General features: G+C 68.5%; 51 protein-coding genes (2 of these 51 cut by a window edge). 26 read left to right on the top strand and 25 right to left on the bottom strand.

Annotated features, from left to right (window positions below; translation table 11 throughout):
- Positions 1–1262, top strand: the 3' portion of a protein-coding gene (locus VK92_RS23280) for an NAD(P)/FAD-dependent oxidoreductase (protein ID WP_048021759.1). Its footprint begins 7 nt before the window's first position; 1262 of the gene's 1269 nt are visible here — the last part of the coding sequence; its start codon lies beyond the left edge, outside the window; the stop codon is at positions 1260–1262.
- A 115-nt stretch (positions 1263–1377) separates the two neighbouring features.
- Here the strand turns inward: VK92_RS23280 and VK92_RS23275 are convergent, their stop codons facing one another.
- A complete protein-coding gene (locus VK92_RS23275; RefSeq protein ID WP_048021761.1) occupies positions 1378–2322 on the bottom strand; it encodes a LysR substrate-binding domain-containing protein in 945 nt (314 codons plus the stop codon).
- Between the two features lie 163 nt (positions 2323–2485).
- On the opposite strand from VK92_RS23275, the gene gtdA reads away from it, so the two are divergent.
- From gtdA to VK92_RS23235, 8 genes are all read left to right on the top strand, one after another.
- Positions 2486–3529, top strand: a complete 1044-nt coding sequence (gene gtdA / locus VK92_RS23270; RefSeq protein ID WP_048021763.1) for a gentisate 1,2-dioxygenase — start codon at positions 2486–2488, stop codon at positions 3527–3529.
- An 84-nt stretch (positions 3530–3613) separates the two neighbouring features.
- On the top strand, positions 3614–4312 hold the full coding sequence (locus VK92_RS23265) for a fumarylacetoacetate hydrolase family protein (protein ID WP_048021765.1): 699 nt from the start codon (positions 3614–3616) through the stop codon (positions 4310–4312).
- Positions 4313–4337: 25 nt separating this feature from the next.
- Complete coding sequence (gene maiA, locus VK92_RS23260; RefSeq protein ID WP_048021768.1) at positions 4338–4979, top strand: maleylacetoacetate isomerase; 642 nt, start codon at positions 4338–4340, stop codon at positions 4977–4979.
- A gap of 19 nt (positions 4980–4998) precedes the next feature.
- Positions 4999–6207: a 3-hydroxybenzoate 6-monooxygenase gene (locus VK92_RS23255; protein ID WP_048021770.1), complete on the top strand. Its 1209-nt coding sequence runs from the start codon at positions 4999–5001 to the stop codon at positions 6205–6207.
- A gap of 80 nt (positions 6208–6287) precedes the next feature.
- Entirely contained in the window at positions 6288–7649 is a 1362-nt protein-coding gene (locus VK92_RS23250) for an MFS transporter (protein ID WP_048021772.1), read from the top strand.
- Between the two features lie 96 nt (positions 7650–7745).
- Entirely contained in the window at positions 7746–8096 is a 351-nt protein-coding gene (locus tag VK92_RS23245; protein WP_027791347.1) for an ArsR/SmtB family transcription factor, read from the top strand.
- Complete coding sequence (locus VK92_RS23240) at positions 8086–8520, top strand: YeeE/YedE family protein (protein ID WP_021156656.1); 435 nt, start codon at positions 8086–8088, stop codon at positions 8518–8520. Before VK92_RS23245 ends, VK92_RS23240 begins: the two co-directional genes overlap by 11 nt.
- A gap of 1 nt (position 8521) precedes the next feature.
- Positions 8522–8944, top strand: a complete 423-nt coding sequence (locus VK92_RS23235; protein ID WP_021156655.1) for a DUF6691 family protein — start codon at positions 8522–8524, stop codon at positions 8942–8944.
- Between the two features lie 161 nt (positions 8945–9105).
- Here the strand turns inward: VK92_RS23235 and VK92_RS23230 are convergent, their stop codons facing one another.
- Positions 9106–9456 carry a hypothetical protein gene (locus VK92_RS23230; protein ID WP_048021775.1) on the bottom strand — a complete coding sequence of 117 codons (351 nt, stop codon included), beginning with the start codon at positions 9454–9456 and terminating at the stop codon, positions 9106–9108.
- Between the two features lie 203 nt (positions 9457–9659).
- On the opposite strand from VK92_RS23230, the gene VK92_RS23225 reads away from it, so the two are divergent.
- Entirely contained in the window at positions 9660–11144 is a 1485-nt protein-coding gene (locus VK92_RS23225) for an aminotransferase-like domain-containing protein (RefSeq protein ID WP_048021777.1), read from the top strand.
- Positions 11145–11225: 81 nt separating this feature from the next.
- Here VK92_RS23225 and VK92_RS23220 read toward each other — a convergent pair whose 3' ends face one another.
- From VK92_RS23220 to VK92_RS23210, 3 genes are all read right to left on the bottom strand, one after another.
- Entirely contained in the window at positions 11226–11501 is a 276-nt protein-coding gene (locus tag VK92_RS23220) for a hypothetical protein (RefSeq protein WP_027791352.1), read from the bottom strand.
- 97 nt (positions 11502–11598) lie between these two features.
- On the bottom strand, positions 11599–13011 hold the full coding sequence (locus VK92_RS23215; RefSeq protein ID WP_048021779.1) for a cytochrome-c peroxidase: 1413 nt from the start codon (positions 13009–13011) through the stop codon (positions 11599–11601).
- Positions 13008–14471: a metallophosphoesterase family protein gene (locus tag VK92_RS23210; RefSeq protein WP_048021781.1), complete on the bottom strand. Its 1464-nt coding sequence runs from the start codon at positions 14469–14471 to the stop codon at positions 13008–13010. Before VK92_RS23210 ends, VK92_RS23215 begins: the two co-directional genes overlap by 4 nt.
- A 201-nt stretch (positions 14472–14672) precedes the next feature.
- Here VK92_RS23210 and VK92_RS23205 point away from each other — a divergent pair, with 201 nt between their 5' ends.
- A complete protein-coding gene (locus VK92_RS23205; RefSeq protein WP_021156649.1) occupies positions 14673–15521 on the top strand; it encodes a class I SAM-dependent methyltransferase in 849 nt (282 codons plus the stop codon).
- A 99-nt stretch (positions 15522–15620) separates the two neighbouring features.
- On the opposite strand, the gene VK92_RS23200 is transcribed toward VK92_RS23205, so the two are convergent.
- The 5 genes from VK92_RS23200 to VK92_RS23180 form a co-directional block, all read right to left on the bottom strand.
- Entirely contained in the window at positions 15621–15932 is a 312-nt protein-coding gene (locus VK92_RS23200) for a hypothetical protein (RefSeq protein WP_048021784.1), read from the bottom strand.
- A 58-nt stretch (positions 15933–15990) separates the two neighbouring features.
- Positions 15991–18012, bottom strand: a complete 2022-nt coding sequence (locus VK92_RS23195; protein WP_048021785.1) for a BCCT family transporter — start codon at positions 18010–18012, stop codon at positions 15991–15993.
- Between the two features lie 319 nt (positions 18013–18331).
- Positions 18332–19519, bottom strand: coding sequence for a porin (locus VK92_RS23190; protein ID WP_027791358.1), 1188 nt, complete (start codon positions 19517–19519; stop codon positions 18332–18334).
- A gap of 107 nt (positions 19520–19626) precedes the next feature.
- A complete protein-coding gene (locus tag VK92_RS23185) occupies positions 19627–22047 on the bottom strand; it encodes a glycoside hydrolase family 31 protein (protein WP_048021788.1) in 2421 nt (806 codons plus the stop codon).
- Positions 22048–22074: 27 nt separating this feature from the next.
- Positions 22075–23346, bottom strand: a complete 1272-nt coding sequence (locus tag VK92_RS23180) for an MFS transporter (RefSeq protein WP_048021790.1) — start codon at positions 23344–23346, stop codon at positions 22075–22077.
- Between the two features lie 472 nt (positions 23347–23818).
- On the opposite strand from VK92_RS23180, the gene VK92_RS23175 reads away from it, so the two are divergent.
- From VK92_RS23175 to VK92_RS23140, 8 genes are all read left to right on the top strand, one after another.
- Positions 23819–24763, top strand: a complete 945-nt coding sequence (locus VK92_RS23175; protein ID WP_048021792.1) for a MurR/RpiR family transcriptional regulator — start codon at positions 23819–23821, stop codon at positions 24761–24763.
- Positions 24760–25761, top strand: coding sequence for an isoaspartyl peptidase/L-asparaginase family protein (locus VK92_RS23170; RefSeq protein WP_048021794.1), 1002 nt, complete (start codon positions 24760–24762; stop codon positions 25759–25761). The genes VK92_RS23175 and VK92_RS23170 overlap by 4 nt, the downstream gene beginning before the upstream one ends.
- Positions 25762–25790: 29 nt before the next feature.
- Positions 25791–27716 (top strand): dipeptide ABC transporter ATP-binding protein, encoded by a 1926-nt coding sequence (locus VK92_RS23165; RefSeq protein WP_048021796.1) that lies wholly within the window; start codon positions 25791–25793, stop codon positions 27714–27716.
- 127 nt (positions 27717–27843) lie between these two features.
- On the top strand, positions 27844–29406 hold the full coding sequence (gene gsiB, locus VK92_RS23160) for a glutathione ABC transporter substrate-binding protein GsiB (RefSeq protein ID WP_048021797.1): 1563 nt from the start codon (positions 27844–27846) through the stop codon (positions 29404–29406).
- 79 nt (positions 29407–29485) lie between these two features.
- Positions 29486–30406 (top strand): glutathione ABC transporter permease GsiC, encoded by a 921-nt coding sequence (gsiC, locus tag VK92_RS23155; RefSeq protein ID WP_048021799.1) that lies wholly within the window; start codon positions 29486–29488, stop codon positions 30404–30406.
- Between the two features lie 7 nt (positions 30407–30413).
- Complete coding sequence (gene gsiD, locus VK92_RS23150) at positions 30414–31307, top strand: glutathione ABC transporter permease GsiD (protein WP_021156639.1); 894 nt, start codon at positions 30414–30416, stop codon at positions 31305–31307.
- Entirely contained in the window at positions 31307–32389 is a 1083-nt protein-coding gene (locus VK92_RS23145; protein ID WP_048021801.1) for a DmpA family aminopeptidase, read from the top strand. The genes gsiD and VK92_RS23145 overlap by 1 nt, the downstream gene beginning before the upstream one ends.
- Entirely contained in the window at positions 32386–33213 is an 828-nt protein-coding gene (locus VK92_RS23140; protein WP_048021802.1) for a M55 family metallopeptidase, read from the top strand. Before VK92_RS23145 ends, VK92_RS23140 begins: the two co-directional genes overlap by 4 nt.
- A 35-nt stretch (positions 33214–33248) precedes the next feature.
- On the opposite strand, the gene VK92_RS23135 is transcribed toward VK92_RS23140, so the two are convergent.
- Entirely contained in the window at positions 33249–34028 is a 780-nt protein-coding gene (locus tag VK92_RS23135; RefSeq protein WP_048021804.1) for an alpha/beta fold hydrolase, read from the bottom strand.
- Positions 34029–34171: 143 nt separating this feature from the next.
- On the opposite strand from VK92_RS23135, the gene VK92_RS23130 reads away from it, so the two are divergent.
- Positions 34172–34951, top strand: a complete 780-nt coding sequence (locus VK92_RS23130; RefSeq protein WP_027791368.1) for an AraC family transcriptional regulator — start codon at positions 34172–34174, stop codon at positions 34949–34951.
- 456 nt (positions 34952–35407) lie between these two features.
- Here the strand turns inward: VK92_RS23130 and pcaG are convergent, their stop codons facing one another.
- From pcaG to VK92_RS23115, 3 genes are all read right to left on the bottom strand, one after another.
- Positions 35408–36001: a protocatechuate 3,4-dioxygenase subunit alpha gene (gene pcaG, locus VK92_RS23125; protein WP_021159511.1), complete on the bottom strand. Its 594-nt coding sequence runs from the start codon at positions 35999–36001 to the stop codon at positions 35408–35410.
- 3 nt (positions 36002–36004) lie between these two features.
- Positions 36005–36712 (bottom strand): protocatechuate 3,4-dioxygenase subunit beta, encoded by a 708-nt coding sequence (gene pcaH, locus VK92_RS23120; protein WP_021159510.1) that lies wholly within the window; start codon positions 36710–36712, stop codon positions 36005–36007.
- 274 nt (positions 36713–36986) lie between these two features.
- A complete protein-coding gene (locus tag VK92_RS23115) occupies positions 36987–37562 on the bottom strand; it encodes a YiiX/YebB-like N1pC/P60 family cysteine hydrolase (protein WP_048021935.1) in 576 nt (191 codons plus the stop codon).
- A gap of 120 nt (positions 37563–37682) precedes the next feature.
- On the opposite strand from VK92_RS23115, the gene VK92_RS23110 reads away from it, so the two are divergent.
- From VK92_RS23110 to VK92_RS23095, 4 genes are all read left to right on the top strand, one after another.
- Positions 37683–38420, top strand: coding sequence for a helix-turn-helix domain-containing protein (locus tag VK92_RS23110; RefSeq protein ID WP_021159507.1), 738 nt, complete (start codon positions 37683–37685; stop codon positions 38418–38420).
- Positions 38421–38497: 77 nt separating this feature from the next.
- The gene (gene pcaQ / locus VK92_RS23105; protein ID WP_021159506.1) at positions 38498–39484 is read left to right on the top strand and encodes a pca operon transcription factor PcaQ; all 987 of its coding nucleotides are present in this window, start codon (positions 38498–38500) and stop codon (positions 39482–39484) included.
- A 127-nt stretch (positions 39485–39611) separates the two neighbouring features.
- Positions 39612–39971 carry a type II toxin-antitoxin system RelE/ParE family toxin gene (locus tag VK92_RS23100; RefSeq protein WP_048021937.1) on the top strand — a complete coding sequence of 120 codons (360 nt, stop codon included), beginning with the start codon at positions 39612–39614 and terminating at the stop codon, positions 39969–39971.
- A 73-nt stretch (positions 39972–40044) separates the two neighbouring features.
- Positions 40045–40341: an XRE family transcriptional regulator gene (locus VK92_RS23095; protein WP_042975052.1), complete on the top strand. Its 297-nt coding sequence runs from the start codon at positions 40045–40047 to the stop codon at positions 40339–40341.
- Between the two features lie 143 nt (positions 40342–40484).
- Here VK92_RS23095 and VK92_RS23090 read toward each other — a convergent pair whose 3' ends face one another.
- From VK92_RS23090 to VK92_RS23080, 3 genes are all read right to left on the bottom strand, one after another.
- Positions 40485–41759: an APC family permease gene (locus VK92_RS23090; protein WP_048021806.1), complete on the bottom strand. Its 1275-nt coding sequence runs from the start codon at positions 41757–41759 to the stop codon at positions 40485–40487.
- A 135-nt stretch (positions 41760–41894) separates the two neighbouring features.
- Positions 41895–46424 (bottom strand): DEAD/DEAH box helicase, encoded by a 4530-nt coding sequence (locus VK92_RS23085; RefSeq protein ID WP_048021807.1) that lies wholly within the window; start codon positions 46422–46424, stop codon positions 41895–41897.
- 221 nt (positions 46425–46645) lie between these two features.
- Positions 46646–47170, bottom strand: coding sequence for a metal-dependent hydrolase (locus VK92_RS23080; protein ID WP_021159502.1), 525 nt, complete (start codon positions 47168–47170; stop codon positions 46646–46648).
- A 420-nt stretch (positions 47171–47590) separates the two neighbouring features.
- Between VK92_RS23080 and ggt the strand changes: the two genes are divergently transcribed.
- Positions 47591–49312, top strand: coding sequence for a gamma-glutamyltransferase (gene ggt / locus VK92_RS23075; RefSeq protein ID WP_042975050.1), 1722 nt, complete (start codon positions 47591–47593; stop codon positions 49310–49312).
- Positions 49313–49398: 86 nt separating this feature from the next.
- Here the strand turns inward: ggt and VK92_RS23070 are convergent, their stop codons facing one another.
- Positions 49399–50322 carry an alpha/beta fold hydrolase gene (locus VK92_RS23070; protein ID WP_048021809.1) on the bottom strand — a complete coding sequence of 308 codons (924 nt, stop codon included), beginning with the start codon at positions 50320–50322 and terminating at the stop codon, positions 49399–49401.
- Between the two features lie 353 nt (positions 50323–50675).
- On the opposite strand from VK92_RS23070, the gene VK92_RS23065 reads away from it, so the two are divergent.
- Positions 50676–51125: a winged helix-turn-helix transcriptional regulator gene (locus VK92_RS23065; RefSeq protein WP_042975048.1), complete on the top strand. Its 450-nt coding sequence runs from the start codon at positions 50676–50678 to the stop codon at positions 51123–51125.
- Positions 51126–51171: 46 nt separating this feature from the next.
- Here VK92_RS23065 and VK92_RS23060 read toward each other — a convergent pair whose 3' ends face one another.
- From VK92_RS23060 to VK92_RS23030, 7 genes are all read right to left on the bottom strand, one after another.
- Positions 51172–51783 (bottom strand): ANTAR domain-containing response regulator, encoded by a 612-nt coding sequence (locus VK92_RS23060; protein WP_027791381.1) that lies wholly within the window; start codon positions 51781–51783, stop codon positions 51172–51174.
- A 6-nt stretch (positions 51784–51789) separates the two neighbouring features.
- A complete protein-coding gene (locus tag VK92_RS23055; protein ID WP_048021811.1) occupies positions 51790–52932 on the bottom strand; it encodes a transporter substrate-binding domain-containing protein in 1143 nt (380 codons plus the stop codon).
- A 32-nt stretch (positions 52933–52964) separates the two neighbouring features.
- The gene (locus VK92_RS23050) at positions 52965–54524 is read right to left on the bottom strand and encodes a VWA domain-containing protein (protein ID WP_048021812.1); all 1560 of its coding nucleotides are present in this window, start codon (positions 54522–54524) and stop codon (positions 52965–52967) included.
- Positions 54521–55360, bottom strand: a complete 840-nt coding sequence (locus VK92_RS23045) for a CbbQ/NirQ/NorQ/GpvN family protein (protein WP_048021814.1) — start codon at positions 55358–55360, stop codon at positions 54521–54523. The genes VK92_RS23050 and VK92_RS23045 overlap by 4 nt, the downstream gene beginning before the upstream one ends.
- The gene (locus VK92_RS23040) at positions 55360–55842 is read right to left on the bottom strand and encodes an AmiS/UreI family transporter (RefSeq protein ID WP_021159494.1); all 483 of its coding nucleotides are present in this window, start codon (positions 55840–55842) and stop codon (positions 55360–55362) included. The genes VK92_RS23045 and VK92_RS23040 overlap by 1 nt, the downstream gene beginning before the upstream one ends.
- A 68-nt stretch (positions 55843–55910) precedes the next feature.
- On the bottom strand, positions 55911–56948 hold the full coding sequence (locus VK92_RS23035) for an aliphatic amidase (protein WP_048021816.1): 1038 nt from the start codon (positions 56946–56948) through the stop codon (positions 55911–55913).
- A 494-nt stretch (positions 56949–57442) separates the two neighbouring features.
- Positions 57443–57485 carry the 3' end of a TolC family protein gene (locus VK92_RS23030; protein ID WP_048021818.1) on the bottom strand. It continues 1373 nt past the right edge of the window, so only the last 43 of its 1416 coding nucleotides appear in the window; its start codon lies beyond the right edge, outside the window; the stop codon is at positions 57443–57445.

Raw genomic sequence — 57485 nt, 5'->3', positions numbered from 1 at the left:
AGGAACGACTGAGCGTCGACATCGCGATCGTCGGCGCGGGCCCGGCCGGGTCGTCGGCCGCGCGGGCCGCCGCACGAAGCGGTGCGACGGTGGCGATCGTCGACGACAACCCGCGCGCGGGCGGGCAGATCTGGCGACAGGGCGCAGCGGCCACGCCCGCGCCGGTCGCCACCGAGCGGCTCGCCGTATTGCGGCAGCCGAACGTCACGCATCTCGCGGCGACGCGCATCGTCGCCGAAACGCAGCCGAGCACGCTGCTGCTCGAAGACGACGAACGCGGGCTGCTGCTCGATTTCCGGACGCTGATTCTCTGCTGCGGCGCACGCGAACTGCTGCTGCCGTTTCCGGGCTGGACGCTGCCGGGCGTCACCGGTGCGGGCGGCCTGCAGGCGCTGGTCAAGTACGGCCTCGACGTGCGCGGGCAGCGCACGGTGATCGCGGGCAGCGGGCCGCTGCTGCTGGCGAGCGCGGCGACGGCCCGCCAGGCCGGTGCGCGCGTGTCGCACGTGCTCGAACAGGCAAGCTGGGGCGATGTGGCCGGCTTCGGCGCCGGGCTGTGGCGCTGGCCGTCGAAGCTCGCGCAGGCCGTGAAGCTCGTCACGGCTGCGTACCGGGCCGATGCGCACGTCGTCGAGGCGTTCGGCGACAAGCGGCTCGAGCGCGTGCGGATCCGGCACGGCGACCGCGAGTTCGACGTCGACTGCGACCGGCTCGCGTGCGGTTTCGGCCTCGTGCCGAATACGGTGCTGCCGAGCCATCTCGGCTGCCGGATCGACAACGGCGCGGTAGCGGTCGATGCGCACCAGCGTACGAGCCGCGACGGGGTGTTGGCGGCCGGCGAGTGCACGGGTGTCGGCGGCAGCGAACTGGCGATGGTCGAAGGCGAGATTGCCGGCCATGCGGCAACCGGGCAGACGGCGCCGCTGGCGGCGCTCGTCGAGCGGCGCGCGCACTGGCAGGCGTTCGCGGACGCCGTGCGCGAGCGGTTTGCGATCCGCGAACCGATCCGCCGGCTGGCGCGGCCCGATACGCTGCTGTGTCGCTGCGAAGACGTGCGTTTCGAGGCAGTCGCGCAAGCGCCGGGCTGGACGGCCGCGAAACTGCAGTCGCGTTGCGGGATGGGCGCATGCCAGGGCCGCGTGTGCGGTGCGGCTGCGCAGGCACTGTTCGGCTGGACGCCGCCGGTACCGCGCACGCCGCTCGTGCCCGCGCGGGTCGGTACGCTGATGCTGGACGGCACGGCCTCCTGCGACGGCGCGTGACGCATCGCGGAATTACGGAATCGCAACATCGCAACATCGCAACATCGCAACATCGCAACATCGCAACATCGCAACATCGCAACATCGCGGCCCGGTTGACACCGGGCCGCGTCATTCATTCCGTCGTCACTTTCTCCCATCCGCCCACCTGCGGCGCGGCACAGGCGCGCAGGCACTCGATCGTCGCGGCCACCGCCGCGCGATTCGCACTGTCGGGGTGCCAGTACATCGACACCGCGCCCTGGCCTTCGAGCTGCATCGGCAGGATCCGGATCGCGTTCAATTGCGCGAAGCGCTGCGCGGCACGATACGACGCGACACCGAGCAGGTCGCTGTTGTTCAGCAGCGTGAGGTTGAGGATCGACGAATTCGATTCGACACAGTGGGGCGGCCGAACGCGGCCGGCGGCCGTCAGCGCGGTCTCGAGCGCGTTGTGCACGGGCGTGCCCGACGGCCACACGATCCACGAACAGGCGAGCACGTCGTCCCAGCCGACCGACGCCGCACCGGCGAGCGCGTGACCGGGCCGCGCGACGAACACGACCGGATCGACATACAGCGCTTCGGCATGCAGCAGCGGATCGACGGATGTCGAACCCGAGCGGCCCACGACGATGTCCAGTTCGCTGCGCGCGAGCTGCGGCATCAGCTGGTTCATCGTGCTCTCGGTGAGCCGCACCTGCGCGCGCGGCATCCGTTTGAGCAGTTGCGATACCGCGAGCGGCACCGTGTCGGCCGCCGCGACGCCTGACGTGCCGATCGTCACGAGGCCGCTGCCGCCTTCCCGCAGCGCGGCCATGTCGTCGCGCGCGACGTCGAGCTGCGCTTCGACGCGACGCGCATGCTCGATCAGCGCTTCGCCGTAGGAGGTCGGCCGCAGCCCGCGCGCATGCCGTTCGAACAGCGGCAGCCCGACGTCCTCTTCCAGTTCCTTCAGCCATTTCGACAGCGCGGGCTGCGTGGTCGCGAGCGCCACCGCCGACTGGCTCAGATTGCCGGTGCCGGCAAGGCTCAACAGTACCTGCAGATGCCGCAGTCGCAGCCGGTGGGTCCAGTCCATCGCATGCCTCGTCGCTAGAAGGTATATCCAGAATGATATGGATTAGATGATTTGACCATTTTACTGGGTATGTCTGGGTCGAATATAAATCTGCTGACGGACTGCAGTACGGTCCCCGACCCGACATAGCGCCGACGCCGATCGGCCGACTCCAGGAGACATCATGACGACCCACCCGGACGCGTCGCGCGCCGCCTACTACGCACGGATCGCCGAGCAACGCCTCGCACCGCTGTGGGAATCGCTGCACAACCTCGTGCCGAAAACCCCGCAGCCGGCCGCGCAGGCCGCGATCTGGAAGTACGCGCAGGTGCGCGATCTCGTGATGCAGGCCGGCAGCGTGATCAGCGCGGAAGAAGCCGTGCGCCGCGTGCTGGTGCTGGAGAACCCCGGGCTGCCCGGCAAGTCGAGCATGACGCCGAGCCTGTACGCGGGGCTGCAGTTGATCCTGCCCGGCGAGATCGCGCCAAGCCACCGGCATACGCAGTCGGCGCTGCGCTTCATCGTCGAAGGGCGCGGCGCGTGGACGGCCGTGAACGGCGAGCGCACGACGATGCATCCGGGCGACTTCATCATCACGCCGTCGTGGGCCTGGCACGACCACGGCAACCCGTCGGAGGAAGCGGGCGGCGAGCCGGTCGTGTGGCTCGACGGGCTCGACATTCCGCTCGTCGCGCACCTCGACGCGGGCTTCGCGGAGAACTACCCGGAAGCCGTGCAGCCCGTGAATCGCCCGGAAGGCGACAGCCTCGCCCGCTTCGGTCACAACATGGTGCCGGTGCGGCATCGCGCGAGCGATCCGACGTCGCCGGTGTTCAGTTATCCGTACGCACGCACCCGCGAGGCGCTCGACGTGCTGTACCGGAACGGCGAACTCGATGCGTGGGACGGCGTGAAGCTGCGTTATGTGAATCCCGCGACGGGCGGCTGGCCGATGCCGACGATCGCCACCTTCATGCAGTTCCTGCCCGCCGGTTTCGACGGCCGCACGTACCGCAGCACCGACGCGACGATCTACTGCGTCGTCGAGGGCAGCGGCACCGCGTTCATCGGCGGCAACGCATTCGAATTCGAGCCGCACGACATCTTCGTCGTGCCGTCGTGGGCGCCGGTGCGGCTGTCGGCGTCGTCCGACAGCGTGCTGTTCAGCTATTCCGACCGGCCCGTGCTGTCCGCGCTGAACCTGCTGCGCGAAGCGCGCGACTGACGCCGGCAGCGTTCAAGGATTCCGTTTTCCGCGCGCCGCCGGCGCGGCGCGACCCCTTCACTCATGTTTACGCTGGAGCCATTGATGACTTTCGTTTTTCCGCCCGAAGCGCCCGTGGCGCTCCCCGTCGCCGGCAGCGATGCCCGGTTCGCGGTACGCCGCGTCTATTGTGTCGGCCGCAACTACGCGGCCCACGCGCGTGAAATGGGCTTCGATCCCGATCGCGAGCCGCCGTTCTTCTTCTGCAAGCCGGCCGATTCGATCGTGCCGGTCGCGTACGGCGAAACGCTCGATCTCGCGTATCCGTCGCAGACGCAGAACTATCACTACGAAGCCGAACTCGTCGCGGTGATCGGCAAGGGCGGTTCGGACATTCCGCTCGAGCACGCACTCGACCATGTGTGGGGCTATGCGGTCGGCCTCGACATGACGCGTCGCGACCTGCAGATGAAGATGCGCGAAATGGGCCGGCCGTGGGAGATCGGCAAGGCGTTCGACCGCTCGGCGCCGATCGGCCCCGTGCATCCGGCGAGCGACGTCGGCCATTTCGAACAGGGCGGCCTGTGGCTGACCGTCAACGGCACGACGAAGCAGAAAAGCGACGTGTCGCACCTGATCTGGTCGGTCGCGGAAACGGTGGCCGACCTGTCGAAGTTCTTCCGCCTCGAACCGGGCGACGTGATCTTCACGGGCACGCCGGAAGGTGTCGGCGCGGTGGTCGCGGGCGACGTGATGAAGGTCGGCGTCGAGCGGCTCGGCGAACTGGCCGTGCGCGTGGTCTGACGCATCTTCCCCGAAAGGCGACATCGTGCAACTGCATAGCTTCTTCAACAGTTCGACCTCCTACCGGGTGCGCATCGCGCTCGCGCTGAAAGGGCTGCCCTACGACACGCTGCCGGTGAACATCCGCACCGGCGAGCATCGCGACGCGGCCTACGTCGCGAACGTGAACCCGTCCGCAGCGGTGCCGGCGCTGGTCGACGGCGATTTCGGTCTCGGCCAGTCGCTCGCGATCGTCGATTACCTCGACCAGATCCAGCCGACGCCGCGACTGATTCCGCTCGAACTGCGACATCGTGCGCGCGTGCTGGAACTCGCGGCGCTGATCGCCTGCGACATTCATCCGGTCAACAACCTGCGCGTGCTGCGCTATCTCGACAGCGAGCTGAAGGTCACGCCGCAGCAGAAGACTGCGTGGTACCGGCACTGGGTCGCGGAAGGGATGGCCGGCGTCGAGCGGCTGCTCGCGCGCGCGGACGAGGGCCCGTGGTGCTTCGGCGACGCGCCGACGCTGGCCGACGTGTGCCTCGTGCCGCAGGTCGCGAACGCGCTGCGGATGGATTGCGACCTGAGCGCGTATCCCCGCAGCCTCGCGGTGTACGAATACGCACGGCACGAGCCGGCGTTCGACGCGGCGCAGCCGCAGCGGCAACCGGATTACGTCGCGTAACACGAAGCAGGAGACAAAGATGGGCGAGACACAAGACAACGGCCGGCGCGTGCTGGTGATCGGCGGCGGCATCGGCGGGCTCGCGGCAGCGCTCGCGCTCGCACGCCAGGGCATCCGCGTGAAGCTGCTCGAACAGGCGGAGCAGATCGGCGAGATCGGCGCGGGGATTCAGCTCGCGGCGAACGCGTTCAACGCGCTCGATGCGCTGGGTGTCGGCGAGGCCGCGCGCAGCCGGGCCGTGTTCACCGACTGGCTGCAACTGATGGATGCGGTCGATGCGCGCGAGGTTGCACGCATCGATACGGGCGCCGCGTACCGCGAGCGCTTCGGCAATCCGTATGCGGTGATTCATCGAGCGGACATTCACCTGTCGATCTACGAGGCGGTCAAGGACCATCCGCTGATCGAGTTCCGGACGAGCACGCAGGTGTGCGGGTTCGAGCAGGACGGCAACGGCGTGACCGTGACCGACCAGCACGGCGAACGTTATCGCGCCGATGCGGTGATCGGCTGCGACGGCGTGAAATCCGCGATCCGCCAGGCGCTGATCGGCGATGCGCATCGCGTGACGGGCCACGTCGTGTATCGCGCGGTGGTCGACGTCGACAACATGCCGAAGGATCTGCAGATCAATGCGCCGGTCGTGTGGGCCGGCCCGCATTGCCATCTCGTCCACTATCCGCTGCGCGGCGGGCGGCAGTACAACCTCGTCGTCACGTTCCACAGCCGCGAGCAGGAAACCTGGGGCGTGCGCGAGGGCAGCAAGGAAGAGGTGCTGTCGTACTTCGACGGCATTCATCCGCTGCCGAAGCAGATGCTCGACCGGCCGACGTCGTGGAAGCGCTGGGCGACCGCGGACCGCGATCCGGTCGAGCGCTGGAGCGAGGGCCGCGCGACGGTGCTCGGCGACGCCGCGCACCCGATGACGCAATACATTGCGCAGGGCGCGTGCCAGGCGCTCGAGGACGCGGTGACGCTCGGCGCGGCCGTCGCTCAGGCCGACGGCGATTTCGAGGCCGCGTTCGCGCTGTACGAACGCGTGCGGATTCCGCGCACCGCGCGCGTGCTGTATTCGGCGCGCGAGATGGGGCGGATCTATCACGCGAAGGGCGTCGAGCGGCTGGTGCGCAACGGGCTTTGGGTCGGCCGTACGCAGGCGCAGTTCTACGACGCGCTCGACTGGCTGCACGGCTGGCGCGCGGAGGACTGCCTGACGCCGGCTGCGTGACGCAGCTCGGCGAGCCCGATTCCGGCGGCGCGCAATTCAACGACACGACGCGCGACCGCCTTCCTGGAGGAGACATCACCATGACCGATACGCTGTCCATCGACGTCAGCGAATGGATCGACCGGCATCGCGTTGCGCCGTTTCAGGCCGCGATCGTCGTCCTGTGCTTCCTGATCGTCGCGATCGACGGTTTCGATACCGCTTCGATCGGTTTCATCGCCCCCGTCATCCGCGCGGAATGGGGCCTGTCGCCCGCGCAGCTCGCCCCGGTGTTCGGCGCGGGGCTCGCGGGGCTGATGGCCGGCGCGCTCTTGTTCGGGCCGTTCGGCGACCGGTTCGGCCGCAAGCGCCTGCTGCTCGCATGCGTCGCGTGCTTCGGCATCGCGAGTGCCGCGTCGGCGAGCGCGGGCGGCCTGACCGAGCTGATCGCGTGGCGTTTCGTGACCGGGCTCGGGCTCGGCGGCGCGATGCCCAATGCGATCACGCTGACGTCCGAGTACTGCCCGGCCCGGCGCCGTTCGCTGCTGGTGACGACGATGTTCTGCGGCTTCACGATCGGCTCCGCGCTCGGCGGGCTCGCGGCCGCTGCGCTGATCGAGCACCACGGCTGGCGCGCGGTGCTCGTCGTCGGCGGCGCGGCGCCGCTGCTGCTCCTGCCGGTGCTCGCGTGGCGGCTCCCGGAATCGGTGCGCTATCTCGTCAATCGACATGCGCCTTCCGCGCGGATCGCAGCGATGCTGGGCCGCATCGCGCCGGATCCCCGGCTTGCGAACGCGTCGTTCACCGCGCCCGCCGGCAAGCCGGCCGGATCGCCGCTTGGCCGCCTGTTCGGCCCCGACCTGTTGCGCGGCACGCTGCTGCTGTGGCTCACGTTCTTCATGAGCCTGCTGGTCATCTACCTGCTGTCCAGCTGGCTGCCGACGCTGCTGCGCACGACCGGCGCGACGCTGCGGACGGCCGCGCACGTGACCGCGATGTTCCAGGTCGGCGGCACGCTCGGCGCGATCGTCCTCGGCTGGCTGATGGACCGTTTCGACCCGCATCGCGTCCTGGCCTGCAGCTACGCGGCGGCCGGCGTGTTCGTCGCGGCGATCGGCGTGGTTGCCGCGTCGCCGTGGGATGCCGCGCTCGCCGTGTTCGCGGCCGGTTTCTGCGTGTCGGGTTCACAGGTCGGCGCCAATGCGCTGTCGGCCGCGTTCTATCCGACCGAGTGCCGCACCACCGGTGTGAGCTGGGCGAACGGGATCGGCCGCGGCGGCTCGGTCGTCGGATCGATGGCGGGCGGTGCGATGCTGGCGATGGGCGTGCCGTTGTCGACCGCGTTTGCGGTCGTCGCGGCTCCGTGCGTGATCGCGGCGATCGCGGTGCTCGCGCTCGGCGCGGTTCGTGCTGGTGCGGCGCGCGTGCCCGCCGCGAAGACGATGGCGGGCGAGCGCGCCTGAGCAAAGGAGGGCGCAAGGCCACCCATCGGCAGACAGGGAGATGCAACATTATATAAATCAATATAATATTGATTTTTTAATTGTCTCCCAGTGCCGATGAACGACGATCTTTCCGCCGGGTTTCCGGAACCCGACCAGATGCGCGCGGCCGCCGAATCGGCCTGCGCGCTGCTCAAGGTGCTGTCGAATCCCGACCGGTTGATGCTGCTCTGCGAGCTGTCCCAGGGTGAGCGCTGCGTGAGCGATCTCGAGGCAGCGCTGGACATCCGTCAGCCGACGCTGTCCCAGCAGCTCGGCGTGTTGCGCGACAACGCGCTGGTCCGCACGCGCCGCGACGGCAAGAACATCCACTACTCGCTCGACAGCCCCGCCGCGATCGCGGTGATGGGCGTGCTGTACGAACAGTTCTGCGGCCCGGCCGCGAAGGGGCGGCGCGATGCAGCTTGATGCGCTTCATTTCACGCCGTGGCTGTCGCTGGCCGGCGGCGTGCTGATCGGGCTCGCCGCCGCGTGGCTCGTCGCGTTCAACGGCCGGATTGCGGGCATCAGCGGCATCGTCGGCGGCTTGCTCACGGCACGCGCCGGCGAGCGCGGCTGGCGCGCCGCGTTCGTCGCCGGGCTGGTCGCGGCACCGCTTGCAATGCGCGTCGCAGGGAACAGCCTGACGCCGCAGGTCGATGCGGGCTGGTTCGAACTGGTGGCGGCCGGGCTGCTGGTCGGAATCGGCACGCGGTACGCGGGGGGCTGCACGAGCGGTCACGGCGTGTGCGGGATGTCGCGGGGCGCGCTGCGTTCGGTGGTCGCGACGGCGGTCTTCATGGTCGCGGGCTTCGCGACCGTATTCGTGCGACGGCACGTGCTGGGAGGCTGACATGCAGGCAGGATTCGCGTTTCTGGCGGGGCTGCTGTTCGGCATCGGCCTCATTGTGTCGGGCATGGCCAATCCGCAGAAGGTGCTCGGCTTTCTCGACCTGGCGGGCCGCTGGGATCCATCGCTCGCGTTCGTGATGGCCGGCGCGACAGGGGTGGCCGTGTTCGCGTTCGCATGGGCGAAGCGCCGGACGCGGTCATGGCTCGGCCTGCCGATGCAGTTGCCGGCCCTGCGGGCGATCACCGTGCGCCTGGTTGCCGGAAGTGCCGTGTTCGGCATCGGCTGGGGGATCGCCGGGTTCTGCCCGGGGCCCGCGATCGTGTCGATCGGCTTCGGGTCGGCGAAGGGGATCGCGTTCGTCGTCGCGATGCTGGCCGGGATGGCGATATTCGAGTGGTTCGAACGGCGCAGAAGCGTGCGGTGATGCGGTGACCGCCGCATGCGAGAGGCGCGCTGCGGCGGTTGCGCCGGTGGTCAAGGTCGGTCGATCCGCATGAGCACGGCCCTACCGGGTCGCGCCGGATCTCCATCGGCTGATGCGGCGCGGCGTGACGCTCCTCCATGACACCACGGCAGGTTTCCATTTCACGAGTGCTCGTGTACACGATGGCCGCCGCGCATCCTCCCGGACAACCGGCGCAGGATCGCGCGCCATGCCACGAGCCAGTCGCTCCGGCTTGCCGGTTCCACGACGGCCATGCTGACCGCGCCCACGCCACCGGCCGACAGCGCCACGTGGCCGGCCGTCTCGAGCGTCAGGCATTCCCCTTCGTCGAGCAAGCGGCGGATGTGCTGTGGCGCGTCGGGCAGCCAGTCGAGCCTGCCGTGGCGCAGCGTGACCGCAAGCGCGCCGTCCAGCACGATCAACTGGCTGCCCTTGTCGAACCACGCAAAGTGGCTTTGCCCGGCGTCGAGCCGGATGTGATGCGTTCGCATGGCGATTCCCTTTCGCGATTGCGCGGCCTCGCGACGGCGAGGCGACAGCGTGCAGTCAGGTTAGGGAAACGGGCACCGGCACGACAGATTCAGGGGACGGGAATCTGTTGCGGTGCAGACGACGATTTTGCGCCGCTGTATCGGTGGGTTTCCCTGGAATCTGTATCTGGCGTGCCATCGGCCGCGCGGGCACGATCGCCTGCATGACGCCTTTCGCCGATTCATCCCGCCCACCGTTGCCGATGGACGGCGAGCCGCTTTACGAACGGCTCGCCGAGCATTACCGCCGCATCATCTCGGCCGGCACGCTGTCGCCCGGCGACCGGATGCCGTCGGTGCGGGCGTTCATGGCACAGCACGGCGTGAGTCTGTCGACCGCGATTCAGGCGTTCCGGCGGCTCGAGGATACGGGCTGGTGCGAGGCGAAGCCGCGCTCCGGCTACTTCGTGCGGCGCCGCGCGGCAGTCGCGCTCGAAACGCTGCCGGAAAGCGACGGGCCGCCGCTGAGCGTCGAGCCGCCGTTCGCGGGCCTGCACGAGCGCGTGTCGCGTGTGATCGACCGCGCCAACGCGACGCCCGATGCGCTGAATCTCGGCGGCGCGTCCGCGCTGGCCACGCTGTATCCGGCCGAGCGCCTGCAGGCGCTCGCGATCCGGTTGTTGCGGCGCAAGCCCACCTTGCTGACCGATGCAGGGCCCGTCGGCGGATCGCCCGAGTTCCGGCAGACGATGGCCAAGCGCGCGTTGTCTTATGGCGTGACGTTGACGCCGGACGACGTGATGTCGACGAGCGGCGGCGTCGATGCCGTGAATCTCGCGTTGCGTGCGGTCGCGCGCCCCGGCGACACGATCGCGATCGAATCGCCAGCGTTCTTCGGCCTGATCCAGTTGCTCGAAAGCCTCGGCTTGCGCGCACTCGAAATCCCGGCCAGCCCGACGACCGGCCTGTCGATCGAGGCGCTCGAAGTGGCGCTGACCGCGTATCCGGACATTCGCGCCGTGGTGGTCGTGCCGAACCTGCAGAACCCGCTCGGCTGCGTGATGCCCGACGGGCGCAAGGCCGCGCTCGTCTCGCTCTGTTCGCGCCACGGCGTGGCCGTGATCGAGGACGAGCCTTATCGCGAACTCGTCGAGGCGCCCCAATCGGTCAAGCCGGTCAAGGCATGGGATCGCGACGGCACGGTGATCTACTGCCCGTCGTTCAACAAGGTGCTGGCCCCCGGGATGCGGCTCGGCTGGATAAGCGCGGGGCGCTGGCACGCGCGCGTGAAGATGCTGAAATTCGCGCACAGCCGGCACAACGCCGCGTTGCTGCAGGCCGTTGCGGCCGAATTCGTCGGTTCGGGCGCGTTCGATCGCCACCTGCGCCGGTTCCGCGAACAGTTGCGCGTGCAGCGCGACGTGACGATCGACGCGATCGCACGGCATTTCCCGGCCGGAACCCGGATGAACCAGCCGCCGGGCGGGATGCTGCTGTGGATCGCGTTGCCGGACGGCGTGCGCTCCGAGGCGCTGTTCGACGCCGCGCTGGCGCACGGGGTCAGGATCGCGCCCGGGGCGATCTTCTCGAATTCCGACCGCTTCGACGGTTATATCCGGCTTGCTTGCACGCGCGTGTTCGATGCAGCGCACGAAGCGGCGTTCGAAACGCTCGGCCGCCTCGTACGGGAAGCCATGGCGGCCAGATAAGCGCGGTGGCCGCCGGCCGGGCTTGCGAAACCGCAATTGCACTGGCCTTCCGGGCCATTGACGCGGCCAGCCGCCGCCATTTCATCGGCTGGCCGAGTGTGTGGCGAGGTGCTGGCGGATCAGCGACAGGTAACGATCGCCGACCGAGAAATCGCGCGCGGCGCGCGGCCGTTCGGCCTGGCGCAACGTGGCCGGTGCGCTCATGCCCAGATAACGGCAAACGGCGGACGGGAAGGGCTTGCGCGTATGCCCGAGCTGGCGAGCCGCGCGCTCGACGCGGGCGTCGCCGACCTGGGCGCGGAGCCATGCCAGCACTTGGCGATCGGCGTCGTTGACGATACGAACTAGTTGTTCCATCACGCACCTCACTGTTCATAAATACAGTACTGTAAATATAACCAGTGTTGGGGGCGACCGCAAGCGGGTGCGTATGCGGCTGGCCGTTCGGCCAGGATCAGCGAGCCGGCGCGGCGATGCGCGTGACCCGGGCAACAGCGGCCGCAGGGGCGACCAGGGCAGCGGGCGCCGCGGACGCGGTGCCCTCCGTATAGCGCGCGTCGGTCAGCGTGCCGAGGAACGCGACGATGTCGTCGATCTCCGCGTCGGTCAGCGCGGGCGGCGTGCCGGGCCGGCGGTTCATCGGCGTCGAGTTGACGTTGATGTTGCCGCGATAGGCGGCCGGCACATCGTCGAACGCTCCGGCCCCGTGATACCAGAAGCCCGGGTCGGTCGAGCGCGTGTTGTAGAACGCGACCGCGTCGCGCAGCGTCGTGAACACGCCGTTGTGCATGAACGTCTGCTTGAGCGCGACGTTGCGCAGCCCCGGTGTGCGCAGGTAGCCGCACCATTGCGTCGGCTCGGGCCAGCGCAGCCGCCGGGCGGTGTCGCACAGCCCGTTGTCGAAATGACGCGGATCGCGGTTCGCCGGCAGCGCACGGTTGCGCGGCACCGCGATCGCGTCGTAGCCGAAATCGGTGAAGAGCGAACGTTCCGGTCGGCTCGACGTCTCCGACAGCGTGTGGCAGCTCATGCAGTTGCCCTTGTCCGGATTCCGGAACAGCGCGAGGCCGCGCATCTCGGCCGGCGCGAGCGGCTTGCGCGTGCGCAGGAACGCGTCGAAACGCGACGTGAACGGCGCCATTTCGTCGCTCTGCAGATAGGCCTCGACGGCCAGGCCCAGCGCCCGCACCAGTTGCCCGGGATCGCGCCGCACCGACGCGCCGAAGCGCACGGCGAGATCGGGCGCGAGTTCGGTTGCGTCGACCTTGCGCAGCAGCGCGGCCGGCGACCGGTTGTTCATCTCGTTCGGATCGAACAGCGGCCCGCGGATCTGCTCGGCGAGCGTATCCGCGCGGCCGTCGCTGAACAGGCCGCCGAACGGCGACGGTGCGGGCGCGTCGTCGTCCTGGTAGAAGTGGCGGCGCGGCACGTAGCGCACATAGAGCAGCGACGGCGCGTTGCGCCGGCTGAAACGCCCGGGACGGCTGCCTTCCGGCACACCGGGCCCCGCGAGCGAGGCGGCGGACAGCGTCGGTGCAAACGCGCGGCCCGGGTCGTGGCAGCCCGCGCACGACATGCCGCGCGGCTCGGACAGCCGTGAATCGAAGAAGATCCGGCGGCCGAGCGCGACGAGTGTCGGGTCGGGGGCGAAGCGCGCGGTCGCCGCATCGATCTTGCCCGTCACCTGCGGCGTGCCGTTGCCGATCGTGTCGACGACTCGCGACGGCGGCGCACCGGGAAGCAGGACGGTTTCGGCCGGCGCGGCGTGCGCCGCGAGCGTCAGGCCCGCGAGCACGGCAGCGGCCAGCGTGCGCAGCGTTTGCCGGCCGCGCGCATGGCGGCCGTCACGTCGAACTCCTTCACTCACGGCGCGATGAACCCCGTCTTGTCGCAGGCGAGCGTCGTGCCCGACTGGTTGCACGACGCGAGCAGCTTGCCGGCCGCCGAATACGCGTGGAAGACCCAGCCGGTCGCCGGGGCGGCCCGGCGTTCCATGATCAGGAAGCCGAAGCTGTTGTTGTGCGACAGCCGCTCGATCACGGCGCCCGGTGCCGGTGTCAGGCCGGCCGGGAACGGGTCGGGCAGCGCGACGTCGAGATTGTCGCCGCCGTTGCCGGACACGATCGTCGCCGGGTGCCCGGACGAGAAGTTGATCGCCTGGAAATCGTGCACGTGCCCGTGCAGTGCCACGTGCACGCCGGGCGGGTAGTACGCCTGGGCGTTGAGGCTCGCCATCACCGACTGCAGCGCGAGGTTGCCCGGCGCGGGCGTGCTGCCGGCGATCGGCGCGAACGCGAGGATCGGATGGTGGTTCGTGAAGATCGTCGTCGTCATGCCGGCCTTCGACGCGAGCGCGGCGACCGTCTGGAACTGCTTCTGGTAGATGCCGAACTGCGCGTCGGTCGTCTTGAGCGGCGTGCGGCCGACCTTCGCGGTGTCGAACACGATCACCTGCGAGCCGCCGCCGAGCGATACCGCATAGGGTTCCGAATAGTTCGCGTTGTTGTCGTTGGCCGGATCGTCGCACGAGCGCGCGGCCGAGTACGGGCGCGGATCGAGGAAGCGGAACCAGCCCTGGCCCGCGCGCGCGCATTCCTCGTGGTTGCCGCGCACGACGACCCACGGGGCCTTCGCGAGCAACGGCGCGGCCGGGCGGAACAGGTCGGCCTGCCACGTATCCCAGCCGTAGCCCCACGGGCTGTCCTTGCAGCCGGCGATGTCCGGCGGGCATGCGTTTTCGCGGTAGTGGTAGTCGCCGATGTGCATCACCAGGTCGGGCGACAGCTTCGCGACGCTGGCCGCGATCGTGTCGAGCGGCCAGACCGTCGCGTCGTTGCACGCCTGCCATGCGTTGTCGGCTTTCTTCATGCGGCAGCCGGTGTCGGCGATGATCGCGACGCGTTGCGGCTGCGCCTTCGGCAGCGGCAGCGTGCGGCCCGCGACGCTCGCCGCCTGCGCACCGGCCGGCAGCGTCGCCTCGCAGACGGACACCGGGAAGCTCGACGGCTTCGAATCGGACGGATCGCTGGCGGTCGGCCGCTGGGCGATGGTCGCGGCGCCCGCGCGCAGGGACATGCGCGACAGCTTGCCGTCGACGCTCAGTTGCGGGCACAACGGATCGCCGGTGGAAGCGGGGGCGTAGTTCGTGATGACGCGCGCGATCGCCTGGTTCGTATCGCCGATCTCGACCCATGCGGCCTGGACGTTGGCCGACGCACTCGCCGGATCGTCCGGCGAATCGATGTGGTTCGAGCACGCGGACAGCGCGGCGAAAGCAACAAGGGGAGCGCAGCGGACGAGCAGCGCGCGCGGGAGGAGTCGTCGCATGGGAGGCACCGTGGGAAAGTCGTCAACGATACGCAGCGCGAATGTAAGAAATGTGAAAACTACGGCGCGTAACGGGAACTCGCACGCCGGCAGGGCGTCGCCGTTGCGGCGGCAAGTCGCAGCCGGGAGGGGCTTGACTTCAAGCCGGCTTGAAGCAGCAGAGTGCGAGGCACGATCAATGAACCAGAAGGGGAATCGACGATGGAAACCAGACGGCCCAATGACGAACAATCCGCGCTTTGGAACGGCCCGTCGGGCCGCGCCTGGGTCGAGACACAGGCGCTGATCGACCGGATGTTCGAGCCTTTGGAGCGATTGCTCGTGGAGGCGGTTGCCACGTCGTCCGCGCGCAGCGTGCTCGACGTCGGCTGCGGCACGGGCGCGGTCACGGTTGCGATCGCGCGGCGGCTCGGCGCGCATGCGCAATGCACGGGCATCGATATCTCGGCGCGGATGATCGACGCCGCGCAGGCGCGTGCCGAACGCAGCGGCGTCCACGCCCGCTTCGTGCGTGCCGACGTGCAGACGCACGCGTTCGAGCCCGCGAGCGTCGACCTGATCGTGTCGCGCCTCGGCGTGATGTTCTTCGACGATCCGGTTCGCGCGTTCGCGAATCTGCGCCATGCGGCGCGGCCGGATGCGCGGATGCGGTTCGTCGCATGGCGCAGCGCGGCAGACAATCCGTTCATGACGATCGCCGAGCGGGCCGCGGCGCCGTTGCTGCCGAACCTGCCCGCACGGCGGCCCGGCGCGCCGGGGCAGTTCGGGTTCGGCGACCGGCAGCGGATCGCGTCGGTGCTGGCGGACAGCGGCTGGGCGGACGTGGCGATCGAGCCGGTCGAACTGGCGTGCGCGCTGCCAGCGTCCGCGCTGGACGACTACATCACCCGGCTGGGCCCGGTCGGGCTGGCGTTGCTGGAAGTGGACGACGCAACGCGGCGGCGCGTGGTCGATACGATGCGTGCCGCGTTCGAGCCTTACGTCGACGGCGCGGATGTGCGCTTCGACGCGGCTTGCTGGCTCGTGACGGCGCGTGCACCGTCCGCGTGACGCGCTGCGGCAAGGAAGCGGATCGGGGAAGGGGCGGCCGCTTCGTCCCGCGCGTCGTCGTTCGCGCGGGACGTGGCCGGGCCGCACGACATACGCGCGTCAGCGTCGCCGCGCGCGCAGCATCAGCCACGCGCAACCGCCGGCGACCAATGCGAGACCGAGCAGGACGGCCTCGACACCGAGCGCGAACCCGGGCGGCATGTCCCCGGTGTCCGGCATCGGCGACAGGTTGATGCCCATCGCGACGGCGCCGCCGGCGAGCAGCGCCGCGCAGACGATCCAGTAGACCTTGCCGCGCGGCGCCGCGGCGCGGATCCGCCACAGCGCGATGCCGGCTCCGCCGAGATAGAGCACGGCGAGCGTGCCGAGCGCGATGACGTCGGAGGTGCGGCTTTGCAGGAGCCCGGTCATCGTGCGGCTCCGTCGGGTGTGGCAGGCCGCCGCGGCGCAGTAAAGACGGCGGGCAGGTTCATTCGGCCTCCGTCGCATGCCCCGGCGCGCGGCTCAGCAGATGCGTGCGCTTGTCGGCCGCGAGCGACACGTAGCGTTCGTACTGGCGCAACACGTCGGCAATCACTTCGTCGCCGCGCAGGTATTCGACGTCGTAGCCGAGCCGCCCGTCCTCGAAGAACGTGACGATCCCGTACACGTGGGCTCGTGCCGCTTCCGGCCCGGCCGTCTCGCGCACGAGGAACGCGGCCGCGGATTTCACCGTCACGCGCACGCCGTACACGAAATCGCGGTGGTCGGCGGTCGGCACGGTGAGGCGCACGGCGTCGTCGCTGTCGCGCTGCACGTGCGCATCGACGCCGCCCGCGCGCAACTCGTCGGCGACTTTGCGCAACGCCGGCTCGACCGTTTCGGCGACGAACTGGCGTGCTTCGGCTTCGGTCGTCTGCCGCAGGATGTGCGTCAGGCGGTGGCGCCAGTGCTGGCCGGTCCAGAAGCTCGTCGCGGGCGCGACGTCCTGCGAATAGTGCACGCGGTCGGCCGCGAGCCCGCGCCACAGCCCGTAGCAGAGCGCGATCATGATGATCGCGACCGGCAGCGCGGCGATCAGCGTCATCGCCTGCAATGCGCCGAGCCCGCCTGCGACGAGCAACACCGCGGCCGTCACGCCGAGCAGCAAGGCCCAGAACAACCGTTGCCAGACGGGCGAGTGCGCGTGGCCGCGCGTCGCGATCTGGTCGATCACGAACGCGCCCGAATCGGCGGACGTGACGAAGAACACCGCGATCAGCACGATCGCGGCGATCGACAGCAGTTGCGACAGCGGCAGGAAATCGAAGAAGCGGAACAGCAGCGCGTCGACATTGGTGGCCGTCTGCGCGAGCGCGCCGGCCGCGCCATGCGTATCGAGCCAGATCGCGCTGTTGCCGAACACGGTCATCCACACGAGGTTGAACGCGGTCGGCACGAGCAGCACGCCGATCACGAACTGGCGGATCGTGCGACCGCGCGAGATGCGTGCGATGAACATGCCGACGAACGGCGACCACGACACCCACCATGCCCAGTAGAGGATCGTCCAGCCGCCGAACCAGCCTTCCTCGCGCGGCGACGCGTACGCGTACGTGCGGAACGACAGGTCGACGAGGCTCGACAGGTACTGGCCGATGTTGTCGCCGAGCGCGCGCAACAGGAACGCCGTCGGGCCCGTGACGGCGACGAACGCGAGCAGCAGGAACGCGAGCAGCAGGTTCAGTTCGGACAGCCGTCGCACACCCTTGTCGAGGCCGCTCGCGGCCGACAGCCCCGCGAGGATCACGACGAGCGCGACGAGCCCGATGCGAAACGCACTGCTGCCCGTATCCCAGCCGGCGACCGTATGCAGGCCCGCGCTGATCTGCATGACTCCGTAGCCGAGCGTGGTTGCGATGCCGGCGACCGTGCCGACCAGCGCGAACGCGTCGACCGTGTGGCCGATCCAGCCGTTGATACGCTCGCGCAGCACCGGATACAGTCCCGAGCGGAGCGTCAGCGGCAGGTTGTAGCGGAAGCCGAAGTACGCGAGCACGAGCCCCATCAGCCCGTAGATCGCCCACGCGTGGAAGCCCCAGTGGAAGAAGGTCATCAGCATCGCCTCGCGGGCGGCGGCGGGCGTGCCGGGGTCGACGGTCGGCGGCTTCAGGAAGTGCTGCATCGGCTCGCCGACGCCGAAGTACATGAGGCCGATGCCCATGCCGGCCGCGAACAGCATCGCCGTCCATGACACGAAGCTGAATTCGGGTTCGGCATCGTCGGGGCCGAGCCGGATGTTGCCGAAGTCGCTCGCGGCGATCAGCACGAGAAACACGAGGAAGCCGGTGACGGCGAGCACGTAGAACCAGTCGAAGCGCGCGACGACCCATTGCTGGCCGGCGGAGAACAGCGCGCCGGCTTCGCTCGGGAGCAGCGCACACACGACGAGCAGTGCGCCGATGACTGCGAGCGCGGGCAGGACGACCTGCGGCTTGAATGTCGTGCGGGGCGAGGGGCGGGAATCTGGCATGGCTGGCATCCAGTTGTGGGCGCAACGAGGCGCGACGCCGCCCGGCGCGCGTGTCGCGCGTCGGACCCTGATACGGCGTGCGTCGAGTGTACCGCGGTGTCAGGACTGCAAGAAGGGGTATGCAGGATGGGTGAACCTGACGAATTGTAAGGTATCGAGGGGATCGAGAAAACCCGTGCAGTTTGCGCGGTGCGCGGACGGGGTGCTGAAAACGCCCCGCGGCGGCCGCGTATCGGATGCCCGGACAGCACGCGAGGCATCGGCGAAATACGTGTCGCCCGGGGCAGGGGCAGCGCGCCGAAGGCGCTGCCGCGATGGCTCAGAACGTGACGGCGATGCCGGCCATGCCGACGAACTGGCCGTGCGTCGTCGAAGGCGTGAGCTGCTGCGAATCGCCGACGATCGGCGCCGCGTCGATCACGTGGCCGGCACCTTGCGCACCTAGCGTCCGGCCGCTCGAATGCGTGTACGCCTGCAGCGCATAGAGCGTCGTGCGCTTCGACAGGCTGTACGACTCCTTCAGCGAATACTGCTGGTAGCGGGCCGCGCTGTCGATGCCGTTCGCCTTCGACGCGAGCGTGTACGCGAACGCGCCGGCCACCGAGAATGCCGGCGTGAAGCGGTATGCGGCGAGCGCGCCGTAGGTGTTGAATACGGCCGTGTCCGTGAACGCGGAGCCGTTGCCGGGCAGATACTTCACGTTCGAATAGTTGACGCCCATCGTCAGGTTGCCGAGCGTATAGTTGCCGGCCGCCGCGACCTGCTCGACGGCCTTCGCGGTCAGGTAGCCCTGGTTCAGCACGGACACCGCGAAGCTGCCCGACGCGGCGGTCGCCGGATTCAGGAAGCCTGCCGACGAGCCCGAGCTGTTGATGCGCAGGTAGCCGGCCGCGACGCCGATCGGCCCGTTCGCATAACGCAGTGCGGCGCTGAACGTGTTGCCCTTGCCGGTCGCGCCGGCAATGCCGCCGAATGCGTACATCGCGCTCGCGGTCAGTCCGGCGAAGGTCGGCGACGTATAGGTAACCGAATTGTTCACGCGGATCGTCGTGTCGAGGCCGTCGATGTCGCCCGGGTGCGCGCCCGTCGCACCGGTCAGCCAGCTGCTCGATGCATACGGGCCGACGAACAGGAAGTAGGGCGTGTACTGGCGGCCGGCCGTCATCGTGCCGTAGCGATCGTTGCGCAGGCCGACGAAGGCCTGGCGATTGAATATCAGGCCGGCGGCGGATTGCGCGCCGTTGTTCAGGTTGAAGCCGGACTGCAGGTCGAAGATCGCATGCGTGCCGCCGCCCAGATCCTCGTCGCCGCGCAGCCCGAACTTCGACGCATACAGGTTGCCGTCGCGCATGTAGAGGTTCGAATGGCCCTGCTGGTTGTTCACGTACGCGAGCGAATCGTCGACGACGCCGTACAGCGTCACGCTGCTCTGCGCATGGGCAGCGGTCGCGCCGAGCGACGCGGTCGACAAAATCAGGATTGCATAGCGGTTGACGGGTGCTTTCATTGTCGATCTCCAGATCTGTTCATCTTTTCAAGGTGGGCGGGAGGCTCGGTCGCCTCCTCTGTGGCGGGCGGCGGGCCGCATGAACGGCCCGCCCGATCGGGTTTGCTTCAGTGGTCGAAGGCGACGACGATGCGGCGCCATGTACCGCTTTGCGCATCCTGTTCGATGCGGGCGCCGCGCACGGCGACCGCGCCTTGCACCGACGCGGGCAGCAGGATCTCGACGCGGTCGGCCGGGCGTGCCGGGCGGCCGTCCCAGCGCACCGACACGCCGAGCACGCCCGACGCCTCGCGGCCGGTTTCGACGCGCCACAGCCCGTATTCGCCGTCGCGCCATGCTTCCGTCTCGCCGTCGTCCTCGATGCATTCGCCGTACGCGACGCCGTCCTCGATGCGCGGTGCGACGAGGAAGCCGCGCATATCGGCGCGCGCACCGAAATGCTGTTCCGCGACGTTCAGCGGCAGCACGCGGCCCTCGCGCAGCAGCATCACCGGCGTGTCGAGCGGGGCGGGCAGCGTCACGCTCGCGCCGCCGTCGAACGACCGCGCGCTCGCACAGCACATCCAGCGCGCGCCCGACGGCAGGTAGACGGTGCGCTCCGTCAGGCCCGGATCGACGACCGGCGCGACGAGCAGCGCGTCGCCGAGCATCATGTCGTCGCATGCGTCGTAGCAGCGCGCGTCGCCGGGGAAATCGGCGAAGGTCGGCCGCAGCACGGGCTCGTAGCGCGTCGTCGACAGCCACAGCAGGTGATAGAGGTAGGGCAGCAGCCGGTAGCGCTGCTTGATCAGCGAGGCGACCTTTGCGGTGATCTCCGGGTACATCCACGGTACGTTGACGGTGCCGTCGTCGTTCCACGAATGGATACTGAAGCGCGGCATGAAGAGGCCGAACTGCACCCAGCGCAGCAGCAGTTCGGGCGAAGGCGCGGGCCCGGAGAAGCCGCCGATGTCGTGGCCGATGTTCGACACGCCCGACAGCGCGAGCCCGAGGCCCATCTTCAGGTTGTAGCGCAGCGTTTCCCACGACGTGTAGTTGTCGCCGGACCAGGTCTGTACATAACGCTGCATGCCGGCACCGCCGGAGCGCGACACGAGGAACGGCCGCTGCGCCGGTGCATGCGCGCGCTGCGCTTCGCACGACGCGCGCATCATCAGCATCGTCTGCAGCACCTTCGCCTCGCGCGCGGGAAACGGCTGGCCGAAGCCGTGCGCGATCGCGTCGGGCGACCAGATCTCGTATTCGTTGTTGTCGTTCCAGGTCGACTCGATCCCGTATTCGAGCAGCGCCGACGTGACCTGCTCGCGCCACCAGCGGTACGCGTCCGGCTGCGTGAAGTCGAGATACGCGCCGACCTCGTCCCAGAACTGCACCCAGGCCGGCTCGCCGGACGCCGAGCGGATCAGCAGCCCGCGCGTTGCCGCGTCTTCGAAGGCGGGATGGTCGCGCAGCAGGCACGGCTTGATGTTCGCGCACAGGCGGATGCCGTGGTCGCGGTAATGCTGCACGAAGCCCTTCGCGTCGGGAAACTTGTCGCGGTTCCAGTTGAACACGTAGCGCTTCGCGCCGATCGACGTATAGCCCGACGACAGGTGGAACGAATCGCACAGGATGTCGTGCGTGTCGCACTGTTCGACGAACTGGTTCATCTGCTGCTGCGCGTCCGGCGCATCGGTGTAGCTCATCGTCGAGCCCGAGTAGCCGAGCCCCCATTTCGGGTTGCGCGCGGGGCGCCCCGTGAGCCACGTGAAGCGCCGCGCGGCCGCGAGCGGCGTGTCGGGCGACGCGATGAAGTAGTAGTCGAGATCGCCATGCTCGGCGACGAAGTAGCGGTACGGGCCGTGATAGTTGTCGAGCTCGCGGCCCATGTCGAACGTGCAATCCGACAGCGTGTCGTAGAACAGCCCGAACCCCTGGCACGCATCGGGCGACCACGTGATGTAGAACGGGATGTGCTTGTACAGCGGGTCCGTGTGCTTCGCGCTGTAGCCCATCGCGTCGATGTTGCGCATCTCGAAGCGCGCGCCGGTGCGGTCGAGCTCGCCCGCGCGTTCGCCGAGGCCGAATACCTTGTCGCCGCGCTCGCGGGCGACATAGTGATAGGCGCGGTCGTCCCACCAGCCGAAGTTGTACGCCTGCGTCGAGCGGTCGGCGAGTGCGATGCGCCACGCGCCGTCGGCGCCGCGCATCGACCACGTGCAGTGGCCGCCGTGCCGGCGCACGGCGAGCCGGATCTGCTCGGTTTCGATGTGCAGGCCGTCGTCGTCTTCGGCGAGCGAAAAGGCGGGCAGTGCGAAGCCATCGAGGTCGAGGCGGTCGCGCCCTTCGAGCGGCACGTCGTCGAGGCCCGGCGCGATCGTCCACGTGCGCGGGGTGCGCGCCGTCGCGTCGGGCAGCACGCGTACCCGCACGATGTCGTCCTCGAGCACGAAGATCTCGAGGGTCGCGCCCGTATCGGACGCGAGCAGCACACGGTTCGCGTGCTGGCCGGCGACGCGGAACACGGGCGGATGAAGAAGCGAAGTCATGAGTGCGATTCCTGTTAAGGGCGACGGTCAGGCGTGCCGTGCGAGCAGGCGTTCCTGCTTCGACTGCCCGCGGATCAGCACCGCGAGCAGCGTGACACCGATGATGTCGAACAGGCCGAGGCACGCGAACAGCGGCGCGTAGCCGATCTTGTCGGCGAGCGCGCCGACCAGCAGCGAGAAACCGAGCCCGCCGATCCACGCGGCCATCCCGGCGAAGCCGCTCGCGGTGCCGACTTCCTCGGAATCGAACACGTCGGCCGACAGCGTGTTGACGAGCGCGGAGATCATCTGGTGCGCGAAGCCGCCGACGCAGAACAGCGCGATGGCCGTGTACGGCGACGACACGAGCCCGATCATCGCGGGCCCGAGCATCAGCACCGCGCCGAGCGCGACGCCGGCGACGCGCGACCACACCAGCGGCAGCCTGAACCGCTTCGCGAGATACGGCGACAGGTAACCGCCCGCGATGCCGCCGGCGTCGGCCGCGAGAAACGGCATCCACGCGAAGATCGCGATCTGCGTGAGCGGCATGTGGCGCTCGGTCGCGAGGTACAGCGGAATCCAGAAGCTGAAGGTCTGCCACGCAGGCTCGGCGAAGAAACGCGGCAGCGCGATGGCCCAGAAGCGCCGCGCGGTGACGACGTCGCGAATGCGGCGCTTCGACACGGGCGGCATCGTCGCCTGGCCGTCGCGGATCAGCGCGCGCTCCTGCGGCGTGATGCGCGGATGGTCGGCGGGCGACCGGTATTGCGTGTACCAGAGCGCCGCCCACAGGAAACCGAGCGCGCCGGTGGCCATGAACGCGGCCTGCCAGCCGAACCGCATCGACAGGAACACGACGAGCGGCGGCGCGATCGCGGCGCCGAGCGACGTGCCCGCGTTGAAATAGCCGACCGCGACGGATTTTTCGCGATCGGGAAACCATTCCGCAACCGCCTTCATCCCCGACGGAATCGCGGCGGCTTCGAACAGGCCCAGGAGGCCGCGCAGGATGCCGAGCGACAGCCAGCCCGATGCGAAGCCGTGCGCGACGCCGACCACCGACCACAGCATCGCGAACAGCGCGAACCCGAGCCGCAGGCCGATCAGGTCGACGATGAATCCGCATACCGGCTGCATGATCGTGTAGCCGATCTGGAACGCGCCGACGATGTACGAGTACTGCTGCGTGGAGATCGCGAACACCTGCTTGAGTTCGGGCGCGAGCACCGCGAGGGAATTCCGTGCGAGGTAGTTGAGGATCGTGCCGAGACATACGAGCACGATGATCCACCAGCGCAACGCCTTGACTGTCTTCACTGCTGTCTCCTGTCGGGCAGGGCCGGCGCGCGGCGCCGGACCGATCCATGACGACCATCCGTTGAGGATGGCCTGTTTCGCTTTATTTGTACGATGTCCGATCTTGATGGGCGCCAGCTTTCCCGGTTTGGCGCGGAATGATGGCATTCAAGCGAACACTTCGCCGTCATCGAAGTCCGAAGTTATCTGACGACTGATCATTTTCGAACATCCTATGTTCGAATTCGAATCCGGTCAACGCGAAATTGCATTCGAACGAACTTGCTCGGGGTTTTCCCGATGGGCGGGCGCAGGCGGCGTACGCGCAGACCTGCGGCAATCACATGCCAAAGGCCCGTGCGGCGGGGCTGTGCGGGCATCGGGCGATCGCGGGTCGCGGGAACGGAACGTGACAACGCTGATGAAAATTTATTTCTTTTCGCGACATGGATTGTGTAAATTCATTTCCATCATTCTTTCAACGACCCTTCGCATGACGTCTCTCTCTCCGCACGATGCCAGTCACGACGAACCCGCGATCGCCGAACGGATCGCGTCGGCGATGCCGTTGATGACGCCGATCCATCGGCGCATGGGCGAGTTCGTGCTCGCGAATCCGTTCCGCGCGGCGACGATGCGTATCGACGAACTCGCGCAGGCCGTGAATGCGTCGATCGCGACCGCGAACCGTTTCGCGAAGGCGCTCGGTTTCGACGGCTATCCGGCGATGCGCGCGGCGCTCGTGCGCGGCTTCGAGGCGACGCTCGGGCCGGTCGAGCGGTTGCGTTCCGCGCAGGAGCAGGAGTCCGGGGTACGCGGTGCCGCATGGATCGACGCGGTATTCGACCAGGCCGTCGCGAACATCGAGAACACGCGCGCGCAACTGGACGCGGCCGATGTCGAGGCCGCGGTCGAGGCGATCGTCGGCGCGCGGCGCGTGCTGATCCTCGGCGCGGGGTCGAGCGCGTTCCTCACCGGGCTGATGGAGCACGGGCTGTCCGTCTGCCACGACAACGTGCAGTCGCTCGCGCTGCTCGGCGGCCCGTCGCACGCGGCTCGGCGGCTCTATACGGCCGACTCGCGCGATCTCGTGATCGCGCTCGCGTTTCCGCGCTACGTGAAGGACACGATCGAACTGGCCCGCCGCGCGGCGGCGCGCGGTGCACGCGTACTCGGTATCTCCGACGGCCCGCAATCGCCGCTGGCGCCGATCGCGTCGCTCAACCTGTACGTCAAGGCCGAACGGCGCTTCGCGGCCACGTCGGAAGCAGCCGTGCTCACGATGATCGAGGCGCTGATCGACGCGGTCGCGCTGCGCACGCACCGGTCCGCGAAATCCGCCGCCGAGATGACCGAATTCCTGCTGCCGTGGCTCATGCAGCCGCAAGCGACACAGCCGGCCGCCAACCCTTCTTCCCACCGTCCGAAAAAAACATGACTTCACCCGCGATCGTTGCGATTCACGGCGGCGCAGGCACGATCCTGCGCGATGCGATGGATTCCGACACCGAACGTCAGTACCGCGCCGAACTGACCGCGATCCTGACGGCCGCCCAGCAGGTGCTGGCCGACGGCGGCAGCGCGCTCGACGCCGTCACCGTCGCGGTGCGGATGCTCGAGGACTGTCCGTTGTTCAACGCCGGGCGCGGTGCCGTCTATACGGCCGAAGGCAAGCACGAACTCGACGCGGCGGTCATGGATGGCGCGACGCTCGGCGCGGGTGCGATCTGCTGCGCGACGCGCGTGCGCAATCCGGTGCTCGCCGCGCGGCGCGTGATGGAGGCGAGCGAACACGTGCTGTTCGCCGGCGCGGGGGCCGATGCGTTCGCGGCCGCACAGGGGCTCGAACTCGCGGAGCCCGGCTATTTCGACACCGAAGCGCGTCACGCGCAGTGGGTCAAGGCGCGCACGGCAGCCGGCGCGATGCTCGACCATGACGCGGCGACGTTCGCGTTCGGCAAATCACAGTCGCAGCCGCAGCCGGCCGAGCCGCTCGATCCGGATCGCAAGCACGGCACGGTCGGCGCGGTCGCGTGCGACCGGTACGGCCACATCGCGGCGGCGACGTCGACGGGCGGCATCACGAACAAGCAGCCGGGGCGTGTCGGCGATTCGCCGATCATCGGCGCAGGCTGCTATGCGGACGATGCGACCTGCGCGGTGTCGGCGACGGGCACCGGCGAGATGTTCATCCGGCTCGCGACCGCGCATGACGTTGCCGCGCAGATCGCGTATCGCGGCGCGTCGCTCGCCGATGCCGCGCACGACGTCGTGATGAACAAGCTGCCGCGCCTTGCGGGCCGCGGCGGGATCATCGCGGTCGACGCGCAGGGCAACGTTGCGATGCCGTTCAACACCGAAGGGATGTACCGCGGTTACGCGCGCGTCGGTGAAGCGCCGGTGGTCGGCATCTATCGCGACGACGACACCGCCTGATCCCGGCCAGCACGAAGAGGAGAGCCACGATGACTTCGAGCCGTAACCCGTCCGGCCTGGTGCTGCCCGAGCAGCGCGTGGTGGCCGTCGACGACCTGTCGGTCACGTTCCGCCGCGAAGGCGCGACGTTCGACGCGGTGCGCAACGTGTCGTTTCACGTCGATCGCGGCGAGACGCTCGCGATCGTCGGCGAATCGGGCTCGGGCAAGTCGGTCACGTCGCTCGCGCTGATGCGGCTCGTCGAACACGGCGGCGGCGCGATCACGAACGGCCGGATCGCGTTCCGCCGGCGCGGCGGCGCGCTCGTCGATCTTGCGCAGGCAAGCGGTGCGACGATGCGCGGCATACGCGGCGCGGACATCGCGATGATCTTCCAGGAGCCGATGACGTCGCTGAACCCGGTGTTTACGGTCGGCGACCAGATCAGCGAGGCGATCGCGCTGCATCAGTCGAAGAGTGCATCGGAAGCGCGTGCGGAGACGCTGCGGCTGCTCGAACTCGTGCGCATTCCGGAGGCGCGCCGCGTGTTCGCGCGTTATCCGCACCAGTTGTCGGGCGGGATGCGGCAGCGCGTGATGATCGCGATGGCGCTGTCGTGCCGGCCCGCGCTGCTGATCGCCGACGAGCCGACGACCGCGCTCGACGTGACGATCCAGGCGCAGATCCTGCAGCTGGTGCGCGGGCTGCAGGACGAAATGAACATGGGCGTGATCTTCATCACGCACGACATGGGCGTGGTGGCCGAAGTGGCCGACCGCGTGCTCGTGATGTATCGCGGCGAGAAGGTCGAGGAGGGCGAGTCGGATCGCATCTTCGCGGCGCCCGCGCATCGCTATACGCGGGCGTTGCTCGCGGCCGTGCCGAAGCTCGGCTCGATGCAGGGCACCGACGCGCCCGAGAAATTCCCGCTGCTGAAGGTGGAGGGCGCAAACACGACAGCACCGGCGGCATCGCCGGTGCCCGCATCGGCGCCCGCACCGGCGGCGAAAGACGATGCGCAGCCGGGCTTAGATCGATCCGCGTCGCCGATCCTGCGCGTGCGCGATCTCGTGACGCGCTTCCCGGTGAAGACCGGCGTGTTCGGCCGCGTATCGCAATACGTGCATGCGGTCGAGCGTGTGAGCTTCGAGTTGCGCGCGGGCGAGACGCTCGCGCTGGTCGGCGAATCGGGCTGCGGCAAGTCGACCACCGGCCGCTCGCTGCTGCGCCTCGTCGAATCGCAGAGCGGCTCGATCGAGTTCGACGGCCGCGACATCAGCGCGCTGAAAGGCCCCGACCTGCAGGCGCTGCGCCGGAACATCCAGTTCATCTTCCAGGACCCGTTCGCGTCGCTGAACCCGCGCCTGACCGTCGGTTTCTCGATCATGGAGCCGTTGCTCGTGCACGGTGTCGCGAGCGGCCGCGACGCGCAGGCGCGGGTCGACTGGCTGCTCGACAAGGTCGGCCTGCCGCCCGAGGCCGCGCGTCGTTATCCGCATGAATTCTCGGGCGGCCAGCGCCAGCGGATCGCGATCGCGCGCGCGCTCGCGCTGAACCCGAAGGTCGTGATCGCCGACGAATCGGTGTCGGCGCTCGACGTGTCGGTGCAGGCGCAGATCGTCAACCTGATGCTCGACCTGCAGCGCGAACTCGGCGTCGCGTACCTGTTCATCTCGCACGACATGGCCGTCGTCGAGCGCATCAGCCATCGCGTCGCGGTGATGTATCTCGGCCAGATCGTCGAGATCGGCCCGCGCCGCGCGGTGTTCGAGGCGCCGCAGCATCCGTACACGAAGAAGCTGATGAGCGCGGTGCCGGTGGCCGACCCCGCGCGCCGGCACGCCCCGCGCCAGCTCGCGGCGGACGAAATCCCGAGCCCGATCCGCGCGGCCGGCGACGAGCCGGTGGTCGCGCCGCTCGTCGCGGTCGGCCCCGATCACTACGTCGCGACGCACCGCGTCGGCGGCGCGTACTGAACACGCGCAGGTTGCCATGGACCGCAGCTGCGCACGAGCGAGGCAACGACGCATTTTCCCCGAGCGGGCGCCGTCCCGCCGCGACTCTCACCACGCGTTATCGAATCACCCACAGGAGCCCAGCAAGATGAACAAGCCGTATTCGTTCCCGATGTTCCGTCCACGCGCACTGCTCGCAGCGGGTGCCGGCGCGCTCGCGCTGTCGGCCGCGGTGCCCGCGTTCGCGCAGCAGACCGCGGTGATGGCGGTGGATTCGACGTTCACGACGATGGACCCGTACGACGCGAACGACACGGTGTCGCAGGCCGTCGTCAAGTCGTTCTACCAGGGGCTGTTCGGCTTCGACAAGGACATGAAGCTCGTCAACGTGCTGGCAACCGGCTACGACGCGAGCCCGGATGCGAAGACCTACACGATCAAGCTGCGCCAGGGCGTGAAGTTCCACGACGGCACCGATTTCAACGCGGCGGCCGTGAAGGCGAACTTCGACCGCGTGACCGATCCCGCGAACCACCTGAAGCGCTACAACATGTTCCGCGTGATCGAGAAGACCGAAGTGGTCGATCCGTACACGGTGAAGATCACGCTGCGCGAGCCGTTCTCCGCGCTGATCAACACGCTCGCGCACCCGTCGGCCGTGATGATCTCGCCGGCCGCGCTGAAGAAGTGGGGCCGCGACATCGCGCTGCATCCGGTCGGCACGGGGCCGTTCGAGTTCGTCGAATGGAAGCAGACCGACGACCTGAAGGTGAAGAAGTTCGCCGGCTACTGGAAGAAGGGTTACCCGAAGATCGACGCGATCGACTGGAAGCCGGTGGTCGACAACAACACGCGCGCGGCGCTGATCAAGACGGGCGAGGCCGATTTCGCGTTCCGCATTCCGTTCGAGCAGGCTGCCGACCTGAAGGGCAACCCGAAGGTCGACGTCGTGGAGCGGCCGTCGATCGTGCAGCGCTACGTGTCGCTGAACCTGCAGCAGAAACCGTTCGACAACCCGAAGGTGCGCCAGGCGCTGAACTACGCGGTGAACAAGGAAGCGCTCGCGAAGGTCGCGTTCGCCGGCTTCGCGACGCCGTCCACCGGCGTGGTGCCGCAGGGCGTCGACTACGCGACGAAGCCGGGCCCGTGGCCGTACGACCCGGCGAAGGCGCGCGCGCTGCTGAAGGAGGCCGGTTACCCGAACGGCTTCGAGACGACGCTGTGGTCCGCCTATAACAACTCGACGTCGCAGAAGGCGATCCAGTTCGTGCAGCAGCAGCTCGCGCAGGTCGGCGTGAAGGTGCAGGTGCAGGCGCTGGAAGCCGGCGAGCGCGTCGCGAAGGTCGAGAGCGCGCCGGATCCGGCGAAGGCGCCGGTGCGGATGTACTACATCGGCTGGTCGTCGTCGACCGGCGAGGCGAACTGGGCGATCACGCCGCTGCTCGCCGGCGCGTCGGCGCCGCCGAAGCTCCTGAATACCGCGTACTACAAGAACGACACGGTCGACGGCGATCTCTCGAAGGCACTGGAGACGGTCGACCGCTCGAAGAAGGCCGAGCTCTACGCCGATGCGCAGAAGCAGATCTGGGCCGATGCGCCGTGGATCTTCCTCGTGCAGGAGAAGATCGTGTATGCGCGCAGCAAGCGGCTTCAGGGTGCGTACGTGATGCCGGACGGCTCGTTCAACTTCGACGAAATCTCGCTGAAATGACAGTGGTGATGACGGCGGTTCGTCCGCCACGCGGTGCCGGCGGTGCAAGCCGCCGGCACGCTGATTCGATCGGTGCCCCATGCTGAATTTTCTCGTCAAACGCCTGTTCGGCCTGCTGCCCACGCTCGCGATCGTCGCGGTGCTGGTGTTCCTGTTCGTCCACCTGCTGCCGGGCGACCCGGCGCGGCTCGCGGCCGGGCCCGAAGCCGACGACGCGACGGTCGCGCTGGTGCGCACCGATCTCGGCCTCGACCGGCCGCTGCCCGCGCAGTTCGTGAACTTCTTCGTGAAGATCGCGCACGGCGATTTCGGCCTGTCGACCCGCAGCAAGCGGCCGGTATCGACCGAGATCGGCGAGCGCTTCATGCCGACGCTGATGCTGACGCTCGTCAGCATGGCGTGGGCGACGGCCTTCGGCATGGCGATCGGCATCGCGTCGGCGGTGTGGCGCAACCGCTGGCCGGACCGCCTCGGCATGACGCTCGCGGTGTCGGGCATCTCGTTTCCCGCATTCGCGCTCGGCATGCTGCTGATGGAGATTTTCTCGGTGAAGCTCGGCTGGCTGCCGGTCGTGCCGGACGGTTCGTGGCGGAGCTACGTGCTGCCGTCGCTGACGCTCGGCGCCGCGGTCGCGGCCGTGATGGCGCGCTTCACGCGCGCGTCGTTCGTCGAGGTGCTGAACGAGGATTTCGTGCGCACCGCGCGCGCGAAAGGCGTGCATGAGCCGATGGTGGTGCTCAAGCACTGCCTGCGCAACGCGATGATCCCGGTCGTCACGATGATGGGGCTGCAGTTCGGCTTCCTGCTGGGCGGCTCGATCGTCGTCGAGGTCGTGTTCAACTGGCCGGGGCTCGGGCGCCTGCTCGTCGATGCCGTGACGATGCGCGACTACCCCGTGATCCAGGCGATCGTGTTGCTGTTTTCACTCGAATTCATCCTGATCAACCTGACCGTCGACGTGCTGTACGCGGTCATCAACCCGACCATCCGGTTCAAGTGAGGCGCGCATGAACGCGACTGTCCAGACCGCGGCGCCGGCCGCACCCACCGCGATCCGCACGCCGTGGCGCGAATTCTGGCGCAAGTTCCGCAAGCAGACCGTCGCGCTCGTCGCGGGCGGCTTCGTGCTGGCGCTCGTCGTGCTGGCGTTCGTCGGCCCGCACGTCGTGCCGTTCGATCCGGAGAACTATTTCGACTACGACGCACTGAACGCGGGGCCGTCGGCCGTGCACTGGTTCGGCGTCGATTCGCTCGGCCGCGACATCTTCAGCCGGATCATCACGGGCACGCGCATCTCGCTCGCGGCCGGCTTCTTCTCCGTCGCGCTCGGCGCGGTGATCGGCACGTTCTTCGGGCTGCTCGCCGGCTACTACGAAGGCTGGTGGGACCGCATCACGATGCGCGTGGCCGACGTGCTGTTCGCGTTCCCGGGCATCCTGCTCGCGATCGGCGTGGTCGCGATCCTCGGCAACGGGATGGTCAACGTGATCTGCGCGGTCGCGATCTTCAGCATCCCGGCATTCGCGCGGCTCGTGCGCGGCAACACGCTGATGCTCAAGCACATGACCTATGTCGAGGCCGCGCGCAGCATCGGCGCGTCGGACTGGACGATCATCATGCGGCACATCCTGCCGGGCACCGTGTCGTCGGTCGTCGTCTACTTCACGATGCGGATCGGCACGTCGATCATCACGGCCGCGAGCCTGTCGTTCCTCGGGCTCGGTGCGCAGCCGCCGACGCCGGAGTGGGGCGCGATGCTCAACGAGGCGCGCGCGGACATGGTGACGGCGCCGCACATCGCGATCTTCCCGAGCCTCGCGATCTTCCTGACCGTGCTCGCGTTCAACCTGCTCGGCGACGGGCTGCGCGACGCGCTCGACCCGAAGCTGGAGCGCCGCTGATGCGCATCGCACCGATGTGGACGGCAGCGTTGCCGGCCGGGCCGCGCGGCACGATCGCCGACGTGCCGGGCGTGACGGTCGGCCATTGCACGCTCGATGCCGGCAACGTGCAGACGGGCGTGACCGTCGTGAAGCCGCATCCGGGCGACGTGTACCGCAGCAAGGTGCCGGCCGGGGCCGCCGTGATCAACGGCTTCGGCAAGAGCGTCGGGCTCGTGCAGGTCGACGAGCTCGGCACGCTCGAGACGCCGATCGCGCTGACCAATACGTTTGGCGTCGGCGCGCTCGCGCATGCGCAGATCCGCGCGGCGATCGCGGCGAATCCGCAGATCGGCCGCGACTGGCCGACGGTCAACCCGCTCGTGTTCGAGTGCAACGACGGTTATCTGAACGATATCCAGGCGTTCGCGGTCACGGCCGCGCATTACGACGACGCGTGCCGCGCGGCGTCGCGTGACGTCGCGCGCGGCGCGGTGGGGGCCGGGCGCGGGATGTCGTGCTTCGACCTGAAGGGCGGGATCGGTTCGGCGTCGCGCGTTGCGGTCGCGGCCGGCCGGCCCTATACGGTCGGCGCACTCGTGCTCGCGAATTTCGGCCGGCTGCCGATGCTGACGCTCGGCGGCGTGCCGCTCGGGCGCATCGTCGCGCAACGGCGCGCGGCCGAGGCCGCGCACGCGGCGCCACCCGAGCAGGGCTCGATCATCCTGTTGCTGGCCACCGATGCGCCGCTCGACGCGCGGCAACTGTCGCGGCTCGCGCGCCGTGCGGGCGCGGGACTGGCCCGCACGGGTTCGGTCTACGGGCACGGCAGCGGCGACATCGCGCTCGCCTTCTCCACCGCCTACACGATCGCGCACGACGCGTCGACCATCGCGCTGCCGGCCCTCGTCGCCGATGCGGCGCTCGATCCGCTGTTCATGGCGGCCGCCGAAAGCGTCGAGCACGCCATCGCCGATGCGTTGCTGCAGGCCGTGACGGTGGCCGGGCGCGACGGTCACGTGCGGCAATCGCTGCGCGACGCGGTGCCCGATCTCGATCGCCTGTTCAACGAAGGCCACGAAGGACGTCTTATCCAGTCATGAAGATCCTGATTTCGACCGACATCGAAGGCGTCGCCGGCGTGTTCGCCACCGAGCAGACGCGCGCCGGCAATCCGGAATACGAACGGGCGCGGCGCTGGATGACCGCCGAGGCGAATGCGGCGATCGAAGGCGCGTTCATGGGCGGCGCGCAGGCCGTGTGGGTCAACGATTCGCACGGCGGTTTCCGCAACCTGCTGCCCGACGGGCTCGATGCGCGTGCGCGTGTCGTGCTCGGCAAGCCGCGCATGCTCGGGATGATGGCGGGCCTCGAACAGCAGCCCGACCTCGTGTTCATGATCGGCTATCACGCGAAATCGCAGACGCGCGGCATCCTCGCGCACACGATCAACAGCTTCGCGTTCACGCAGGTGTGGCTGAACGGCGTCGAGCTCGGCGAAGCCGGGCTGTACGGCGCGCTGGCCCGCGAATACGGCGCGCACGTCGCGCTGGCCTCCGGCGACGACGTGTTCGCGGAAGAAACGCAGCCGCTGTTTCCGGATGCGCATGTCGAGACGGTCAAGACGGCCGGCGGCGCATCGAGCGGCGATACGCTCACGCCCGCCGCGTCGTGTGCGCGGATCGCAGCCGCCGCGCGCGCGACGGTCGCGCAGGCACTGTCGGCAGGCGTGCGCGCCGGTGCCCGCCGCCCCACGCCGGCCGCCTGCACGTTGCGCGTGCAGACGGCGGCGCTGGCCGACCTGTTCTGCGTGCTGCCGTCGCTGGAGCGCGTCGATGCGGTGACGCTGCGCTTCGACGGGCCTTCGGTCGAGCACGTGGTGCGCACGTTGAACAGCCTGTCTGCGATGTCGTTCATGCTGCGGTGATGCGTGCCGCGGCGATGTCGCCGGCGTGCGACCGGTCAATGGGCGGCTGCAGGGCTCGCTGTCACGGCAAGCAGGAACGTTTCCATGGCCGCGACCAGCGCGAGCGGTGTCTCGTTCATCGGATAGTGGCCCGCATTGCGCAACACGTCGACGGTGGCGAGCGGGTAGCGACGCAGGTAAGTGCGGGCCATCAGCGCCGCGTCGAACGCCGGATCGTGCTCGCCGATCAGCACTTTCACCGGATGGGTGCCGGCGATCTCGTGGCTGAAATCCGTATCGGCCCACGCGCGGAAGTACGCGCCGAACGCCGGCGGCGACGAACGGGCTGCCGAATACGCGGCTTTCCACGCGATCCAGGCGGCGGGCAGCCGGCCGCCGGTGCTGCGATCGATGATGGTTTGGCGATCGGCGACGTGGTCGGCGGCCCGCTCGAATAGCGCGCGTTTCTCCGCGTCGAACGGCAGGCCGCCGCAAGGCACGGGCGTGACCGGCACGAGCGCGCGCACCCGGTCGGGCGCGATGACGGCGATTTTCTCGGCCGCCATCGCCCCCATCGAGTGGCCGACGACGCTGAAGGTCGGGAATTCGAGTGCGTCGGCAAGCGCGAGCGCGTCGGCGGCGATCTCGTCGATCGTGTAGTCGCCGGCTGTGTCGCGCATGCGGCCGTAACCGCGGTAGTCCATGAATACATAGCTGAAACGCTCACGCGACAGCCACGCTTCGACGGGTTCGAACGCGTGGGCGTCGCCGAACCAGCCGGGCAGTACAAGAACAGGGTGGGGGCCGTCCCCCACGCGATGAAACGTATTCGGCATGTCCGCTCCGATGCAGTGGTATTCCGGCCGATCAGGCCGACGGGTCTTGCGGCCGCGAGGTCGCGCAAGGGGTGGAGCGGATCGTAGATCGCGCGAAGGAGACCCGCCTTCGATATCGGGTCATTGATGATGGAATTCGGGCCGTGAGAAATACGCTGCTAGATCCCTACGAACACATTCCGCGAAGCGTGGTCGTGACCGCGAACGACTACGCGGCGGGTACGACGTTTCCGGAACACGCGCACGTGCGCGGGCAATTCGCGTTCGCGTCGCGCGGCACGATCAGCGTGTCGACGCCGCACGGGCGCTGGCTGGTGCCGCCGCAGCGCGCGTGCTGGGTGCCGGCCGGCGTGCGGCACGAAATGACGATGACCGGGCCGGTCACGATGCTCAACACGTTCGTGTCCGGCGACGCCGCGCTCGAAGCGGGCCTGCCCGAGCAATGCGGCGTCTATGGCGTATCGGCGCTGCTGCGGCAACTGATCGACGATGCGATCGACCTGCCGGCCCTGTACGACGTCGACGGGCGCGCGGGCAAGCTGATGGCGCTGCTGGTCGCGGAAATCGCGACGATGCCGCGCCTGTCGCTGCATGCGCCGCTGCCGGCCGACGCGAGGCTGGCGAAGGTGTGCCGGCACCTGCTCGCGTCGCCGTCGATCGCGGCCGATCTCGACCAGGTGGCCGCCGATGCCGGCGTGAGCCGGCGCACGTTCACGCGGCAGTTTCGCGCGCAGACGGGCGTGAGTTTTGCCGCATGGCGCCAGCAGGTGTGCATGCTCGCGGCGATCGCCCGCCTGAGCGACGGGCAGCCGGTCACGCGCGTCGCGCTCGATCTCGGGTACGCGAGCGCCAGCGCGTTCACGTCGGCGTTTCGCCGCATTCTGGGCGATACGCCGAGCCGCTATCTGGAGATTCGGCGCTGACCGGAAGGCATCCGCGGCACCACGCCGATGTGCGGGTCTCCGCAAAAAAATACGCGTCTGCCAACTTCGGTCAGACGCGCTTAAAGGCACCCGGTCAGAAAAAATGCGTGCATGGCCCGGTGGGCCGATGTCGCGCATGGCATGCGTAATTATTGCCGATCCTGATTTAATTCCGTTTGAGTGTTGCGGATAACGCAGCATACGCCGCATAACGCGCAAACGATATCCTGCCGGGGCGACGATTCATGTGCAGTCGCAGCATGCGTTTCAATCGCGCGTTCGATACGGGGGCGGCAGGCCCTGACGCCGGGCATCGATGACCGTGGCCTGGCGCGCTGCGCCGCAGCATCGAATGATGGCGCCTGAACACGAAAAACGCCGCGTGGCGCGATGCCTGTCGGTATCGCGCCACGCGGCGTTGCGGTAGCGGGCGAAGCCGGCGTGCGCCGGCTCGCGTCACACGTCGAAGAACACCGTTTCGTCGGGCCCCTGCATGCGGATGTCGAAGCGGTAGACGACCGGGCGGCCCGGTTGCGCGTCGCGTTTCGCGACGAGCGTCGCGCGACGCTCGGCGGGCACCGCGTTCAGCACCGGGTCGGCTGCGTTCGCGGCGGCTTCGTCGTCGAAATACACGCGTGTGAACGCATGGGTGAGGATCCCGCGCATCATCACGGTCACGTTGATGTGCGGCGCCTCGCCGGCGGTGAGGCGGCCCGGCTTCACCGTCTCGACGACGAAGCGCTGCTGCGCATCGGTGCCGGTGCCGACCCGCGCGAAGCCCGTGAAGCCGGATTTCGCGATGTCGTCGCGCGACGCCGGGTAACGGCCCGCGCTGTCCACCTGCGTGAATTCGAGCACCGCGTCGCCAACGACGTTGCCGTCGCCGTCGAACACCTGGCCGACCAGCAGCACGTGCTCGCCTTCGGCGTGTGCCGCGGCGATCGTCGGCGTGAACAGGCTTTTCAGGTCGTAGCCGTATTGCTGCGGGCACAGGCCGTATGCGAAGTACGGGCCGACTGTCTGCGAAGGGGTTTGCTTCAGCGTCGTCATGGTTCAGCGCTCCATCGGGGTAGCGTCGCGGCCGCGCAGCACGATGTCGAATTCGTAGCCGAGCGCATAGCCTTCTTCGGTGATGTCCATCGAGAAGCGCGAGATCAGGCGATCGCGCGCGGCCTCGGGCGTGCCCTGGAAGATCGGGTCGTACGCGAGCAGCGGGTCGCCGGGGAAGTACATCTGCGTGACGAGACGCGAGCCGAAGTAATCGCCGAACAGCGAGAAATGGATGTGATTCGGGCGCCACGCGTTCGGATGGTTGCCCCACGGATACGCGCCGGGCTTGATCGTCAGGAAGCGGTAGCGGCCTTCGTTGTCGGTCAGGCAGCGGCCCGCGCCGAGGAAGTTCGGGTCGAGCGGCGCGTCGTGCTGGTCGACCTTGTGCACGTAGCGGCCGGCGGCGTTCGCCTGCCACACCTCGACGAGCGTGTTGCGCACGGGCTTGCCGCCTTCGTCGAGCACGCGGCCCGTGACGACCATGCGCTCACCGAGCGGCTCGCCGTTCTTCACGGCATTCTTCGTCAGGTCGTGGTCGAGCGCGCCGAGATCCTCGGCGCCGTAGACGGGCGCGTACTGGTCGCGCAGTTTCTCCTTCAGCGGGATCAGCGGGCGGGTCGGGCCGCGCTTCACGGACGAACGGTACTCGGGGTGGATATAGGCCGGATGCGACGGCCAGTCGCGCGGCGTGAGGATCGTGGGGGAATCCATCGGGCGTCTCCTGATAGGTACTTCGCGAAGTGGATGGCAGGACTTTAGCCAATCCGGAAAGTTATGCAAAATGACCTTTTTTCGCGAATCGCATAACCGTTCGTTATGTTCGGCGCGCCAATGAAAATTCCGCCGGACAGGATGCCTGTCCGGCGGAAAAAGCGATCGGGCTTCGCGTCGTCGGTGACGACCCCGTGCACGGCCCTCCAGCCAGCCCGTCGCTGATTTTTGTGTTTTCGTTCTTGTTGTTATCTGGTCTCCCTGAGCGCGCCCTTCATGACTGACGGCCGGGATCGAACACGATCCCGTCGAATTCGAGTGACAGCGTGCCGCCGCGCAGCAGTGCCGCCGGTGTCGCGTCCCGGTCGGCGCCGAGCACGTCGCTCACGTAGTCCGCGCAGAACGCGCGCCGCGTCCGCAGGTTGAAGCGGTTGCGGAGCAGCGCGTCGATCCGCTGTTCCGCCGTTGCATGCACCCGGCGTTGCGCGTCGGCGGTCGGTGCCGCGACGCGGCGTGCCAGCGCGATGCGCCCGCCGTCGGTACGGGCGACGAAGCGCGACAGCGGCGTGAGCTTCGTCCACGCAAACCCGGATTCGGCGATCACGGGCTCGTCGCCCGACGTATCGACGACGATGCCGAAGCGATTGGCCCACGTGCCCGTCGTGCCTGTCGTGCCCGCTGCGTCGCGCGGCGCGCTCGCCGGCACGCGGATGAACACGAGATCCCCGACGTGCGCGCTGGCGGCCAGCGTGCGGATCGTGGCGAGCGGCATCGTGCGATCCGTGTCGCGTGCATTGCGCGGGGCGGTGTGGCGCGATTCGTAGGCGGCGGTTTCGGTTCGGGTGGTCATTTCGGCTCCGTCGTTCAGTGACAGCACGGAGCGGATTATGCAGACAAGTATCCGAAAGTGTTCATTTGCGTGCGCAGGTAGCCTAATATCTGACCTTGAGCATCATTTTTCGATACCAAAATGACCGAAACCGCCCAACTCATCGACATGCTGAAGCGCCAGTTGAAGGCGCAGGGCATGACCTACCGCGACGTCGCGCGGGCGCTCGACGTCTCCGAGACGAGCGTGAAGCGGCTGTTCGCCAGCGGCCGCTTCACGCTGGAGCGTGTCGTGGAGATCGCCCAGTTGCTCGGCTATACGCTCGCCGAGCTCGTGCAGGAGGCCTCCGCGTCGGCGCCGAGGCTGCGTGTGCTGACCGAGCAGCAGGAGGCGCTGCTCGTGTCGGACGACAAACTGCTGCTCGTTGCCGTCTGCGCGATCAACTACTGGACCGTGCAGGACATCGTGTCGACCTATCAGGTGACCCAGGCCGAGTGCGTGAAATACCTGCTGATGCTCGACCGGATGAACGTCGTCGCGCTGCTGCCGGGCGACCGGATTCGCGTGCGCGTCGCGCGCGATTTCGACTGGCTGCCCGGCGGGCCGATCCGCCGTTATTTCCATGCGCACGCGCTCGGCGATTTTCTCGACAGCCGCTTCGACGGCGAGGGCGAGACGATGACGTTCTCGCAGGGGATGCTGACGGAGGCCGCCGCCGCGGAGCTCGAACTGGAGTTGCGCCGGCTGCGCAGCAAGGCGGCTGCGCTGCATGCGGAATCGTCGTCCGCCCCGCTCGCGCAGAAGCACGGGACGAGCTTGCTGATCGCGAAGCGGATGTGGGAGCCGGCCGGTTTCCAGGCTCTGCGGCGTCGCGCGTGATGCTTCGTCGAACGCTTGGGGCGATCCGGAAAGTTATGCAAAATGGCGTTTCATCGTCAATCGCATAACCACTCGTTATGAATAACCGTATCGCCGACGGCCGCGTCAAGTTCCGGCACCTGCAGTGCTTTCTCGCGGTCGCGCAGCTGGGCGGCGTGCAGAAGGCGGCGGAAAGCCTGTCGATCACGCAGCCGGCCGTCTCGAAGACGATCGCCGAACTGGAGGCGATCCTCGGCGTGAAGCTGTTCGAGCGCGGCCGGCAGGGCGCGCAGCCGACCCGCGAGGCGCAGCTGTTCATGCCGCATGCGAACGCGTGCGTGCTGGCGCTGCGGCAGGGAGTCGGGCTGCTTGCGCGCGAGGGCGGAGCCGCCGCGGCGACCCTGGAAATCGGCATGCTGCCGACCGTCGCGGCGTCGCTCGCGCCTGCGTTGATGAAGGCGCTCGCCGAGCGTTGGCCGCGCGTCGTCGTGCGGATTGCGACGGCCGCGAACGCCGACCTGCTCGAGCGCCTGAAGTCGGGCGCGATCGAGTGCGCGATCGGGCGGCTGTCGGAGCCGGAGCGGATGATCGGGCTCGCGTTCGAGCAGCTGTACAACGAGCCGCTCGTCGCCGTCGTGCGTGCCGGGCATCCGCTGCTGTCAAGCGCGGCGCCGGCGGCCGAGCTCGCACGCCATCCGGTCGTGCTGCCGCCGTTCGGCACGCTGATCCGCCAGTCGGCCGAGCAGTTGCTCGGCGCCTGCGGCGCGCCGCCGCTGGATTCGTTCATCGAGGTGCTGTCGGTATCGGTCGCGCGCGCGCTGACGCTCGAAAACGATGCGGTCTGGTTCGTGCCGCTCTATGCGGCCGAATACGACCTGTCGGCCGGGGCGCTGGCACGCCTGCCGCTGCCGTCCGCGGGCACCGACGAGCCGGTCGGGCTCATCCTGCGCACCGATGCGCAGCCGTCGCCGGTCGCGCGGACGCTGATCGATGCCGTGCGCGACATCGCGCGGTCGCGGTTCGGCGATGCGCGAGCGCACCAGTCGCCACGCGCGACGCGCAAGCGGGCTCGGCGCGACGAATAACCCGGGGCGGATCGCGCGGCAAGCGCGGATCGACCGTCCCCGGCTATCGAATTGGCCGTCCGGCCAGTAGCCGTCCCGGTCGTGCTTGGCATATCGTACCGATTTTGGTACGATGGGTGTCAAGACGATGACGAGACAGCAGATCCAGGTCACGCTCGGCGTGCGGTTCTTTCAGACGGCTCGTGGCAACGAGCCGGTGCGCGAATGGTTGAAGGCGCTCGGGCAAGCGGAGCGCAGGGTGATCGGCGAAGAGATCAAGACCGTTCAACTCGGCTGGCCGCTCGGCATGCCACTGGTCCGGAAGATGGCACCGGATCTGTGGGAGATCCGCGTGGCGCTGCCGGGGCGGAGCGCCCGTGTGCTGTTTACGGTCGTCGGCGACACGATGGTCCTGCTGCACGGTTTCTTCAAGCAGTCGCGGGCCACGCCGTCGGACGATCTCGATGTCACCGTCGCGCGTCTCAAAGCGTTGACGCATGCCATCTGAATTTCCCGGTTGCGCCGGAACGCACCGTCTTCGACGGGCAGGCAGCCGGCAACGCCATGCATTGGAGTACCTCATGACGACCACGAACCATCCGCATATCGGCAGCGATTTCGATACCTTCCTCGAGGAAGACGGCAATCTCGAAGCGGCCACCGCCACCGCGATCAAGCGCGTGATCGCGTGGCAGATCGGGCAGGAAATGAAGGCGCAGCACATCACGAAAACCGCGATGGCCGCGCGGATGAAAACCAGCCGTGCCGCGCTCAACCGTCTGCTCGACGAAACCGACACGAGCCTCACGCTGGCGACGCTCGCGAGCGCAGCCGCCGCGCTCGGCAAGCGCCTCAGCTTCGCGCTGGTGCCGGCCTGACGAGCGTGAAACGGCGGCATACGGCCGGGTTCGCGACCGATGCGCACGGCGCAGTGGCCGGCGCTCCGGCCAGCGGGGCGGCCATGATTCGCCGGCGTGTCGCCGCAAGCCGGCGAATGTCGGCGCCGCGCGCAACTGCCGGGTTACCGGCGCGGTCCGGTCACCCGCAGATAAAGCAGCGCACCGCCCGCGAGCAGCAGCGGGCACAGGATGGCCCAGCCCGTCGTCAGGAACAGCCCGACAACCGCGACCAGCGAAACCCACGCACAGCGGTAAGCGATGCCGCCGCGCGGCAGCAACTTCAGCGCGGCGGCCGCACCGAGCCCATACACCATCACGAAACACCCGGACGTCACGAGCACGAGCGGTTTCGGTCCGACGTCCGAGATCGCCGTCGCGGCCAGCGCGACGGCCGCGAGCACGGCGATCACGCCGAGGCTGCGGCGCGGGACGCCGCCGACCTGGCTGCCTTGCGCGAGCCACGCGGGTAATGCACCGTCGCGCCCGAGCGCCGCGCCGAGCTTGGCCGCACCCGCGAAATACGCGTTCATCGTGCCGAGCGTGAGCAGCAGCGCGGCCGCGGCGGCGAGCACCTGTGCGTGACCGCCGATGCCGCCTGCGATCAGTTCGGCGAGCGGCGCGCCCGATGCGCCCGCGGAAGGCCCGAGCACCGTCACGCTCGCGGCGGCGACCGACAGATACAGGAACCCGACCACCACGACGGCGATCCCGGCCGAGCGCGGCATGTCGTGCGCGGGCCGTTGGAACTCGGCCGCGAGGTGCGTGATTGCTTCCCAGCCCGCGAAACTCCACACGAGCAGCGCGGCGGCCTGGCCGACCGCGAGCCAGCCGTGCGGGGCGAACGGATGCAGGTTCGCCGTGCGGGCATGCGGCGCGGAGGCGAGTACCGCCGCGAGCAGCAGCGTGACGAGCAACGCCGACAACACGAGCTGCATGCGGCCTGAAACGGTGACACCGAATGCATTCGCAGCCGATACGGTCGCGATCAGCGCGGCAGCCGTGACGACGACCGTCGTGTGCCCGCCGCCCGTGACGGCCGCGACGTACGCGCCGCCAAACATCGCGGCAGCCGGCGCGCCGGCCGGGACCGCGAAGTAGAAGCACCATCCGACGACCGCCGCGGCTTTCGGTCCGAATGCGCGCCGGGCGTAGGTCGAGACTCCGCCTGCATCGGGATAGCGCGCGCCGAGTGCGGCGAAGGTGGCCGCGAGCGGCCCGGACAACACGACCAGCGCGGCCCACGCGAGCAGGGATGCCGGGCCCGCGACCTCGGCGGCCAGCGCGGGCAGCGCGATCACGCCGGTGCCGAGCACCGCGCCGATATAGAGCGCGGTGCCCTGGAAAATGGTCAGCGAGCCCGCGTGATGAGCGGCGGGCGAGTCGGCGTGCGAGGGCATGGACAGCAGTCTCCGTAAATCTTGTTGTGCTGGAGCGCGGGCACCCGCGCGGAAAGTCGTTCGATGCTACCCGAAGGCAGGCGGTCGCGCGGCCCCGCGATCAGTAGTCGGTGTGGTGCCGCGTGTCAGCCGATGTCAGTGGCGTCGCGCGAGCCGCAGGCGCGCATCCTCGCGCGCGGCGGGCGACAGTTCGGAGGCGTAGTGGAACGCCCCGGAAACCAGCGAGGCGACGGGCACGCCGTCACGGAACAGCACGCGATTTCCGGCGAGGGCCGGCACCTTGTCGCCGGGCAGCAGCGTGCCGGCAAGATTCAGCGGATCGGCGCCCGTCACGCAAACATACTGTCCGTCGCCCGGTTGCCGCCGCAGTTCGCGCAGGACCGGGATCGCTTCAGGCAGCGCGAACTGTTCGCCCGCGAGCCCGGCGACGAAGCGTCCGCCGCGAATCTCGCCGCGCGCTTCGAGGCGTTGCAGCACGCGCACGAGCTCGCGCCAGTTCGGCAGCCAGTCGGCCTCGCGTTCGAGCAACCGCCAGAACACGACGCCATAGCGGCGCAGCAGCGTCCAGACGATGTGTTCGAGTGCGTCGGGATCGGTCGCGGGCGCACCGCGTTTCGGTGCCGGCGTTGGCGTGTCAGCCGGTGCCGAAGCGCGTTGCACGAGCGCCCAGCGGCCGGCGTCGTCCATTCCGCCGATCAGCGCACCGCCGCGCCGCGTGCGCGGCGCATAGGTCGCGCTGCGCTTGACGGCCGGCTTCAGCAGTGCGCGGAGGCCGGCGTAGCTGTCCGCATTCACGAGGCCGGCCGAAACGAGTTCGCCGAGCGCCTGCTCGAGTTCGACGGGCAGCATGTGCAGGTCGTCGAGCAGCGCATCGAAGAACATCGCGCCATGCGCGGCGAGCGCGTCGCGCACCTGCGTGGCCCGTGCGGACAGCGCCGGTTGTGCGTCGGGATCGCGCAGCGCCTGCCAGGCGGAGAGGTGGCGGCGCGGCAGCAGCACGATCGGCGTCGTCTTCACGGGCGTGCCGGCCGCACGTGCCGGCGCGCCGATGCGCGTCCACACGAGCTTGCCCGAGCGGCACAGCTCGTCGAGCCCGCCCGCCGTGTAGTCGCTGAGCCGCGCGGGCAGCAGTGCGTCTTCCCATGCGCTTGCCGCGGCCTCATAGCCTTCGAGTTGTTCGACCACGGCCGCGAGGGCATCGCGGCCCGTGCCGCGCGTGTCGGGCGTCAGGTGCTGCCAATGGAACAGGAAGCGCATGAAGTCGGCGCGTTCGACCGGTTCGATCTCGCGGCGCAGCCGCTTCACCGTGTAGCGATGAATGCGCGCAAGCAGATGGCGTTCGCACCATTCGTCGGTCGTCGTGCCCGGTGTGAACCGGCCGCGCATCACATAACCTTCGCGCTCCAGCGCCGCGAGCGCCGTCGCGACCGACGCCGGCGGCAGGCCGAGCGGTGTCGCGATCGCGTCGAGTGCAAGCGGGCCGAAACCGGTGAGCCGCGCGCGGATCACGTCGACGAGTGCGGCATCCGCTTCCCACGGCTGTGCGCAGGCAGCCGGCACCTTGAGCGCCGGCGCGATGCGGGCTTCGGGATGCAGCGCACGCAGGCATACGAGCCGTTCGACCGGCACCCACAGCGCGGTGCCGCCGGGCGTCACGAGTTTCGTCGCGCGGCGGCGTTCGGCAAGTTCCGCGAGCCGCTCGGGCCAGCCTTCGTGCGCGTGCGCTTCGCTGTCGGCGATGCATGCGAGCGTGAGCATCGCGTCGTGCATTTCGTCGGCGTCGCGCACGAGCGGCCAGGCTTCTTCGCGCACCGCATCGATCGCGTCGGCGTCGAGCGCGCCGAGATCGTCGGCCGATTCGGGATCGCTCCAGCGGCGCGACTGCACGGCCTGCGTGCGGCGCTCTTCCAGCGGTGCGTCGTCGAGGAACGCATACGGTTTCGCGTTCAGGATCTCGGCCGCGAGCGGCGACGGCGCGGGCAGGTCGCGCGCGATCAGCTCGATCGCACCGCTCTCGATCCGGCGCAGCAGCGCGAGCCAGCCATCGGTGTCCATCGCGTCGTGCAGGCAGTCGTCGAGCGTCTGGTCGACGAGCGGGTGATGCGGTATCTCGCGTTCGCCGACGATGTTCTCGAGGCACGCGACCTGATCGGGAAACACGGTCGCGAGCAGATCCTCGCTCTTCATTCGCTGCAGTTGCGGCGCGGTGCGCTTGCCGCCGGTGAAGCGCGGCAGCGCGAGCGCCGTCGTCGCGTTCCAGCGCCAGCGCACGCCGAACATCGGCGCGTCGAGGAGCGCCTGAACGAGGACGTGTTCGGCACTGGCCGAACGCAGGTAACGCCACACTTCGTCGAGCGCGAAGCTGTGCGCGAGCGACAGCGACAGGATGATCGCGTCGTCGGTCGCGGCCGCCTGCAGCTCGAAGTTGAAACTGCGGCAGAAGCGCTTGCGCAGTGCGAGCCCCCAGGCGCGGTTGATGCGGCTGCCGAACGGCGAATGGATCACGAGCTGCGTGCCGCCCGATTCGTCGAAGAAACGCTCCATCACGAGCGTGTCCTGCGTCGGCAGCGCGCCGAGCGCGGCGCGGGTGCGGGCGAGGTAGTCGACGATCTGGCGGGCGGCGTCGGGCGACAGGCGGAGATCGTCGACGAGCCAGCGCAACGCCGGCGCGAGGCGGCTTTCGGCGGTGGCGGCGACAACGGTGTCGTGCCGCACGTCGGGCGAGGCATCGGTATCGGCCTTGATCCCGGCCTTCGATTTCGCCTTCGCGCCCGCTTTGGCGTCGGCCCGGGGCATGGACTTCCCGTCAGTCCCTTCACCGACGCGTTCACGGTTCTTGCCATGTGCGAGCCGGTCGCCTTCCGCGAACAGCCCGTCGAGCCGCGCGCGCAGCCGGCCGACCGCCGCCGACAGCTCGTCGCTGCGCCCCGGCGCCTCGCCGAGCCAGAACGGAATGCTCGGCGACTGGCCCTGCGCGTCCTCGACACGCACGCGGCCCGTTTCCACGCGAATGATCCGGTACGACTGGTTGCCGAGCTGGAACACGTCGCCCGCGAGGCTCTCGATCGCGAAATCCTCGTTGACCGTGCCGACCTGGATGCCCTGCGGTTCGAGCAGCACCGCGTAGTCGGCCATGTCGGGGATCGTGCCGCCCGACGTGGTCGCGGTCATCATCGCGTTGCGGCGCCCGCGCACGGTGCCGCCGACCACGTCGCGATGCAGGTACGCGCCGCGCACGCCGCGCCGGCTCGTGAAGCCTTCGGCGAGCATCTTCATCACTTCGTCGAAGCGTTCGCGTGTCAGCCGCGCGTACGGCGCCGCGCGCGTGAAGCTCGCATACAGCGCGTCTTCTTGCCATTCCGCGCACGCCACTTCGGCGACGATCTGCTGCGCGAGCACGTCGAGCGGCGCTTCGGGAATCCGCAACGCGTCGAGCTCGCCGCGTTGCACGCAATCGAGCAGCGCCGCGCATTCGACGAGCTCGTCGCGCGACAGCGGGAACAGGCGCCCCTTCGGCACGCCGCCGACATGGTGCCCGGAACGGCCGACGCGCTGCAGGAACGGCGCGATGCCGCGCGGCGAGCCGACCTGGCAGACCAGATCGACGTCGCCGATATCGATGCCGAGTTCGAGCGATGCGGTGGCGACGAGCAGCTTCAGTTCGCCGCGCTTCAGGCGTTGTTCGGCGTCGAAGCGGTGCTCCTTCGCGAGACTGCCGTGATGCGCGGCGATCGCGTCCTTGCCGAGCCGGTCGGCGAGATGGCGCGCCATGCGCTCGGCGGTGCGCCGTGTGTTGACGAACACCAGCGTCGTGCGGTGCGCGGCCGCGAGCCCGGCGATGCGGTCGTACACCTGTTCCCATACGTCGGTGGCCATCACGGGTTCGAGCGGCACGTTCGGCAGTTCGAGCGCGAGGTCGCGCTCGCGTGTGTGGCCCGTGTCGACGATCGTGCAATCGCGCGGCGCGTCGGCCGGGCCGCCGACGAGGAAGCGCGCGACCGCGTCGATCGGTTTTTGCGTGGCGGAGAGCCCGATACGCGGCAGCGCACGGCCGGCCAGCGCGTCGAGACGTTCGAGCGACAGCGCGAGATGGCTGCCGCGCTTGGACGATGCGAGCGCGTGGATTTCGTCAACGATGACCGAGCGCACGTTCGACAGCATCTGCCGCCCCGACGTGGACGACAGCAGCACGTACAGCGACTCGGGTGTCGTGACGAGGATGTGCGGCGCGCGCTTGCGCAGCGCCGCGCGCTCGGCCTGCGTCGTGTCGCCGGTGCGCACGGCGGTGCGGATCGCCGGCACCGGCAGGCCGAGTTGCGCGAGCGATTCGGCGATGCCGGCGAGCGGCGCATCGAGGTTCACGTGGATGTCGTTCGACAGCGCCTTAAGCGGCGACACGTACACGACGAGCGTCGCGTCGGGCAGCGTGCCGTCATGCGCGAGCGCATCGCGCACCAGATCGTCGAGCGCGCACAGGAACGCGGTGAGCGTCTTGCCGGAGCCGGTGGGCGCGGCGACGAGCGTCGAACGGCCGGCCTTGATGTGCGGCCACGCGAGCGCCTGCGCGCCGGTGGGCGCGGCGAACGTGCGCCGGAACCACGCGGCGACGGCCGGGTGGAACACGTCGAGCGCACGGGCGGCAGGGCGGGTAGCGGTGACGTCCATCGGAGCGTTGAAATAGGGTGCAAGCAGGGCGCAAAGCGTGCGCAAGGCGTGCACGAATCGAATCGCCAGTGTGCCAGACGTCGCGCGTGCGTGCCGGAGGCGCGTGTCGGCGCTCCGGACTCAAATGGGGGCCTGCACCGTACTTTCAATGGACGGAAAGTTGCGTGCGCGCCGGCGTATCGATAGCACGCCGAATCGCGTCGAATTGCGCCGAATTGCAACTAGACGCGATGCAGCCAGCCGAGCCAGTGTTCGAGCAGCGGCGCACGCGAGCACAACGACTGCGCGAGCCACAGCGTGCCGCCCCATGCGGCGCCCACGACGATCAGGTCGCAACGCCCGCTGTTCCACAGGTTGAGCGAATGACGCCGCCAGATCCACGGTACGCCGAGCGGGTTCGGCCAGTCGGCGAGCAGGTGCATCACGCCGCCGCATGCGAAGCCGAACAGCGGCGCGGCCCACAGCGGATGCGGATGATGGATGAGCCCGTGCCAGCCGAGCGCGAGCAGGGCGATCCAGCCGATGCCCCAGTGCGTGATGGTTCGATGCGTGACCCACAGGCGGCGCTTGCGGCGCCACCATGCGACTTCGAGCCAGTCGGGGGCGGTACCGCCCGCGACGCCCGCCGCGAATGCGGCGAACATGCCCGAATGCCACGGGCCCGTGGCGCCGGTTTGTGCGACGAGGGCGGCGGCGGCGACACCGGCCGCGAAGCCGGACGCATGATGCGCGTTGTGTGATGCCATAGGAAGCGAGACGAAGAAACGTGAGGCGGCGCGTGTACGAACCGATGATGCGGTGTGAAAGCGGGGCGCTATCTTCGCAGATCGGATCGTGCAGCGGGACGGTGGTTTGCAGATTTTTTTTCACGTGTCACGGGGCCCGTCGCGCAGTTCGCAACTTTCGGTTTTGTGCGCTGCGTGAGGACGTGAACCGGTGCGAACTGCGGCTGCGCGCCCGGTGCAAATTCGACCAATCCGTATCCGTGTCGAGAAGCGGCGGCATGACCTGGCGCGCACAGCGAATGCGCTTTCATCGCATGTCACGTGTTCGACCCTTTTTGTCCCCCTATACTACGAAACCGGATATGGCCGTCGGTGCGCCGGCGGCCATGCGCGGGACAGGTGCTTTTCCTGCCTGAAGGAGATCCATATGGGGGACATGCAATGACTACGCTGAATCGCTTCAAATCATCCGCTGTCGTGCTCGCGACGGTGGCCGGCATCGGTTTCCTGCCGAACGCACCCGTCTATGCGAAGGGGCCGCAGCCGGCCGTCCTGACGAGCTCGGCGGTCGCGGTGGCCGACAAGTACAGCGCGGATGCCGCGGAGCGGATCTTCAAGGAAGGCGGCAACGCGATCGACGCGGCGGTCGCGATCGCCTTCACGCTCGCCGTCACGTATCCGGAAGCCGGCAACATCGGCGGCGGCGGCTTCATGACGATCTACAAGGACGGCAAGCCGTACTTCATCGACTACCGCGAGCGTGCGCCGCTCGCCGCGACGAAGGACATGTATCTCGACAAGGACGGCAACGTCGTCAAGGGCATGAGCCTGTACGGCCCGCGTGCGGTCGGTGTACCTGGCACGGTCGCGGGCATGTGGGAAGCGCAGAAGCGCTTCGGCAAGCTGAAGTGGAAGCAGGTGCTCGCGCCGGCGATCCACTATGCGCGCGATGGTTTCGTCGTCGACGAGCAGCTCGCGCAGCGCGGCGTCGACGCGTCGAAGGAGTTCGGCGGCAAGACCAACTTCGACAAGTATTTCTCAGGGCTGAAGGCGGGCGTGAACTTCAAGCAGCCCGATCTCGCCGACGTGCTCACGCGCATCGCGAACGGCGGCGCGGAAGGTTTCTACAAGGGCAAGACGGCCGAGCTGATCGCCGCATCGATGAAGACCGGCGACGGCAACGGGCTCATCACCACCGAGGATCTCGCACAGTACCGCGCGGTGTGGCGCCAGCCGGTGCAGGCGAAGTGGAACGGTTATGACGTGATCACCGCGCCGCCGCCGAGCTCGGGCGGTATCGGCCTCGTGCAGTTGCTGAAGATGAAGGCCGACCTCAAGCAGGACTTCGAGGGCGTGAAGCTCAACTCGCCGCAGTACATCCACCTCGTCGCGGAAATCGAGAAGCGCGTGTTCGCCGATCGGGCGCAGTATCTCGGCGATCCCGATTTCTACAAGGTGCCGATCGCGCAGCTGACCGACGACGCCTACATCGCGAAGCGGGCGGCCGAAGTCAACCCCAAGGAGCCGTCGGATACGAAGAGCGTGCAGCCGGGCCTCGGCACGACGATGCCGGAGAAGGCTGAAACGACGCACTTCTCGGTGGTCGACAAGTGGGGCAACGCGGTGTCGAACACCTACACGGTCAACGGCTATTTCGGTTCGGGCGTGATCGCCGACGGCACGGGCATCGTGCTGAACGACGAGATGGACGACTTCTCCGCGAAGCCGGGCGTGGCGAACATGTTCGGCGTGGTCGGCAGCGACGCGAACGCGATCGAACCGAAGAAGCGCCCGCTGTCGTCGATGTCGCCGACGATCATGACGAAGGACGGCAAGGTGTCGCTCGTGATCGGCACGCCGGGCGGCTCGCGCATCTTCACGTCGATCTTCCAGGTGATCAACAACATCTACGACTTCAAGATGCCGTTGAAGGAGGCCGTCGGCGCGATGCGCTTCCATCACCAGCTGCTGCCGCCGAACACGATCTTCTGGGAGCCGTACCACCCGATCGAAGGCGAACTCGCGAAGCAGATCGAGGCGCGCGGCTACACGCTGAAGGGGCAGGATTTCAGCGGCGACATCCAGGTGATCAAGATCGACGGCAAGACGCCGGAGGCGATGGCCGACCCGCGCGGGCGTGGCGTGACGCGGATCATTCGCTGACGTGAAGCGGTGCGCGCGCGGTTGCGAAGGCGGCCGCGCACGCCGTGTTCCGCAGCGGGGCGCCGGATGCCCGCTGCGGAACGCACTCAGCCGGTCGTCCGGATAAATCCGGCGATCCTCGCCGCGATGGCGTCGGGCGCATCTTCGAAACAGTAATGCCCGACACCCGCCAGCCGCTCGACGGGCGCGGACGGAAACAGTGCGGTGAAAAGCGGCAGGAAGTGTTCCGCGCCGAGCGTCCGGTCGGCGTCTCCCCAGATCGCGAGCGCGGGTTTCTCGCGTATCGCGCGCAATGCCGCCGCATCGGGCACCTCGAACCGGTGCGCGCCCTCGGCAAACCCGCGGGCCCATCCGATCGCGCCGAGACAGTCCGCCGGTTGCGCGAACGGCGCACCGTATGCGGCGATCCACGTGTCGGTGATGACTGCGTGGTTCTCGAAACCGTTCAGTTTCAGCGTGCTCAGGATGTTGAAGCCGAGCTGTCCGAGCACCGTCTCGAGCGTGTCGTCGGCCGCCGCGCGCATGATCCACTGGAACCACGGCGCATCGCGACCGTTCGCGTTCAGGCGCTCGACGAGATCGGGCTGGCCGAACGGCGTCGGCCCGTTCGCCGACACGATGCGCCGGATCCGGCCCGGATGCCGCGCGGCAAGCCCCATGCCGACCGGGCCGCCGAAATCGTGCATCACGAGCGTGATGCGATCGAGGTCGAGCGCGAGCACGAAGCGCTCGAGGTTGTCGATATGGTCCTGCAGCCAGTAGCTGCGATCCTGCGGCGTCGCGCTTTTGCCGAAGCCCATGTGATCGGGCACGACGACGCGATGCGTCGGACGCAGCGCCGTCACCAGATGGCGGAACAGGTAACCCCACGTAGGTTCGCCATGCAGGCACAGAACGGTTTCGCCGTCGTGCGGGCCTTCATCCACGTAGTGCATCCGGAAGCCGGACGCGTCGTCGAAATGCGGGGCGAAAGGAAAGGTGCCGTCGAACATGGCATCGGGCCGGATCATCGAACGCTCCTTCGGTAGTCGGATAGTTTGGTTTCAAGTTGAAACTGAATCGAAGCGTAGGACATCGGGTTTCAAGTTGCAACCAAAAAGGAGGGCGGCCGCGATCGACGGACGCTTGGCCCGTAGGTGCGGGATGATGGGCCCGAACGGGGAAATGCCGGAATTTATATGCCGGATGTACGAACTGAAGTGCCAATGAGGCCCGAATCGGCCATGGCGTTCGTTGATCGCGAACAGTCGAGCCTCGCGCGATTGATCTTTCGTGTGACGAGTTTTATATTGCAACCATTCATTTCAACGAGCGTAACCGCCGTTCCGGCCGCATTCCCGGAACGGCATCGCCTCATGCATCGATGAACAGACGAACCACGCACGAAGATTCCCTTTGCGGGGTTGCCCGCCCGCTGGACGCGATCGGCGACTGGTGGTCGCTGCTGATCGTCCGCGACGCGTTCGACGGGTTGCGCCGCTTCGGCGAATTCCAGAAGAACCTCGGGCTGGCCAAGAACATCCTGGCCGCGCGTCTGCGCAACCTGGTCGCGCACGGAATCATGGACATCGTGCCGGCCGCGGACGGCGGCGCGCATCACGAATACGTGCTGACCGAGAAAGGGCGCGGGCTTTTTCCACTGCTCGTCGCATTGCGGCAGTGGGGCGAGGATTTCTTCTTCGAACCCGACGAGGCGCACGTGCTGCTCGTCGACCGGAAGACCGGGCTGCCCGTCAGGAAGCTCGAGCTGCGTGCGCAGGACGGGCGCGTGCTCGGGCCGGAGGACACGGTCGTGCTGCCGCCGCCGGACTGACGCGCCTGACGCACCTGACGCGCGGCGATCGGCGATCGCGTCCGCGTTACCGCTTCAACAGCGCATGCGCGTGCACGATCTGCTCGGCGAGCTGGTTGATCGAGATGCGCCGCTCCATCGCCTGCGAGCGGATCTGCTGATAGGCCTCTTCCTCGCTGATCGCGTTGTGCTGCATCAGCAGCGTCTTCGCTTCCTGCAGCGTGCGCGCGGACATCACGCGCTGTTCCAGCTGCGCGATGCGGCGCCGGTATTCGTCGTGCCGCCGGCTCTGGTGACACGCGAGCGCCATCGCGCTCAACAGGCCGAACGAACGCACCGGCGTCGTTACCGCGCTCTGTGCATCGATGCGCAGCATCAGTTCGAGGATCGTCGGGCTTTCGTAGGTCGTGACGGCGATGAGCGGCGGCCGCGCATCGTCCTCGAGCCACGGGATCGACAGGTGCAGCAGGTCGGGCCGGACCGCGAGGATCACGAGGTCGACGCTCTCCGGCAGCGCGGCGGGCGGCGGCCAGCGCTGCTCGCTCGGGCAACCGATGCGCGAGAGCTGCTCGACGAGCAGCAGGCCGTTGTCGTCATCCGGGTAGTACACCATCACGCGCAGCGAGCGCAGTTCGGCGAGCAGGCGCGGCGTCGAGCGGATCGGGGTGCGGGCGCGCATCGTCGGTTACGCCTTCTGTTCGTCGGGCGCGTGCACGCGGTCGCCGAGCGAATGCGTGACGAGGTACGGATCGGGATGCACGCGCCGCGTCGCTTCGCGCACGATCGTGAAATTGCCGTCGGCCGTCGCGCAGCCGATGCGCGGGTACAGGCACGTGTGCTGCGTGAGGCGGTCGATCTTCACGCGGCCCTGTGGCGCGTCGAATTCCGCGTCCGCGAGATGCTCGACGAGCCGGTCGCGCTGGTCGGTGCCGGCGCGCGCGAGCGCATTGGCGAACAGGTGAACCTGGAAATACGCGGCTTCCCACGGCGCGGAGGCGTTCGCGTCGTCGCCGAAGCGCGCCTTGAGCTGCGCGATGCAGCGCCGGTTCACGTCCGAATCGATGGTCTGGAAGTAGGGCGACGACGTGTAGTGGCCGGCCGCTGCCGCACCCATCTGGCCCAGCTCGATCTCGGACGTCGTCAGGCTCGCGATCGGCATCCTGCGTGCATCGAGGCCGGCTTGCGCATACGCACGATAGAACGCGGCCGTGCTGTCGCCGACGAGCGTGCTGAACACGAAGTCGGGCGCTTTCGCGCGGATGTCCTCGACGACCGCCGCGAAATCCTGCTCGGACGCGACGAGCGGCATGTAGACCTCGCCGAGAATCTGGCCTTCCGGATGCTGCGTGACGAGGTCGATCATGATGCGGTTCGACTCGTACGGGTAGATGTAGTCGGACCCGACGAGATACACGCGCGCACCGAACTGCGCGGTCATGAACGCGGCGAGCTGCACGCTGTTCTGGTTCGGGGCCGCACCCGTGTAGATCACGTTCGGCGAGAACTCGAAGCCTTCGTAGAGCGTCGGATAGAACAGCAGCTTGTCCCACTTCTCGACGATCGGAATCAGCGCCTTGCGGCTGCTCGACATGTATCCGCCGAACAGCACGTTCACGCGCTCGGTGGCGATCAGCGCCTCGGCGAGCCGCGCGTAGACGGCCGGGTCCGAACAGGCATCGCGCACGACGGGCACGATCTCGCAGCCGTTCGCGCCGCCCGCTTCGTTGATCTCGGCGATCGCCTGCAGCGTGCCGCGCAACTGGCTCCGGCCAAGGTGCGACGTGCATCCGCTCTGCGAGAACAATACGCCAACCTTCACACTGTTCATTCGGTCGTTCCTGTCTCTTTCGGGTAGAGCCGTCACGCGGTCAGTCGCCCGGCCGCGTGCGCGACGACGGCCGGCAATGCGTCGCCGTTCGCCGCGTGCACGCAGCGCGGGCCGACGCCAAGTATTGTAGACAACCCGGGCGGCTCACCGAACGACAGACCGGCAATCGCGACACCTCGCCGCCGGCCCAGGCGTGCCGCGTGACGCGCATCCTCGACGAGGTAGCGCGGGTCGAACACGTCGATGTCGGCGGCTTCGCCGTCGCTGATCATCAGCACGGCGGCCCGTGCGCTCGCGGTTTCGCGGCGCAGCAATGCCAGCGCATGCCGCAGTGCCGCGCCCGTGCGCGTGCTCATCCCGCTGTCGGCCGCGAGCAGCGCCGCGCGGCGGCCGGCGTCGAACGCTTCGCCGAAATCCTTGAAGCGCGCGTAGTACACGCGATGCCGTCCGTCCGACGTGTAGCCGTGCACGGCCCAGCGGCGCCGCTGCCGGTCGAACAGGTCGCCGAGCACGAACACCGCGCGTTTCTCGAGCGTCGCGACCTGCGCGGCCGTTGACGCCGACAGGTCGAGCAGGATCAGCACGGGCCCGCGCGCGTCGTGCGGCACGCGGCGACGGAACACGCGCGGATCGGGCGCGTGCCCGGCGCGCCGGGCGATGCGTGCGGCGATCGCCGCATCGACGTCGAGCGCATCGCCGTCGAGCTGGCGGCCCACGCGCCGCAGCAGCTCCGATGCGCGCGCGGCCGGCATTCGCTTTGCCGCGCGCCGGTCGGCGTCGATCAGGGCGGAAAGCGACGGCGGCGGCGCCGACGTGGCGGGCGCGCATTCGACGATCGTCGTCCAGTCGCGTCGTTCGCGCTGCGTGTGGCAATTCCACTCGGGATAGCGCGGCGCATCGGGTATGGACGGCGGTGCGTCGTCGCGCTCGTCGCTGTGGCCGCCGGTCGAGGCCGAGATCTCGACGCCGTCGTTGCCCGCCTGTTCGGCCGCCGCGGTGGCCGGCCGTGCCCACAGCCACGCATTGTCGTCGCGATAGGGCAGCCATGCGCCGTCGTCGGGTTCGAAGCGCACGCGCATCTGGCCGAGATCGTTCGCGAGCCTCGACGCAATCGCGCGAAACGCACGGTAATCGTCGAGCGTGTCGCGCCGCTCGGCGAACAGCTGCGCGCCCTTGTCGACCCACGGGTTGCCGTCGCGATACGACGGATCGAACAGCGCTTTCGCGAGCCGCGCGCACAGGCAGCCGAACGTGAGCCCTTCGCGGCCGATCGGCGCGAACGCCGGCGCCCAGAACGTCGCGAGCCCCGGCCATTCGCGGGCCAGCAGCGCCTCGACGCGCGCATCCTCGATCACGCCGGCAACGGCCGAACCGATCTGTGTCAGCGTGTCGGCCGGCTCGCCGGACGGCGAGTGGCGCCAGTGGGCCAGCGCGTGCGCGGCCGCCGCGATGCGCGCATCGGGCGGTAACGCACGGGGCACCCGCAGCGCGGCATGGCCGAGCGTCGCGCGCATCGCCGCATCGTCGAGGCGCACGTCGGTCTCGTGCGCGGTCATCCCGTGCAGGAAGCGGGCGAGTGGCAGTGCGCTCATGTCGCGAAGTGCGCGGCGGCCATCGTCTGCAACGCGACACGCGTGTCGGCATCGTCGGTCGCCGCGTCGCTGATCGCGATCCGGCAGGCATCGAGCGGCGCGAGCCCCGCGACGATCAGCCGGGCCGCGTGCACGAGCAGGCGCGTCGACGCGCCTTCGTCGAGCCCGTTGCCCGCCTGTGCCAGTGCACGCGTGCGCTGCGCGAGATCGACGAGCCGGCGCGCGGTTTCGCGATCGGCGCCGCTTTCGCGCACGACGACGTCGGCCTCGTGCGCGGCATCCGGATAGCCGAAGTCGATTGCGACGAAACGTTGCCGCGTCGACGGCTTCAGCCGCCGGTGCTCGCCGTGATAACCGGGGTTGTACGAGATCACCAGATGGAAATCCGGATGCGCATGTACGACTTCGCCGAGCCGGTCGAGCGGCAGCACGCGCCGAGAATCGGTCAGCGGGTGGATCACGACCGTCGCGTCGGGGCGCGCCTCGACGATCTCGTCGAGATAGCAGATCGCGCCGTGCCGCGCCGCGAGCGTGAGCGGCCCGTCGGCCCAGTAGGTGCCGTCGGCGTCGAGCAGGTGGCGGCCCGTCAGGTCGGCCGCCGACGTGTCGTCGTTGCACGCGACCTGGATCAGCGGCAGGCCCATGCGCCACGCCATGTATTCGACGAAACGCGTCTTGCCGCAGCCGGTCGGTCCTTTCAGCAGGACCGGCAGGTGATGGCGGCAGGCCGTCTCGAACCAGTCGGCCTCGGCACCGGCCGGCTGGTAGAACGGCACATCGGCGATGCGGTGCCCGGCGAGCGGATCGGTGGCCAGCGGCGTATCGCGTGCGCTCATTACCACCTCCCCGTCATCATCAGCATGCCGGGCAGCCAGCAGGTGCCGACGCCGATCGCGATCGTGTAGCCGGGCAGGAAGCGCACGGTCCGCTTCAGCCCGAGCGCGACGAAGAACAGGAACCACAGGCTCGACCACAGCAGCCACATCGCCCCGAAACGCGCGTCGCTCGACGTGCCCGCGTAGACGAGTGCGCTGATCGCGACGAACAGGCAATACCAGCCGAGGCCGGCGCCTTGCAGCCCGCGCCACTGGACGGCGGCGAGATACAGGTACGTGAACGCGAACAGCAGCCCGCCCGCGCTCGAGAAAAACTGCGGCGGCGCCGACGCCTGCACGAGGCCGGCGAGGTTGATCAGCAGCGCGAGCAGCCCGACGAGCAGGTTCAGGCCGGCCGCGTCGCGCGGTTCGATGCGGCCGGTGAGCGCGACGCCGTTGACGACCAGCACCGCGCCGATGAAGAAGAGAGCGACACCGAGCATGATGAAGGCTCCAGAGTGAGACAGCGCCGTTCGCGCAGGCAGCGCGAACGGCCGGGCGGGGCGCGGGTTCAGCGATGCGCGTGCGCTTCGGACGGAATGCCTTCGATCGGGCATTCGGGCGTGCCGGGTGTCGCGCGTGTCAGGCGTTCGACGGCCTGGCGCGTGCCGTCCGGGTCGTTCACCCAGTTCGCATAGAACTCGAACGGGCATTGCGCGACGCCGTTCGGCGATTCGCCGGAACCGATCTTGCCCGTGTAGCCGCGGTGCAGCAGCTTGTACAAGTGGTTCTGCGACTGCATGTTGCGGCGCGCGTCGCGGATCAGGCTCACCGACAGCTCCGCGTACTGCACGCCATTCTCTTCCTCGCCGCATTCGCCGAGCGTGCGGCCGTCGAAGCCGACGATCGCCGAGTGGCCGAAATACGAGTACACGCCGTCGAATCCGGACGCATTCGCGACTGCCACGTAGCAGTTGTTCATGAACGCCATCGCTTTCGACACGAGCACCTGCTGGTCCTTCGCCGGGTACATGTAGCCCTGGCAGCGCACGACGAGTTCTGCGCCGCGCATCACGCAGTCGCGCCAGATTTCCGGGTAGTTGCCGTCGTCGCAGATGATCAGGCTGATCTTCAGGCCCTTCGGCCCTTCGGCGACGTACGTGCAGTCGCCCGGATACCAGCCTTCGACCGGCACCCACGGCATGATCTTGCGGTACTTCTGCACGATCTCGCCCTGGTTGTTGATCAGCACGAGCGTGTTGTACGGCGCCTTGTCCGGGTGTTCCTCGTGGCGCTCGCCGGTCAGCGAGAACACGCCCCACACGTTCGCCTTGCGGCACGCGGCCGCGAAGATGTCGGTTTCCTCGCCGGGGATCGTCGATGCGGTGTCGTACATCTCCTTCGCGTCGTACATGATCCCGTGCGTCGAATACTCGGGAAACACGATGAGATCCATGCCGGGCAGGCCGCGCTTGATGCCGACCACGCGCTCCGCGATTTCGCGGGCGTTCGCGATCACGTCGGCGCGCGTGTGCAGGCGCGGCATCTTGTACTGGACGACGGCGACGCCGACGGCGTCGTTGCTGCTGGAAATATCGCCATGACGCATGGTGTGCTCCTGGTTCGGGTGAAGACGTGCGTTTTCGAAAGACAAAAAAAAGCCCTTGCCTCGACGAGCGAGGCAAGGGCTTCTTTGCCGGTCCGTTCATCCGACAACGCTGTCGGATAACGGGAATGCGGATGGGCGGCCCGAAACGGGGCCGGCGAAGCGCGGGCTAGCGGGCGCGCGCTGCGCACGATCGTGGGACGTCTTTGTCTGCCGGATCGATGGGATGCACTCTAGGCAAAGTTTTTTATGGACGCAACATCGCGTATACCCCTGCACGCGGTGAGGGCGCGGCGTGCGTCCGGGATCGTGTATTGCGCCGCGCGATCGATCGGGGTCGGACACACGCTTGCGTGAACGACGGCGCGTTGTCGTGCCGCGCCGGCTTCGATGGATCGACCGGCCGGCGCGTCGGCATCGGTCATCAAGGTTGCGTGTGCAACCTTTTTTTGCGCGATGCCGATGCGCGATGCGCGCCGACCCACGCTCAACCACGCTTAACCACGGTCGCTCACCGCGTTGCTTTCGAGAAAGCTGTCC

It is taken from the genome of Burkholderia sp. LK4, from assembly GCF_001043615.1.
GTDB lineage: Bacteria > Pseudomonadota > Gammaproteobacteria > Burkholderiales > Burkholderiaceae > Burkholderia > Burkholderia cepacia.
The sequence above is the reverse complement of the archived record's forward strand: the minus strand, read 5'-3'. Positions and strand labels throughout refer to the sequence as shown.

Coding starts and splice junctions, on each gene's coding strand:
- VK92_RS23275 (WP_048021761.1), bottom strand. CDS start 2,322: ATGGACTGGACCCACCGGCTGCGACTGCGGCATCTGCAGGTACTGTTG.
- gtdA (WP_048021763.1), top strand. CDS start 2,486: ATGACGACCCACCCGGACGCGTCGCGCGCCGCCTACTACGCACGGATC.
- VK92_RS23265 (WP_048021765.1), top strand. CDS start 3,614: ATGACTTTCGTTTTTCCGCCCGAAGCGCCCGTGGCGCTCCCCGTCGCC.
- VK92_RS23255 (WP_048021770.1), top strand. CDS start 4,999: ATGGGCGAGACACAAGACAACGGCCGGCGCGTGCTGGTGATCGGCGGC.
- VK92_RS23250 (WP_048021772.1), top strand. CDS start 6,288: ATGACCGATACGCTGTCCATCGACGTCAGCGAATGGATCGACCGGCAT.
- VK92_RS23245 (WP_027791347.1), top strand. CDS start 7,746: ATGAACGACGATCTTTCCGCCGGGTTTCCGGAACCCGACCAGATGCGC.
- VK92_RS23240 (WP_021156656.1), top strand. CDS start 8,086: ATGCAGCTTGATGCGCTTCATTTCACGCCGTGGCTGTCGCTGGCCGGC.
- VK92_RS23235 (WP_021156655.1), top strand. CDS start 8,522: ATGCAGGCAGGATTCGCGTTTCTGGCGGGGCTGCTGTTCGGCATCGGC.
- VK92_RS23230 (WP_048021775.1), bottom strand. CDS start 9,456: ATGCGAACGCATCACATCCGGCTCGACGCCGGGCAAAGCCACTTTGCG.
- VK92_RS23225 (WP_048021777.1), top strand. CDS start 9,660: ATGACGCCTTTCGCCGATTCATCCCGCCCACCGTTGCCGATGGACGGC.
- VK92_RS23220 (WP_027791352.1), bottom strand. CDS start 11,501: ATGGAACAACTAGTTCGTATCGTCAACGACGCCGATCGCCAAGTGCTG.
- VK92_RS23210 (WP_048021781.1), bottom strand. CDS start 14,471: ATGCGACGACTCCTCCCGCGCGCGCTGCTCGTCCGCTGCGCTCCCCTT.
- VK92_RS23205 (WP_021156649.1), top strand. CDS start 14,673: ATGGAAACCAGACGGCCCAATGACGAACAATCCGCGCTTTGGAACGGC.
- VK92_RS23200 (WP_048021784.1), bottom strand. CDS start 15,932: ATGACCGGGCTCCTGCAAAGCCGCACCTCCGACGTCATCGCGCTCGGC.
- VK92_RS23195 (WP_048021785.1), bottom strand. CDS start 18,012: ATGCCAGATTCCCGCCCCTCGCCCCGCACGACATTCAAGCCGCAGGTC.
- VK92_RS23190 (WP_027791358.1), bottom strand. CDS start 19,519: ATGAAAGCACCCGTCAACCGCTATGCAATCCTGATTTTGTCGACCGCG.
- VK92_RS23185 (WP_048021788.1), bottom strand. CDS start 22,047: ATGACTTCGCTTCTTCATCCGCCCGTGTTCCGCGTCGCCGGCCAGCAC.
- VK92_RS23175 (WP_048021792.1), top strand. CDS start 23,819: ATGACGTCTCTCTCTCCGCACGATGCCAGTCACGACGAACCCGCGATC.
- VK92_RS23170 (WP_048021794.1), top strand. CDS start 24,760: ATGACTTCACCCGCGATCGTTGCGATTCACGGCGGCGCAGGCACGATC.
- VK92_RS23165 (WP_048021796.1), top strand. CDS start 25,791: ATGACTTCGAGCCGTAACCCGTCCGGCCTGGTGCTGCCCGAGCAGCGC.
- gsiB (WP_048021797.1), top strand. CDS start 27,844: ATGAACAAGCCGTATTCGTTCCCGATGTTCCGTCCACGCGCACTGCTC.
- gsiC (WP_048021799.1), top strand. CDS start 29,486: ATGCTGAATTTTCTCGTCAAACGCCTGTTCGGCCTGCTGCCCACGCTC.
- gsiD (WP_021156639.1), top strand. CDS start 30,414: ATGAACGCGACTGTCCAGACCGCGGCGCCGGCCGCACCCACCGCGATC.
- VK92_RS23145 (WP_048021801.1), top strand. CDS start 31,307: ATGCGCATCGCACCGATGTGGACGGCAGCGTTGCCGGCCGGGCCGCGC.
- VK92_RS23140 (WP_048021802.1), top strand. CDS start 32,386: ATGAAGATCCTGATTTCGACCGACATCGAAGGCGTCGCCGGCGTGTTC.
- VK92_RS23135 (WP_048021804.1), bottom strand. CDS start 34,028: ATGCCGAATACGTTTCATCGCGTGGGGGACGGCCCCCACCCTGTTCTT.
- pcaG (WP_021159511.1), bottom strand. CDS start 36,001: ATGACGACGCTGAAGCAAACCCCTTCGCAGACAGTCGGCCCGTACTTC.
- pcaH (WP_021159510.1), bottom strand. CDS start 36,712: ATGGATTCCCCCACGATCCTCACGCCGCGCGACTGGCCGTCGCATCCG.
- VK92_RS23115 (WP_048021935.1), bottom strand. CDS start 37,562: ATGACCACCCGAACCGAAACCGCCGCCTACGAATCGCGCCACACCGCC.
- VK92_RS23110 (WP_021159507.1), top strand. CDS start 37,683: ATGACCGAAACCGCCCAACTCATCGACATGCTGAAGCGCCAGTTGAAG.
- pcaQ (WP_021159506.1), top strand. CDS start 38,498: ATGAATAACCGTATCGCCGACGGCCGCGTCAAGTTCCGGCACCTGCAG.
- VK92_RS23100 (WP_048021937.1), top strand. CDS start 39,612: ATGACGAGACAGCAGATCCAGGTCACGCTCGGCGTGCGGTTCTTTCAG.
- VK92_RS23095 (WP_042975052.1), top strand. CDS start 40,045: ATGACGACCACGAACCATCCGCATATCGGCAGCGATTTCGATACCTTC.
- VK92_RS23090 (WP_048021806.1), bottom strand. CDS start 41,759: ATGCCCTCGCACGCCGACTCGCCCGCCGCTCATCACGCGGGCTCGCTG.
- VK92_RS23085 (WP_048021807.1), bottom strand. CDS start 46,424: ATGGACGTCACCGCTACCCGCCCTGCCGCCCGTGCGCTCGACGTGTTC.
- VK92_RS23080 (WP_021159502.1), bottom strand. CDS start 47,170: ATGGCATCACACAACGCGCATCATGCGTCCGGCTTCGCGGCCGGTGTC.
- ggt (WP_042975050.1), top strand. CDS start 47,591: ATGACTACGCTGAATCGCTTCAAATCATCCGCTGTCGTGCTCGCGACG.
- VK92_RS23070 (WP_048021809.1), bottom strand. CDS start 50,322: ATGATCCGGCCCGATGCCATGTTCGACGGCACCTTTCCTTTCGCCCCG.
- VK92_RS23065 (WP_042975048.1), top strand. CDS start 50,676: ATGAACAGACGAACCACGCACGAAGATTCCCTTTGCGGGGTTGCCCGC.
- VK92_RS23060 (WP_027791381.1), bottom strand. CDS start 51,783: ATGCGCGCCCGCACCCCGATCCGCTCGACGCCGCGCCTGCTCGCCGAA.
- VK92_RS23055 (WP_048021811.1), bottom strand. CDS start 52,932: ATGAACAGTGTGAAGGTTGGCGTATTGTTCTCGCAGAGCGGATGCACG.
- VK92_RS23050 (WP_048021812.1), bottom strand. CDS start 54,524: ATGAGCGCACTGCCACTCGCCCGCTTCCTGCACGGGATGACCGCGCAC.
- VK92_RS23045 (WP_048021814.1), bottom strand. CDS start 55,360: ATGAGCGCACGCGATACGCCGCTGGCCACCGATCCGCTCGCCGGGCAC.
- VK92_RS23040 (WP_021159494.1), bottom strand. CDS start 55,842: ATGCTCGGTGTCGCTCTCTTCTTCATCGGCGCGGTGCTGGTCGTCAAC.
- VK92_RS23035 (WP_048021816.1), bottom strand. CDS start 56,948: ATGCGTCATGGCGATATTTCCAGCAGCAACGACGCCGTCGGCGTCGCC.